The 57671-nt window shown below is 47.8% G+C and carries 54 protein-coding genes (1 of these 54 cut by a window edge); 32 read left to right on the top strand and 22 right to left on the bottom strand.

What is annotated here, in order from left to right; genetic code table 11:
* The 10 genes from XMM383_RS05045 to XMM383_RS05000 form a co-directional block, all read right to left on the bottom strand.
* Nucleotides 1-695 carry the 5' portion of an efflux RND transporter periplasmic adaptor subunit gene (locus XMM383_RS05045; RefSeq protein WP_173494628.1) on the bottom strand. The gene continues 304 nt to the left of window position 1, outside the view, so 695 of the gene's 999 nt are visible here — the first part of the coding sequence; it begins with the start codon at nt 693-695; the stop codon falls past the left edge of the window.
* 127 nt (nt 696-822) lie between these two features.
* Nucleotides 823-1407 (bottom strand): DUF3501 family protein, encoded by a 585-nt coding sequence (locus tag XMM383_RS05040; RefSeq protein WP_173494627.1) that lies wholly within the window; start codon nt 1405-1407, stop codon nt 823-825.
* A 10-nt stretch (nt 1408-1417) separates the two neighbouring features.
* Nucleotides 1418-2758, bottom strand: coding sequence for a heterodisulfide reductase-related iron-sulfur binding cluster (locus XMM383_RS05035; protein WP_173494626.1), 1341 nt, complete (start codon nt 2756-2758; stop codon nt 1418-1420).
* A 59-nt stretch (nt 2759-2817) separates the two neighbouring features.
* The gene (locus tag XMM383_RS05030; RefSeq protein WP_173481720.1) at nt 2818-3249 is read right to left on the bottom strand and encodes a rubrerythrin family protein; all 432 of its coding nucleotides are present in this window, start codon (nt 3247-3249) and stop codon (nt 2818-2820) included.
* 250 nt (nt 3250-3499) lie between these two features.
* Complete coding sequence (locus tag XMM383_RS05025) at nt 3500-5128, bottom strand: electron transfer flavoprotein-ubiquinone oxidoreductase (RefSeq protein ID WP_173494625.1); 1629 nt, start codon at nt 5126-5128, stop codon at nt 3500-3502.
* Between the two features lie 38 nt (nt 5129-5166).
* Complete coding sequence (locus XMM383_RS05020; protein ID WP_173482579.1) at nt 5167-6936, bottom strand: acyl-CoA dehydrogenase; 1770 nt, start codon at nt 6934-6936, stop codon at nt 5167-5169.
* A gap of 74 nt (nt 6937-7010) precedes the next feature.
* A complete protein-coding gene (locus XMM383_RS05015) occupies nt 7011-7937 on the bottom strand; it encodes an electron transfer flavoprotein subunit alpha/FixB family protein (RefSeq protein WP_173482580.1) in 927 nt (308 codons plus the stop codon).
* 13 nt (nt 7938-7950) lie between these two features.
* Complete coding sequence (locus XMM383_RS05010) at nt 7951-8700, bottom strand: electron transfer flavoprotein subunit beta/FixA family protein (RefSeq protein WP_173494624.1); 750 nt, start codon at nt 8698-8700, stop codon at nt 7951-7953.
* 48 nt (nt 8701-8748) lie between these two features.
* Entirely contained in the window at nt 8749-10377 is a 1629-nt protein-coding gene (locus XMM383_RS05005) for an acyl-CoA synthetase (RefSeq protein ID WP_217362097.1), read from the bottom strand.
* Between the two features lie 107 nt (nt 10378-10484).
* Complete coding sequence (locus XMM383_RS05000; protein WP_217362098.1) at nt 10485-11324, bottom strand: 3-hydroxyacyl-CoA dehydrogenase family protein; 840 nt, start codon at nt 11322-11324, stop codon at nt 10485-10487.
* Nucleotides 11325-11489: 165 nt separating this feature from the next.
* On the opposite strand from XMM383_RS05000, the gene XMM383_RS04995 reads away from it, so the two are divergent.
* Nucleotides 11490-12500, top strand: coding sequence for an AraC family transcriptional regulator (locus XMM383_RS04995; RefSeq protein ID WP_173482583.1), 1011 nt, complete (start codon nt 11490-11492; stop codon nt 12498-12500).
* Nucleotides 12501-12504: 4 nt separating this feature from the next.
* Here the strand turns inward: XMM383_RS04995 and XMM383_RS04990 are convergent, their stop codons facing one another.
* Genes XMM383_RS04990 through XMM383_RS04975 form a run of 4 tightly spaced genes read right to left on the bottom strand, consistent with a single transcriptional unit; the run spans nt 12505 to nt 16460 of the window.
* Complete coding sequence (locus XMM383_RS04990; protein ID WP_173482584.1) at nt 12505-12966, bottom strand: DMT family transporter; 462 nt, start codon at nt 12964-12966, stop codon at nt 12505-12507.
* A 38-nt stretch (nt 12967-13004) separates the two neighbouring features.
* Nucleotides 13005-13703 (bottom strand): response regulator transcription factor, encoded by a 699-nt coding sequence (locus XMM383_RS04985; RefSeq protein WP_173482585.1) that lies wholly within the window; start codon nt 13701-13703, stop codon nt 13005-13007.
* Nucleotides 13704-13709: 6 nt separating this feature from the next.
* Nucleotides 13710-14495, bottom strand: coding sequence for an ATP-binding protein (locus XMM383_RS04980; protein WP_173494623.1), 786 nt, complete (start codon nt 14493-14495; stop codon nt 13710-13712).
* Nucleotides 14496-14543: 48 nt separating this feature from the next.
* Nucleotides 14544-16460, bottom strand: coding sequence for a cache domain-containing protein (locus XMM383_RS04975; RefSeq protein ID WP_173494622.1), 1917 nt, complete (start codon nt 16458-16460; stop codon nt 14544-14546).
* 212 nt (nt 16461-16672) lie between these two features.
* Between XMM383_RS04975 and XMM383_RS04970 the strand changes: the two genes are divergently transcribed.
* Together XMM383_RS04970 and XMM383_RS04965 are read left to right on the top strand one after the other, a co-directional pair.
* A complete protein-coding gene (locus XMM383_RS04970) occupies nt 16673-18313 on the top strand; it encodes a fatty acid--CoA ligase (RefSeq protein ID WP_173494621.1) in 1641 nt (546 codons plus the stop codon).
* Nucleotides 18314-18333: 20 nt separating this feature from the next.
* Nucleotides 18334-19359: an MBL fold metallo-hydrolase gene (locus XMM383_RS04965; RefSeq protein ID WP_173482588.1), complete on the top strand. Its 1026-nt coding sequence runs from the start codon at nt 18334-18336 to the stop codon at nt 19357-19359.
* Here the strand turns inward: XMM383_RS04965 and XMM383_RS04960 are convergent.
* Entirely contained in the window at nt 19356-20360 is a 1005-nt protein-coding gene (locus XMM383_RS04960; RefSeq protein ID WP_173482589.1) for an AraC family transcriptional regulator, read from the bottom strand. The two genes, XMM383_RS04965 and XMM383_RS04960, sit on opposite strands and share 4 nt — an antisense overlap.
* A gap of 144 nt (nt 20361-20504) precedes the next feature.
* Here XMM383_RS04960 and bktB point away from each other — a divergent pair, with 144 nt between their 5' ends.
* From bktB to XMM383_RS04915, 9 genes are all read left to right on the top strand, one after another.
* The gene (gene bktB / locus XMM383_RS04955) at nt 20505-21683 is read left to right on the top strand and encodes a beta-ketothiolase BktB (protein ID WP_173494620.1); all 1179 of its coding nucleotides are present in this window, start codon (nt 20505-20507) and stop codon (nt 21681-21683) included.
* A gap of 84 nt (nt 21684-21767) precedes the next feature.
* Nucleotides 21768-23891, top strand: a complete 2124-nt coding sequence (gene fadB, locus XMM383_RS04950) for a fatty acid oxidation complex subunit alpha FadB (protein ID WP_173494619.1) — start codon at nt 21768-21770, stop codon at nt 23889-23891.
* A 14-nt stretch (nt 23892-23905) separates the two neighbouring features.
* Nucleotides 23906-25663 carry an acyl-CoA dehydrogenase gene (locus tag XMM383_RS04945; RefSeq protein ID WP_173482592.1) on the top strand — a complete coding sequence of 586 codons (1758 nt, stop codon included), beginning with the start codon at nt 23906-23908 and terminating at the stop codon, nt 25661-25663.
* A gap of 257 nt (nt 25664-25920) precedes the next feature.
* Nucleotides 25921-26700, top strand: a complete 780-nt coding sequence (locus XMM383_RS04940; RefSeq protein WP_173482593.1) for an ABC transporter ATP-binding protein — start codon at nt 25921-25923, stop codon at nt 26698-26700.
* Nucleotides 26700-27413, top strand: coding sequence for an ABC transporter ATP-binding protein (locus tag XMM383_RS04935; protein ID WP_173482594.1), 714 nt, complete (start codon nt 26700-26702; stop codon nt 27411-27413). Before XMM383_RS04940 ends, XMM383_RS04935 begins: the two co-directional genes overlap by 1 nt.
* A gap of 51 nt (nt 27414-27464) precedes the next feature.
* Nucleotides 27465-28670 carry an ABC transporter substrate-binding protein gene (locus XMM383_RS04930; protein ID WP_217362099.1) on the top strand — a complete coding sequence of 402 codons (1206 nt, stop codon included), beginning with the start codon at nt 27465-27467 and terminating at the stop codon, nt 28668-28670.
* 64 nt (nt 28671-28734) lie between these two features.
* A complete protein-coding gene (locus XMM383_RS04925; RefSeq protein ID WP_173482595.1) occupies nt 28735-29613 on the top strand; it encodes a branched-chain amino acid ABC transporter permease in 879 nt (292 codons plus the stop codon).
* 3 nt (nt 29614-29616) lie between these two features.
* Nucleotides 29617-30543, top strand: coding sequence for a branched-chain amino acid ABC transporter permease (locus XMM383_RS04920; protein ID WP_173482596.1), 927 nt, complete (start codon nt 29617-29619; stop codon nt 30541-30543).
* A 72-nt stretch (nt 30544-30615) separates the two neighbouring features.
* Nucleotides 30616-31083 carry a MaoC family dehydratase gene (locus tag XMM383_RS04915; RefSeq protein WP_173482597.1) on the top strand — a complete coding sequence of 156 codons (468 nt, stop codon included), beginning with the start codon at nt 30616-30618 and terminating at the stop codon, nt 31081-31083.
* A 4-nt stretch (nt 31084-31087) separates the two neighbouring features.
* Here XMM383_RS04915 and XMM383_RS04910 read toward each other — a convergent pair whose 3' ends face one another.
* Together XMM383_RS04910 and XMM383_RS04905 are read right to left on the bottom strand one after the other, a co-directional pair.
* A complete protein-coding gene (locus tag XMM383_RS04910) occupies nt 31088-31483 on the bottom strand; it encodes a DUF3429 domain-containing protein (RefSeq protein WP_173481664.1) in 396 nt (131 codons plus the stop codon).
* A gap of 54 nt (nt 31484-31537) precedes the next feature.
* A complete protein-coding gene (locus XMM383_RS04905; RefSeq protein ID WP_254443079.1) occupies nt 31538-32389 on the bottom strand; it encodes a YicC/YloC family endoribonuclease in 852 nt (283 codons plus the stop codon).
* Nucleotides 32390-32474: 85 nt separating this feature from the next.
* Here XMM383_RS04905 and rph point away from each other — a divergent pair, with 85 nt between their 5' ends.
* From rph to XMM383_RS04890, 3 genes are read left to right on the top strand one after another with little or no spacing between them, the layout of a single operon-like run.
* A complete protein-coding gene (gene rph / locus XMM383_RS04900) occupies nt 32475-33242 on the top strand; it encodes a ribonuclease PH (RefSeq protein ID WP_305792080.1) in 768 nt (255 codons plus the stop codon).
* Between the two features lie 31 nt (nt 33243-33273).
* The gene (locus tag XMM383_RS04895) at nt 33274-33858 is read left to right on the top strand and encodes a HupE/UreJ family protein (RefSeq protein WP_173481947.1); all 585 of its coding nucleotides are present in this window, start codon (nt 33274-33276) and stop codon (nt 33856-33858) included.
* Between the two features lie 3 nt (nt 33859-33861).
* Nucleotides 33862-34470, top strand: coding sequence for a hypothetical protein (locus tag XMM383_RS04890; RefSeq protein WP_173481946.1), 609 nt, complete (start codon nt 33862-33864; stop codon nt 34468-34470).
* Between the two features lie 46 nt (nt 34471-34516).
* Here the strand turns inward: XMM383_RS04890 and XMM383_RS04885 are convergent, their stop codons facing one another.
* Nucleotides 34517-35290, bottom strand: coding sequence for an exodeoxyribonuclease III (locus XMM383_RS04885; protein WP_173484124.1), 774 nt, complete (start codon nt 35288-35290; stop codon nt 34517-34519).
* A 167-nt stretch (nt 35291-35457) separates the two neighbouring features.
* Between XMM383_RS04885 and pyrE the strand changes: the two genes are divergently transcribed.
* From pyrE to XMM383_RS04835, 10 genes are all read left to right on the top strand, one after another.
* Nucleotides 35458-36105 carry an orotate phosphoribosyltransferase gene (pyrE, locus tag XMM383_RS04880; protein ID WP_173481944.1) on the top strand — a complete coding sequence of 216 codons (648 nt, stop codon included), beginning with the start codon at nt 35458-35460 and terminating at the stop codon, nt 36103-36105.
* Nucleotides 36106-36108: 3 nt separating this feature from the next.
* Nucleotides 36109-36888, top strand: coding sequence for a molybdate ABC transporter substrate-binding protein (modA, locus tag XMM383_RS04875; RefSeq protein ID WP_173481943.1), 780 nt, complete (start codon nt 36109-36111; stop codon nt 36886-36888).
* Nucleotides 36881-37573 carry a molybdate ABC transporter permease subunit gene (gene modB, locus XMM383_RS04870; protein WP_173481942.1) on the top strand — a complete coding sequence of 231 codons (693 nt, stop codon included), beginning with the start codon at nt 36881-36883 and terminating at the stop codon, nt 37571-37573. Before modA ends, modB begins: the two co-directional genes overlap by 8 nt.
* Nucleotides 37570-38652, top strand: a complete 1083-nt coding sequence (gene modC, locus XMM383_RS04865) for a molybdenum ABC transporter ATP-binding protein (RefSeq protein ID WP_173481941.1) — start codon at nt 37570-37572, stop codon at nt 38650-38652. Before modB ends, modC begins: the two co-directional genes overlap by 4 nt.
* Nucleotides 38653-38797: 145 nt before the next feature.
* Entirely contained in the window at nt 38798-40366 is a 1569-nt protein-coding gene (locus XMM383_RS04860) for a cytochrome ubiquinol oxidase subunit I (protein ID WP_173481940.1), read from the top strand.
* Nucleotides 40367-40368: 2 nt separating this feature from the next.
* Nucleotides 40369-41505, top strand: coding sequence for a cytochrome d ubiquinol oxidase subunit II (gene cydB, locus XMM383_RS04855; protein WP_173481939.1), 1137 nt, complete (start codon nt 40369-40371; stop codon nt 41503-41505).
* A gap of 12 nt (nt 41506-41517) precedes the next feature.
* The gene (gene cydX, locus XMM383_RS04850; protein WP_173481938.1) at nt 41518-41622 is read left to right on the top strand and encodes a cytochrome bd-I oxidase subunit CydX; all 105 of its coding nucleotides are present in this window, start codon (nt 41518-41520) and stop codon (nt 41620-41622) included.
* Between the two features lie 73 nt (nt 41623-41695).
* Nucleotides 41696-43381 (top strand): thiol reductant ABC exporter subunit CydD, encoded by a 1686-nt coding sequence (gene cydD / locus XMM383_RS04845; RefSeq protein WP_173495337.1) that lies wholly within the window; start codon nt 41696-41698, stop codon nt 43379-43381.
* A complete protein-coding gene (locus XMM383_RS04840) occupies nt 43378-44988 on the top strand; it encodes an amino acid ABC transporter ATP-binding/permease protein (protein WP_173494617.1) in 1611 nt (536 codons plus the stop codon). Before cydD ends, XMM383_RS04840 begins: the two co-directional genes overlap by 4 nt.
* 12 nt (nt 44989-45000) lie before the next feature.
* A complete protein-coding gene (locus tag XMM383_RS04835) occupies nt 45001-46053 on the top strand; it encodes a GTP-binding protein (RefSeq protein ID WP_173481935.1) in 1053 nt (350 codons plus the stop codon).
* Nucleotides 46054-46131: 78 nt separating this feature from the next.
* On the opposite strand, the gene XMM383_RS04830 is transcribed toward XMM383_RS04835, so the two are convergent.
* The gene (locus XMM383_RS04830; protein WP_173482606.1) at nt 46132-47343 is read right to left on the bottom strand and encodes a hypothetical protein; all 1212 of its coding nucleotides are present in this window, start codon (nt 47341-47343) and stop codon (nt 46132-46134) included.
* Nucleotides 47344-47601: 258 nt separating this feature from the next.
* Between XMM383_RS04830 and XMM383_RS04825 the strand changes: the two genes are divergently transcribed.
* From XMM383_RS04825 to XMM383_RS04795, 7 genes are read left to right on the top strand one after another with little or no spacing between them, the layout of a single operon-like run.
* On the top strand, nt 47602-48996 hold the full coding sequence (locus tag XMM383_RS04825; RefSeq protein ID WP_173481933.1) for a cytochrome ubiquinol oxidase subunit I: 1395 nt from the start codon (nt 47602-47604) through the stop codon (nt 48994-48996).
* A gap of 11 nt (nt 48997-49007) precedes the next feature.
* Complete coding sequence (locus XMM383_RS04820; protein WP_173481932.1) at nt 49008-50231, top strand: hypothetical protein; 1224 nt, start codon at nt 49008-49010, stop codon at nt 50229-50231.
* A gap of 10 nt (nt 50232-50241) precedes the next feature.
* Complete coding sequence (locus XMM383_RS04815; protein WP_173481931.1) at nt 50242-50544, top strand: cytochrome C; 303 nt, start codon at nt 50242-50244, stop codon at nt 50542-50544.
* A complete protein-coding gene (locus XMM383_RS04810) occupies nt 50541-51866 on the top strand; it encodes an FAD/NAD(P)-binding oxidoreductase (protein ID WP_217363590.1) in 1326 nt (441 codons plus the stop codon). Before XMM383_RS04815 ends, XMM383_RS04810 begins: the two co-directional genes overlap by 4 nt.
* The gene (locus tag XMM383_RS04805) at nt 51863-52528 is read left to right on the top strand and encodes a cytochrome c (RefSeq protein WP_173494616.1); all 666 of its coding nucleotides are present in this window, start codon (nt 51863-51865) and stop codon (nt 52526-52528) included. Before XMM383_RS04810 ends, XMM383_RS04805 begins: the two co-directional genes overlap by 4 nt.
* A 17-nt stretch (nt 52529-52545) precedes the next feature.
* A complete protein-coding gene (locus XMM383_RS04800; protein ID WP_173481929.1) occupies nt 52546-53238 on the top strand; it encodes a Crp/Fnr family transcriptional regulator in 693 nt (230 codons plus the stop codon).
* 10 nt (nt 53239-53248) lie between these two features.
* The gene (locus XMM383_RS04795) at nt 53249-53629 is read left to right on the top strand and encodes a rhodanese-like domain-containing protein (protein ID WP_173484132.1); all 381 of its coding nucleotides are present in this window, start codon (nt 53249-53251) and stop codon (nt 53627-53629) included.
* 81 nt (nt 53630-53710) lie between these two features.
* Here the strand turns inward: XMM383_RS04795 and XMM383_RS04790 are convergent, their stop codons facing one another.
* The 3 genes from XMM383_RS04790 to rimK form a co-directional block, all read right to left on the bottom strand.
* Nucleotides 53711-54136 (bottom strand): rhodanese-like domain-containing protein, encoded by a 426-nt coding sequence (locus tag XMM383_RS04790; protein WP_173484133.1) that lies wholly within the window; start codon nt 54134-54136, stop codon nt 53711-53713.
* A gap of 117 nt (nt 54137-54253) precedes the next feature.
* Entirely contained in the window at nt 54254-56713 is a 2460-nt protein-coding gene (locus XMM383_RS04785) for a glycoside hydrolase family 3 protein (RefSeq protein WP_173494615.1), read from the bottom strand.
* A gap of 25 nt (nt 56714-56738) precedes the next feature.
* On the bottom strand, nt 56739-57632 hold the full coding sequence (gene rimK / locus XMM383_RS11640; protein WP_217362114.1) for a 30S ribosomal protein S6--L-glutamate ligase: 894 nt from the start codon (nt 57630-57632) through the stop codon (nt 56739-56741).
* Nucleotides 57633-57671 lie beyond the last annotated feature (39 nt).

Raw genomic sequence — 57671 nt, 5'->3', positions numbered from 1 at the left:
CGATCAATAATGGGCAATTTAGCTCTTAACTCAACCGCGAAAGATTGGCCGTTGCTTTCAAACCACACCTTGCTCTCAGCAACCCCTTTTCCAGGGGCGACTTTGGCTTCTAGTTCTGCCCCATCCGTTTGAACCAACTGAAGCAGAGGCATACCGGGAGCGGCTAAGGCACCTAGCTGAGCCATTCGTGCTGCAATGACTCCATCGAATGGAGCAACCAGCGAACAATTTTCAGTCGCAATACCAGCCAGTTCAATCTGACGGTTTTGCACATCGATGCGGGCATCCAATGAGGTAAGCGCCGTTTCACGCTGTTGCAGAGCATCGTCACCTAGATTGCCTCGTTTGTTCAGAGTCTTGGCACGTTCGTATTGATCACTCAAAAGTGGGCGTTGTGAGCGCAACTCACTCAAAACCGCTTTTTGCGTCGCCAACTGACTCTCGTAGGTACGGCAATCTAAATTCACCAGTGAGTCGCCCTGCTTCACTCGATCACCCACCTCAACATTAATCTTCACAATACGTGCGGAGAGTTCAGCACTCAGCGCTGCATCATTGGCACTGATCACTTCAGCAGGTGCTGAGAATGTTGGGTAGTAGACCAAGTCCGCTAAAGACTGGGTCGACACCACAGGTGCTGCGTGAACACTGTTAGATAGGCCAAACACTAAAGCAAAAAGAAGGGAGCGCATCATTAACCTCGATTGTGACGGATGGTCTAAAGATCTAGACCGATATCTACGCAGTCTAGCGAGGAATGGTGCATTGCAAAATAAAAGAGTGAGAGGGTAGCCGACTGCACCCTCTCTTCAGGGATCAGAACTATTTAAGATCAGCGGTTAAAGTAACCTGAGTTTCAGGGTCTACTTCATCTATATGGTGCTGATAGTTGGGGTGATCCACACCAACGGCAAGGGCCGCGCCCGCTTTAAGTGTCGCAATCATCTCATCAGTTAATTCAAAACGCATGAAGTGGACGGCACTGGTCTTCTCTTCAGTACTGCGTTCTAAATCTTCATCGGCTATCGCAAACACCTTTTCATGGCCGAATACCTGAACATAGGTTTTGTGTTCAAGCCCGACCAACTTACCCAGTGCCACTTTGCGCTCGTCTGGATCGGCAAATTCAATGAGCTGTGTACACTTCAGGTTGGTCCCATCAGGAATCAGCGGGTTGTAGGCATCCAACTCATCTTGAATACCCTCTTCATCGAAGGTTTTCTCGATACGAAGCATCTCTTGGATCTGGTAGCGGATGGTCAACTCATCTTCAAACTGAAGCGTGACGTTGGGACCAATAAAGACCGTTCTTCGACGGCGGTGCTCCAGTGCCTTTTTACGAAATTCAGGACGTTCTTTGTGGTAGGTTTCCAGCGACATTAACGAGTCGCGTACTAATTGGGTCATACTCTACTCCTTAAATGCCATAAGCCTTGCGCAATAGTGATATTGGGTGTGACTTTTCTGGCTGCTTATCGTGATTTTTATCGATACCTTGTGCGATGTGAGCTCCTCCCAATGGGCAGTCACTCGAAATATAATCCGGATCAAAATCAGCCATCTGACGGAATACCGGCTTACCTATCTTCATCGCTTTTTCATGAAACTCTTTCTTAACACCGTAGGTGCCAGCGTGACCACTGCATCGCTCTACTGTTTTTAGTTCGGTATCAGGAATCTGCTTCAACATCTCTTCGGTTTTCTTACCGACGTTTTGCACGCGACCGTGACAGGGAACATGGTAAGAGACTTTACCTAGTCCTTGTTCAAACTCCGCTTTCAATAGACCATCTTTTTGACGTGCGATCAGGTATTCAAACGGATCCCAAAATGCTTCCTGGACCAACTTAACCTCTTCGTCATCCGGGTACATTAGTGGCAGCTCTTGTTTAAACATCAAGGTACAACTTGGCACAGCCGACGTCAGCGCATAACCCTCTTTGGCTAACTTAGCCAGTTGCGGGATATTGATACGTTTTAGCGAGTCCACCCCTTCAAGATCGCCCTGCTCTAGCTTCGGCATGCCACAGCAGACCTCTTTCTGAGCAAAGGTCCAGGGAATGTCGTTGTGCTCTAGTACGGCAATAAAATCTTCACCAATACCCGGCTCGTTGTAATTGATGTAGCAGGTCGCAAACAGTGCCACTTTTCCGGGTGTGCGTTCACCCGCTACAACGTCAAAAGTCTCATTCGGCTTGGCTTTGCTGCGTAACTTCTTGCTTGCAAATGGAGGTAACCATGCCTCTTCGTCAACGCCTAAGGTCGCAGAGAGTGCTTTGCGTGTCGGCTTCCAATGGTTAACCGTATTAATCGTCTCACTGACAATGGGGATACCGGCTAGCTTACCGGTGGTGTCAGTGCTGGATAAAATCTTGTCGCGCATGGGGAGACCCTTCTCTTTGGTCTCAACCGCTTTAGCGCGCAGCATAAGATGCGGAAAATCTAAATCAAACGGGTGTGGAGGTACGTAAGGGCACTTCGCCATGTAACACATGTCACAGAGGTAGCACTGATCAACAACCTTCTTGTAGTCCTCTTTAGCAACACCATCGACTTCCATAGTTTCGCTTTCATCAATCAGATCAAACAGCGTTGGGAAGGCGTCACATAAACTCAGGCAACGACGGCAACCGTGACAGATATCAAAGACGCGCTCCATCTCTTGGTGAAGGTCATCTTTGTCGTAAAAAGTTGGATTTTTCCAATCCAGAGGATGGCGTGTTGGGGCTTCTAGGTTGCCCTCTTTTTTTGTACTCATAACACTCTCCAGGCAAAGATCGATAGGTCGAACAGCTTGCCCGACCTATCGTAGGCTGATTACGCTTCCGCTTTGTAAGCTTCCAGAGTTTTCTGGAACTTATTAGCGTGACTGCGTTCTGCTTTTGCAAGCGTCTCGAACCAATCAGCAATCTCGTCAAAGCCCTCTTCACGAGCTGCTTTCGCCATGCCTGGGTACATGTCAGTGTACTCGTGAGTTTCACCTGCAATCGCAGATTCCAGTGCTTCCGCCACATTACCTGCAGCTAGACCAGTTTCAGGGTCACCTGAACCACCATCGATTAGGTATTCCATGTGGCCGTGCGCGTGACCAGTTTCACCTTCAGCCGTATTACGGAATACGTTGGCTACTTCTGGAGCACCCTCGATGTCTGCCATGTTGGCAAAATATAGGTAACGACGGTTTGCTTTTGATTCGCCAGCGAATGCTGCCTTTAGATTCTCTTCTGTTTTAGTACCTTTGAGATCCATGATGTTCTCTCCTATTTTTGTTAGCTAACTAAACAGAGCTTGGACAAGAAAATTTCTTGTCTCACTTAAAAATACGCCAGGATCTCAAAATTGGCTTAATTTTAATTTTCTATGGTGCTGATAGATCTTTCCTATTCACCTTTCAACCCTAAAGCTGGCAACATAAAGCGGTCTCTTTAAGAAACGAAAAAGAGAGCTAAAAAGCTCTCTTTAATTAGTAATTCACCAGGCCGCTAAACCAATGCCTGATTTACATGTTCGGGTAGTTAGGGCCACCGCCACCCTCTGGTGCCACCCAACGAATATTCTGCGTGGGGTCTTTGATGTCACAGGTCTTACAGTGCAGGCAGTTGGCTGCGTTAATCTGAAGGCGTGGTTCGGCTTCATCTTCAAGCACTTCATATACACCGGCTGGGCAGTAACGCTGTGCTGGCTCGGCATACAGAGCAAAGTTAACGGTGATAGGAACACTGCTATCCTTCAGCTGTAGGTGACAAGGCTGATCCTCCTCATGCACGGTGTTCGAAATAAACACTGACGAAAGCTTATCGAATGATAGCTTTCCGTCTGGTTTAGGGTAATCGATCTTCGTACACTCGCTTGCTGGACGCAGCATCTCATGGTCGACGTGAGTATCGTGCAGTGTCACTGGGATACGACCACCAAAGATGTTCTGATCCAGCGTATTGAAAGCGCCACCAAGAATTGGACCAAACTTATGTAGAGCTGGGCCAAAGTTACGTGAGCTGTACAACTCTTGGTACAACCAAGAGTTTTTGTAGAGATCATTAAATGTGGTTGCCGTGTTTGACTCTTCAGCAATAGCAGAGACTACCGCTTCGGCCGCCAACATGCCCGACTTCATTGCCGTGTGAACACCTTTGATGCGCGAGAAGTTCAAGGTACCGGCATCACAACCGATCAATAGACCACCAGGGAAGGTCATCTCTGGAAGACAGTTGTAACCACCCTTAGCAATGGCACGTGCACCGTAAGAGACACGAGTACCGCCCTCTAAGTACTGCGCGATTTTCGGGTGGTGCTTCATACGTTGGAATTCATCAAAAGGACTGACCCAAGGGTTTGAGTAGTTCAAATCGACGATTAGGCCCACAACGACCTGATTATTCTCAGCATGGTAAAGGAAGAAGCCACCACTTGTACCGTCACTCAATGGCCAACCAGAGCCATGAATCACCAAGCCCTCTTTATGTTGCGCAGGATCGATATCCCATAGCTCTTTAATACCAAGACCGTAGTGCTGAGGATCTTTGCCCTCATCCAAGTTGAACTGACTGATCAGCTCTTTACCTAAATGACCGCGACAGCCTTCGGCAAAGAGTGTGAACTTAGCCAGCAGCGCCATGCTCGGCACGTAGCTATCTTTCTCTTCACCGTTTTCGCCAATGCCCATCGCACCGGTGAGAACACCTTTGACACTGCCGTCTTCGTTATAAAGAACTTCAGCCGCAGGGAAGCCAGGAAACACCTCAACACCCAAGGCTTCAGCCTGTTCTGACAACCAACGTGACAGATTGCCAACAGAGGCGATGTAACAGCCGTGGTTGTGCATCGTTTTAGGTGCCACAAAGTTAGGCACTGTAATCGATTTTATCTCGTTTTTCAGAAGGACGATTTCGTCTGTTTTCGCTTCAGTGACCAGGGGTGCGCCCTGCTCTTTCCAATCTGGGAAGAGTTCAGTTAACGCTTTAGGATCGACCACCGCGCCTGACAGGATATGACCACCCACCTCAGCCGCTTTCTCAACAACACAGACCATCAGATCAGCATTGAGTTGTTTGATCTTACAAGCAGCTGCAAGTCCCGCAGGGCCTGCACCTACAATTAGGACATCAAAGTCCATTACTTCATAATCCATTGATCTCTCCTAAAACGACTCAATCACTGAAATGTAAATTAAAACTGTTCGTCACTCAGCACAAATGCGGCATCAAGGCCCGTCATAATCGTTTGTGCATGAGCTTCTGCTCGTGGCAAGTAGTGCTCTGCATAAAAGCGCACGGTGGCAACTTTAGCGGCCAAAAACTCATCCGAGTAAGCAGAACCTGCTCCGCTTAAGGCTTTAGCTCGAATGGCCTCTTTTGCCATTAGGTAGGCGCCGGTGAGGTAGCCCATCTGCATTAAGAAATCGAATGCGACCGCACCCATTAAGCTGCGATCGGCAGCAGCACGATCAAGAATAAACTCTCGAATCTCTCGTGCGCGGGCCACGGATGCCACAAAACGATTGGCCATCTTATCAAGTCCGCACGCTCGAAGATCGGCTTCAATAGCCGCCATTTCATCAAGCAGATCCGCTAACGCTGCACCGTTATCGCTCAAGGTTTTACGACCAATCAGATCCAGTGCCTGAATGCCGTTAGTACCTTCATAAATGGCTAAGATACGGGCGTCACGGTAGTGCTGAGCCGCGCCAGCCTCTTCGATAAAGCCCATGCCACCATGAACCTGAATATTCAGAGAGGTCAGTTCATTGGCCATCTCTGTCATCCAGCCCTTCACGATCGGCGTTAACAGTTCAACACGCGCTTTAGCCGCCGTTTGATCACCCTCGATGTGCGAACGATCAATCTCAGCAGCAGCAACTAGGGCCAATGCACGCATCGATTCACAGCCCGAGCGCATCGCCATCAACATGCGACGCACATCGGGATGCTCAATAATAGGGATTTTCGAACCATCTTTACGACTGCCCTGTGTGCGCTCTTTCGCGTAGGCAACCGCTTGCTGATAAGCACGTTCAGAGATCGACAAACCCTGCAGACCCACCGACTGACGTGCATGGTTCATCATGGTGAACATGTAAGCCAAGCCTTTGTTCTCTTCACCGACCAGGTAGCCTACTGCACCGCCATTATCGCCAAAACTCATCGTACAGGTTGGCGAACCATGAATGCCCAATTTGTGCTCTAGAGAGATGCATTTTGCATCGTTTAGCTCTGCAGGCTCTCCGTTCTCATCCAGCAAGAACTTAGGCACGATAAACAGCGAAATCCCTTTTACACCGGCCGGTGCATCTGGAAGTCGCGCCAAGACTAAATGCACAATGTTCGGGGTCATCTGATGATCGCCCCAAGTGATGTAGATCTTCTGGCCTGAGATCAGGTAGTGATCGCCATTCGGTACCGCTTTGGTTGAAACGGCTGCTAAATCTGAACCCGCGTTAGGTTCAGTCAGATTCATGGTGCCGGTCCACTCACCGCTGACTAAGCGCGATAGGTACTGATCTTTTAGCTCATCACTGCCGTGAGCGATCAGTGCTTCAATCGAACCCTGAGTCAACATCGGGCAGAGTGCAAACGCCATATTGGCCGAGTGCCACAACTCATTGACTGCCGTACCTACAACATTTGGCAAGCCCTGGCCGCCAAACGCTTCAGGAGCTGTCAGAGTTGCCCAACCGTTTTCCATATATTGTTGATAAGCATCAGAGAATCCCGGAGTCTCAATAACCTTGTCACCCTCAAGGCGTGCGCCATTTTGGTCACCCACTGCATTGAGCGGAGCCAGTACTTCAGATGCGAGCTTACCCGCCTCTTCAACGACGACATTGGCCAGTTCAAGATTAACTTCATCCAGGCCCATCGCCTGGCAAAGTTGATCGAATTCAACCAATTGATCCAATACAAAAGCGGTGTCCTGTGCAGGCGCGTTATAGATACTCATAGAATAGATTCCCGATTTGGAAAGCGTTGGAAAGCTCTTAAAAACAGAGGGCAGCTAGGCTGCCCTTGTTTGATTTAGATTTTCGATACTAGCTCTGGAAGGATCTCGTGTAGATCACCCACTAGACCGTAGTCTGCAATGCCGAAGATTGGCGCTTCTTCATCTTTGTTAATAGCAACGATAGTGCCTGACTCTTTCATACCTGCAAGGTGCTGGATAGCGCCTGAGATACCTACAGCAATGTATAGCTTAGGCGCTACCATCTTACCTGTCTGGCCAACCTGCATATCGTTTGGCACAAAGCCGCTGTCGACCGCAGCACGTGATGCGCCCACTGCAGCACCAAGCTTATCTGCAAGTTCGAATACCTTAGCGAAGTCCTCTTTAGAACCTACACCACGACCACCTGAAACAACGATATCTGCAGATTCAAGTTCTGGACGATCTGATTCGCTCACCTCTGCACCTACGAAACGTACTTTCGCAGCTGGGACAGTCACTGATGCCGCTTCAACAGCAGCTGAACCGCCATTACCAGCAGCAGCAAATGCAGTACCACGAACAGTCATCACTTTAAGCGCGTCGCTGCTCTTCACAGTCGCGATAGCGTTACCAGCGTAGATTGGACGCTTGAACGTATCTGCATCGATCACTTCAATCACTTCAGATAGCTGGTTAACACCGCAAAGCGCCGCAACGCGTGGTGCCAAATCTTTACCAAAAGTGCTCGCACCTAAAATGATGTGTGTGTAATCACCCGCTAGCTGTTTAGCGATAGGTGCTACGAATTCAGCAAGCGTGTGCTCAAGCGCTGCATCTTCAAAGGTAAGGACGCGATCCACACCCGCAACTGAAGCCGCCTGAGTAGCCGCTGCCGATACAGAAGAACCAACCACTAGCACATCAACAGGAGCGCCTAGTTTAGTTGCAGCTGTCACTGCAGAAAGAGTTGCACCTTTAAGTGACTGACCGTCGTGTTCAGCAATAATCAACGTTTTCATCATCAACTCTCCCTTAGATAACCTGTGCTTCGTTACGTAGTTTGTCGAGCAGCGCATCAACAGAATCCACTTTGATACCGCCACTACGCTCTGCTGGAGTCTCAACAGAGATCAACTGCACGCTGTTTGTTAGCTCAACGCCAAGATCTGCAAGCGTTTTAACATCTAGAGGCTTACGCTTTGCCTGCATGATTTTTGGCAGTGCCGCGAAGCGTGGCTCGTTTAGACGTAGGTCAGTCGTAATAACCGCTGGGAGATCCATCTCAACAGTGACAAGACCACCATCCACTTCACGTGTTACCTGTGCTTTACCGTCAGCGATTTTCACTTCAGATGCGAAGGTTGCCTGAGGCACATCTAGAAGTGCTGCAAGCATCTGACCAGTCTGGTTGTTGTCAGAGTCGATCGCCTGTTTACCTAGAAGAAGAATCTCAGCGTTCTCAGACTCGTTCACTTTTGCAAGGATACGCGCAACGTCTAGCGAGTTAAGCTTGCCTTCCGCTTCAACCTGGATACCACGGTCAGCACCTAGCGCCATTGCGTAACGCATCTGCTCTTGGCAAGACTTGTCGCCGATCGATACAACAACGATCTCAGAAACAACGCCCGCTTCTTTAAGACGCACAGCCTCTTCAACTGCAATCTCACAGAATGGGTTGATCGACATTTTAGTATTTGCCAAATCTACATCGCTGTTATCCGCTTTAACGCGAACCTTAACGTTGTAGTCAATAACGCGTTTTACTGCGACTAATGCTTTCATGTTAACTCCTCAAAACATGGCCACTAAGGCCACTCTACATAAACTCTATTACAGCGCGTTTGCTTGATCGCGCAGTACGAACTTCTGAATCTTACCGGTCGACGTTTTTGGTAGCGGACCGAAAACAACATTCTTAGGTACTTTGAAACGTGCTAGGTGCTCACGACAGAACTCGATCACATCCGCTTCACTTACCTCTGGCGCACCCTCTTTTAGAGTGACGAATGCACACGGTGTTTCGCCCCACTTCTCGTCATTCTTCGCTACAACTGCAGCCTCTTGAATGTGAGGGTGAGAATAAAGAACACCTTCAACTTCGATACTAGAGATGTTCTCACCACCCGAGATGATGACATCTTTCGAACGGTCTTTAATCTGCACGTAGCCATCTGCATGCCATACCGCCAAATCACCCGATGCGAACCAGCCGCCTTTGAATGACTTCTCAGTAGTTGATGGGTTCTTCAGATAGCCCTTCATGACAAGGTTACCTCGCATGAAGATCTCACCCATGGTCTCACCATCTTTAGGCACAAGTTCCATGGTCTCTGGATCCATAACCACCATGCCTTCCATCATTGGCGAACGCACACCTTGGCGAGCTTTAAGCACAGATTTTTCTGCAGGTGATTTTTCATTCCACTCATCTTTCCATGCACAAACAGCACATGGACCATAGGTCTCAGTTAGACCGTAGACATGAGTTACCTCAAAACCAATTGCTTCCATACCAGCGATAACTGGAGCTGGAGGAGCAGCACCCGCGGTCATTACTTTAACTTTGTGGTTGATGCCCGCTTTCATCTCAGCAGGAGATGAGTTCAGCATATTAAGAACGATTGGCGCACCACAGAAGTAGCCAACCTCTTCTTCTTTGATCAGTTCAAAAATCTTATCGGCACGGACATGACGCAAGCTCACACTGACGCCCGCTTGTGCGGCAATGGTCCAAGGGAAACACCAGCCGTTACAGTGGAACATTGGTAGAGTCCAAAGGTACGATGCGTGAATTTCCATACCCCAAGATAACGCATTGCTTGCAGCATTCAGGTAAGCACCACGGTGGTGGTAAACAACCCCTTTCGGATCACCTGTAGTACCTGAAGTGTAGTTTAATGAGATCGCATTCCACTCATCAGTAACGCGCGGGAAATCGTATTCCGGATCACCACCAGCGATAAACGCTTCGTAGTCCATCTCACCGATCATCACACCGCCATCATAGCTAGCATCATCAATACCAATCACAAGCGGTTTGTTGTCTAGCATGCCTAGTGCAGCCGTAGCCAATTCACCAAACTCTTTATCGACTAGGAATACTTTTGCTTCAGCGTGCTGAAGGATAAACGCAACAGCTGCCGCATCCAGACGCGTGTTAATCGAGTTAAGAACAGCTCCAGCCATCGGCACACCGAAGTGCGATTCAAAATGCTCTGGAAGGTTAGATGCAATGATTGATACGGCCTCACCCTTTTTAACACCCGCTTTATTGAGGGCGCTCGCTAACTGCTTACAACGTGTGAGAGTCTCTAACCAAGTACGACGAACAGCGCCATTCACTGTTGCAGTTCGATCAGGGTAGATGAACGCAGAACGCTCAAGGAAGCTGATAGGTGTTAATGCTGCATAGTTTGCAGAGCATTGATCAAGGTTGGTCTCAAAGGGTGAGTTGTGCATCTGATTATCCCTCATTTATTTTATGCGAGTTTTATCACTCGTTTATTCTGTTTATCGTCACAGCTTAAACCGCTTTGAGCAGCTTAAACAGCGTTAATTCCCTAAATTTAGTAGGTATAAAAACCTTTTCCGCTTTTCTTACCTAGCTCTCCCTCAACCACTTTTTCTCGCAAAAGAGGCGCAGGTAGATATCGAGCATCTTTAAGCTCAACAAACATCAAATCCAAAATACTTAGACAGGTGTCCAAACCAATCATATCAGCGAGAGCTAGCGGCCCAATTGGGAAGCCTGCCCCAAGTGTCATGATTTGATCGACCTGTTCTGGTGTTGCAGTACCCTCTTCGACAACACGAATCGCTTCATTAATGGTCGGAAGTAAAATTCGGTTGAGCACAAATGCAGGGCGGTCTTTAACAACAACCGCTGTTTTACCTAATTTCTCAGCGAGTTCGAGCACTGTCGATCGAGTATTTTCTGAGGTGTGCTTAGTCACTATCACTTCAATCAACGCCATCAAAGGCACCGGATTCATAAAGTGCACACCCAACATACGCTCTGGATTATCTACTAAAGCTGCCAATCGACCGATTGAAATTGAGGAGGTATTACTCGCCAGAATAGCTGAAGATTTACAAACTCCATTGAGCGCTTGGAAAATCTTACGCTTGGTCATCTCATCTTCAGTAGCAGCCTCAACCACCAGGTCGCAGTTAGCTAAAGCATCCATTGAAACAGATGTAGCAATGAAAGGTAGTGGATTACACTCTACTGGAAGCTTATTGCGCTCTTTAAGCTTAGCAACACTCATTTCGGTGCGACTGAGAGCTAACTCTAACTGATCCGCGGAGATATCAACCAATACAACCTGGATACCCGCACACGCCAAAACCTGAGCAATTCCTTGCCCCATCTGTCCTGCGCCGACAACACCAACCTGCTGAATCATCACTCTAACCTTTAACTTTTTGCATGGTTTAAATTATCGGGCATAAGTGGCAAGGACTAAATGATAAGGCGAGACTATTTATTGATATTTTCGGACGTGAAATTGCGCTATATTGTGACACTAATACCTAAGTAGAAGCCAATAGATAGATTTTCGGTCAGCGCTATGCAGCATTTTGATAACAATAGCATCTCCTCTCATTTTGCGCTGGGAACACTTAAATCCGCAGCACGGATGGGAGTCGATATTGGCTCACTACTTAAAGACTCAAATCTGGACGGACGACTCCTCGGCAACCAAAAGTTTCGCTTAACGCCCGCGCAGTTCGGTTCATTAGCTCGACTCTCATGGGAGCGAGGGGACGATGAGTTCATGGCCTGTGCCGAACGTCCTGCTCGGTATGGGACGTTTAGTCTCTTCGCGAGGGAGGCGGTGCGCGCAGAAAACCTGTTAGAGGTTTATAAGCACTTATGTCGCTTCTACCGTTTAGTGAATGAATCACTCTCACTTACACTTAGTGTCGACAACTCCAAAGCGACGCTCGAGATGTCACTTTCCAAACCTGAGTTGGATCCAGACTACCTTCTTAGAGACTTCCTACTTCTACTCTGGCACCGCTTTCCGAGCTGGCTGATTGGCCGCAGGATTCACCTATTTGAAGCGCAAATGACAGGCCCTAAACCGCCACATGCAGACGAGTATCGGCTTATCTTCCCCTGCCCAGTCTCATATGAATCATCCGCTAACCGACTCATCTTTGAGGTAGAGGCGTTAAAAGCACCGATCGTTCAAAATCTGGAGACCCTTCGTGATCATCTCCGCAGCGCACCGCTGCAATGGTTCACTCGACAAGAGTATCTGCCGGTATTCACCCGTCGCGTAAGAGATATCATGGGTCACATGGAGTTTGTCGAGATAGATATGGAAAGTGTCGCCCATCAACTCAATATGACTGTTAGAACGCTACGAAGAAAACTTGATGATGAGGGTACTGGATTTCAAGATATTAAAGACGAGCTCAGACGAGACAGTGCTCTGCATCTGCTAAACCAATCCTCTCTTTCAATTCAACGGATATCGCAACAGCTTGGTTTTTCTGAAACTGCCGCATTTACGCGCTCTTTTAAAAAGTGGACTGGTCAAACTCCTAGAGCGTTTCGAACAGGGCAGTTTTAAAAAACTATTTTTGGACCACTGTTTTATCAAGTACCAAATAGATACCTACAGCCATCACAAGTAAGCCAATTATTCGCTTCAGAGTTAAGGCATATTGCTGCGCACCGAAGAGACCAAAATGGTCGATAGTACTCATTGCAATTAACTGTCCCAAAAGAGCAAACGCTATCGCATTAGATACACCAAAGCGCGGCACGATCCAGGTCACACTAATAACGTAAAAAGCGACACAGAACCCCCCTAGATAAAAATAGATGGGGAGATCCTCAGCGACGAATTTTTTAGGAAAACCTTCGGTTGCAAGTAAGTAGACCGACACCGATGTAAAAGCTAACGCCAAAGCCATCGCAGTTGCCAAGGAGGAGCTCATCAAACGTCCGCCAAGACCACCATTTAGGGTAGCCATCGTCGGAATTCCAATACCGGCAAGTAGCATTACTAGCGCATACACAAGAGGATTGTTCATAGATATGTTTCCAACAACTCAGCTTGTTCAAATAGGGGTCAGGATTCCCAGTCGACATCAGCAGTCAACATGTATCCTGCACCGTATACCGTCTTAATGATTTTAGGATCTTTAACGTTCTCTTCGACTTTTTTGCGCAATCTGGACATACGCGAATCGATACTTCGATCATAAGGAATAATCTGATCACCTAGAAGCTGATCACGCGTTAAGATCTTTTTGGGCGCTTTCAAAAACGAAACGAGCATGTTGGCCTCGGCTGTGCTTAAAATCGTCTCCTCACCCGTTTGCGAGGTGAGGGTTAACGAATCTAAATCAAAACTCCAGCCTGAAAAGCGAGCTATACGCACTGCATTAACCACATCGTCACGATGGATTCGACGCAATAGACTCTTGACCCTTGCGACCAACTCACGCGGCTCAAATGGCTTAGTAAGATAATCATCTGCACCCAGCTCTAGCCCAAGTACACGATCGGGAAGACTGCCTCTGCCCGACAGAATTAGCACCCCAACATTGAACTGATTCACCATCTCTCCGACAAGAGTCAGACCGTCCATATCTGGCAGACCTAAATCGACAACACAGAGCTCTGGCCGCTGCTGCTTTAGCCCTTTAAGAATTGCAGCTCCAGTATTAAAGGTCGCTACCTGATAACCGAACCTCTCTAGTTCTGTTTGAATCAGATCACAAATATCTGACTCATCATCGACCACGTAGATCAGATTCTTTTCCATATCTCGTTATCCTCTTGCCACCGTCCGATTAAGGGCAGTCACAATCTGTTCTCGTGTAAATGGCTTAAGTAAAATTTCGTAGCAGGCAGCTGTTGAATGTTCGACTGCATACTCAGCATTACCCGTCATCAACAAAATACGTTCAACACCTCTATTACCACATAGATGATTAGCTAGCTCAATGCCATTGAAACGCCCGGGAAGGTCAATGTCACTGATTAGTGTGCGTATATCTGGAATAGCATCTATAAGTAACAGCGCTTCATCAGTGTCTGAAGCCTCCACCACGCTTAAGCCTATTGATGTCAATTGATCACGTACTACCTGGCGCACATCAAGATCATCCTCCACCAACAACAAAAGTCCATCCATCAGAGTTGGAGCTAATTTTTCGGCATCGGCAGAGAGTTGATGTACCGCCGAGTCCTTTTGCTTCGCTTTAGGCAAAAGAATAGAAATCGTGGAACCAATATCTGAATTATTCAGGATTCTAATGTAACCATTTGACTGCTTTGCAAAGCCATAGACCATACTTAGACCAAGTCCTGACCCACGCCCTTTTTTGGTAGTGAAAAATGGTTCAAATGCTCTCTGAATCGCGTCACGACTAAATCCAGTACCGGAATCTTTTACTTCAATTAGAACATATTCCCCTGGAACAACGGCCTCATCAAAACCTCTGGGGGAAGCGCTGGCACTATTAACCACGCAAATCTCAATTTGGCCACCGTCGGGCATACTATCGCGCGCATTTAGTGCTAGGTTAATCAGTGCGTTTTCAAACTGAGCCAAATCCACTTCAATTAAAGCGTCAGATTTGCCAGTAACATTGAAATTTATCTATGCTGGTAGAGAGCTTTTTATAAGCTCTGACACTCCATTAATTGCAGATGCGGCCCCCACAAGAACAAGTTCTTGAGACTGTGCGCGAGCAAAGGTCATCAAGCGACGAATAATGTCTGCGCCACGATAGGCCGCTCTCAGTGCAGGCGATAAATTACCCTCAATACTCTGCGACTCATTATGATCTTTAGCTGCTAAAAGGTTCCCGATAATGACTGTCAGCAAGTTATTGAAGTCATGGGTCAACCCCCCCGCCAACTGGCCAGCCGCTGTCATACGCGAGGCTTCAAGCATTCGTCGCTCTGAGTTTTTCTCGTCTGTAATATCCAGAGAAAGATTGAAAATACCAACGACGTTTCCAGCAGTATCGAACTCAGGAATGAATCGACGACGTGTTATCAACTGACCTTTTGGCCCCTCTGATACATACTCAAAAACAACATCCTCACCAGAGAGGCATCGATTAATGTGAGAGGCAATTTCGACCTGCATGGAACCAGGGATAACATCGCTTAATTTGCGCCCAATGATGCCCTCTTTGTTCAAACCATAAAACGCTGCATATTCTCGGTTAACAAAAAGGAAACGTAGATCGCTAGTTAAGTAAGCAACCTGAGCAGGGAGCGCGTCCAGAATAAGTGTTTGCCGCTCCTCTAATTGTTCGACCATGTTGGATTTGCGCACAACCTCTTGGCCAAGAGCATCCACACTATGCCCGATACGTGCGACCATACTGTCAAAAGTAGAGGCAAGAATACCGAGTTCATCATCACTCTGAATACCTGATCGAACTCTAAAATCACCATCTTTGACACGCTGGGCAGCGGATGCGAGGCGACGAAGGGGCGAAAGAATTCGGTCAATAGCAAAAGAGCCAACAATGACGGCTATAAGAATACTGATAAGCGCGATCATGAGTATTCGCTGACTTAGAGTGAAAGCGCTACTTTGCAATTCATCCACATAAACAGAAGAACAGATATACCAGTCGAGGCCTTCTAATTTGCGAACAAGCGAGATCTTTTCATGCACATAATTACCCGGGTCAGCCGGCGAGTCCCAGGCATATAAAAGCTCTTCTCCAGTGTCCGCAACTGACTTCAGGTCGAATATAATCGACCGCCCCGTGGTGGGGTTTTTTAGGTTAGTGGCATTCGTCTTATCGATATTTGAGTTAGGGTGCGCAACCAAATAACCCGACGAATCAAAAATAAACATGTAGCCGGTTCTGGCAATTTTGATCTCCATGAGAGCCGCACGTAGCTCATTGACCAGCTGCTCACGTCGCTCAACGACTTGCCGCTCAATATCAACCATAAAAACACCGGTACCAATGCTGACACCAAGATCTGGAAAAAAACGGATGAAGGATAGTTTTTCGGATGAGGTATCACTTCCTACTGACTGCCAGGGATAGCTAATAAATGCTTCCCCTTTCTCGGTTACTTCACGGTGTATTTTCGCGAGTATAGCGAGCTGCCCATCAGAACTATCGGAAATTGGCTTACCAATTAACTCTGGGTTTGGGTGTGATAGGAGCACACCATTGCGATCGGCTATCCAGATATAACCCTCTTCGTCATATCGAAGCTGTTCGAACAGTTTAATAATCGCTCTTGGATCGCCTCCTGCTACAACAGAGCGACTTAACTGGGCACCCACCAGATCAACGATGGTACGCAAAGAGGCCTTACGTGATTCAAGTGCCTGTAGCCTATAAGTATCGACACTCGAGAACATCTTGTCCGCCAGCTGATAGACATTATCCAGCGCCAAACGAGCAGAGTTACGCTCAATCTTGTACACCTCCGCACGAATAAGAGGCACAGAGTAGCTGTAGATACCAATAAAGGTCATTCCAAGCATCGCTAAGATGAGCAGTATGGAGCGATTTCGAATCTTATTCTTTTTCATGAAATCAAATATTCATCACCAAAAAAGCTAGGGAACCTGCGAACAATTCCATGGTTCCCTAGTCTATTCGTTATGGGAGCTAATTTCTGCATCAGTCACATTTCGGTGGAATTTAGTCAGAACTGCGCAAACCTTAAGATATTTAATAGAGACTCACTAAATCCCATTAAACCTTGTCCCAGCAACAAATTTTAAAGATGGAGCAAACACCGATGAAAACAACAAAAATACTGGCGCCAACGGAAAGTGCTTACCAATACCCCCTTCTAATCAAGAGTCTACTTCTTTCAGGCGTCAGATATGAGCCTAACCAGGAGATCGTTTACGGCGATAAGGTTAGATACAACTACGTTGAACTTAATAAACGTATTGCTCGCCTCGCGAACCTGCTTACGAAAGCTGGCATAGGTGCGGGCGATACTGTTGCTGTAATGGACTGGGATAGCCACCGCTACTTAGAAGCGTACTTTGCTGTACCAATGATTGGTGCAATCTTGCACCATGTAAATATTCGTTTAAGCCCGGATCAAATTGCTTACACGATGAACCATGCAGAAGATGACATGGTCTTAGTACATGATGATTTTGTAGAACTCTTTGAAGATATTGCCTCCCAGGTACCCTCTGTGAAAACGGTGGTTCAATTGACAGATAAAGAGAGTGCAAAATCTACAAAGCTTGCGACACTTGGTGAATATGAAGCGTTACTTGCAGAATCCTCTGAACAGTATGATTTCCCTGATTTCGATGAAAATTCTGTAGCGACAACCTTCTACACAACCGGCACAACTGGAAACCCTAAAGGGGTCTTTTTCTCACACCGACAACTGGTACTTCACACACTTAATGCTGCTGTCACTATGGGGGCATACGACGCACTTCCACTGCTTCGCTCTGATGACGTCTACATGCCAATGACGCCTATGTTCCACGTTCACGCATGGGGCATCCCATATGTAGCAACCATGAAAGGTATTAAGCAGGTATATCCGGGTCGTTATGAGCCAAACAAACTGGTCCGCCTATATCGCGAAGAGGGTGTAACTTTCTCGCACGGTGTTCCGGCTGTGCTCCAGATGATCCTTGAGTCTGAAGAGGCCAAAACAACCGATCTATCGCGTTGGAAATTAATGACCGGAGGAAGTGCACCGACACTCGGCCTTGCAAATGCTATGGCTGCTAAAGGAATTAAATTCCATACCGGATACGGCATGTCCGAAACCTGTCCTCTACTGACCATAACCTACCTGCACACCGATACACGTGAGTTGTCTATCGAAAACCAGATGAGCACACGAATCAAAACAGGCGTTCCAATGGGTCTCGTTGACCTACGAATCGTAGACCCTAATGGCCACGATGTTCCGCACGATGGAGAAGCGATGGGCGAAGTGGTGGTGCGTGCACCATGGTTAACACAGGGGTATGTAAAAGAGCCTGAACGAAGCGAAGAGCTGTGGAGCAACGGCTGGCTTCATACGGGAGATGTTGGCTCAATTGATGGCCGCGGCTTCTTACAGATCAAAGACCGTATCAAGGATGTCATCAAAACTGGTGGTGAATGGATCTCGTCACTCGAGCTAGAAAATCTCATTAGCCAACACCCAGCTGTCAACGAAGTTGCAGTAGTAGGTATTCCAGACGAAAAGTGGGATGAACGCCCGCTAGCGCTTATAGTTACTGCTTCTGATGCAACCCTTGAACCAACGGAGATCCAACAACATCTAATGCAATTTGTTGAAAGCGGCAGAATCAATAAATGGGCTATTCCTCAACAGGTTAAGATTGTTGAGTCGATTCCAAAAACCAGTGTCGGTAAAATCGATAAAAAAGTCATTCGTGCAAGCGTCTAACTACGGAAAACTAGATCGATATGAATTCAGTGCAACCAATACCTGAAGACAACTTACTGGGTATACCCACAGAGGTCGCAGAAGGCATCTACCAAATTCGGTTGCCGCTACCCTTTGCACTGGATCATATCAACGTTTACCTAGTCGAAGATTCCGATGGGTGGATCCTTGTTGATACAGGTATTAAAAGCGAAAAGTCACAAAAAATTCTAGAAAACATCCTAGAAAAACTGCCTGAATCGAGACCTTTAAAGGCTGTACTAGCCACTCATGCTCATGTAGATCATATCGGCGTTGCTGGATGGATCTGTGATAAATGGAATGTACCCCTTTGGGTAAGCAAACCCGAATACGATGGAATAAAGCAATTTTTAGCGATGAATCCCGCTGAAGATGCCGCACTCTCAAGCAATCTGAATGAGTTTTACCATCAAGGGGGTATTCCAGAGTCTGAATACGAGCTCATCATTAGAGGATTATTGGGCTTTCAAAGAGCCTTCTATCCACTACCAAGCACATACGTCGCACTTGAACCAGGCACACTCACTATTAAAAACGAGACCTGGGACATTTTTGTAAATGATGGCCACACTGTAGCCCACGTATCACTGTTCAATCGAGATAGAAATATTCTGATCGCAGGCGACCAAGTACTGGCAAGAATAAGCTCTAATGTAAGCGTTCGATTTGGTGATGCTGACGCCAATCCGTTAAAAACTTGGATCGATGGGTTACTTCAGCTTAAATCACTGCCATCTGAGACACTGGTGTTACCTTCACATGAAAAATCGATGACTAATCTTTCAGCTCGAATCGATGAGTTAGTTGAGGGTTATCTTGAAAACGCACACAAAATCACTCGTTTTTGCAAAACACCTAGTACAGCTGAAGAGCTATTAAGAGCACTGTTTCCTCGCGATCTTTCACCGTTCGAACACCACCTTGCATTCGGGGAAACGAGGTCCTATATCAACTATCAAATTGCACAACAGAAAATTGAAGTAGTTGGTGATGAGAGTGACATTCCTCTCTACATTGCTGTTTAACTTTTCGCTCTAAACGTATGCGGCGAAACTCCAGTCCAGTTCTTGAATGCACGAGAGAAAGAGGGAGCATCAGAAAAACCTAACTCAATAGAGATGTTATGGATTGAGAGCTTTTTCTGACCAAGTAATGTAATTGCCTGATCCAATCTGACACGATCTTTAATGGATTGAAAACTGCCCTTTTCATCCGCAAGTTTGCGTCTTAATGTGCGGGAAGTTATGTAGAGCTCATTCGCTAGATGCTCTATCGAGGCATTAGCAAAACCCACCCTAACCAAATAGTCATAGGTTTTCTTAGTGAAGGTCTGCTGATACGCCTGTTTTGTGAACCAGGCGTAAGGTAAGCGCCTTATATATTGATCCAAACTGCCTTCATCTTGAACGATAGGAAGTGACATTTGACTGCGTTTAAAGACCAAAGCATTTGCGGATTTATTAAAGATGACAGGGGATGGGTACATGAGTTGATATTCTGAAAAATGCATAGGTTCCGAAAATGCAAATTCAACAGAATTAAGGTTTATTGTTTTCCCGACTAACCAACTACCAAATCGATGCCAAACCATCAGATAAAATTCATCCAGCGTATAGCCTGAGTAATGTGTATTCGCATCAGTTTTAAGTGTTAAACGTACCCACTCCTCATCCTCCTCTAGCCCCAATTTCATAGCACTACCCGTAAGCGCATAAAAATCACTTAAATAACGGAAGAAAGAGCCAAGATCAGGCAAGCAGACAGCATGCTTTGCCATCAACATAAACATGCCAAACCTGGCGTTTTTATTAGCCATCCCCATGAATTCATCATCCATAGAACGCCAAATCGACAAAATGAAACGCGAAAATTGCGTTGGCGTAACACGTGATAAACGACTGGTTAGAAGACGGGGATTTATACCCGCTTTACTAAGCATCAATTGAACATCAACACTCTGATCATCTATAGCACTTATCAATTCATGAACGAAGTGAATGGAGATAGTTTGCTGGACAGATTTCATGTTCTTTCTATTAAGTTGTAAGCGAGGAGTGATTCTATCTAAGCATGTCCGTTTTTGCTAATTATCGATCTGTTTTTGCAATTCTAACCCCTAATTTCATCCGTAAAATATTGCCCCTATAACAATTTAAAACCGGAGTTTTTCATGCAAGAAGTAGTTTTTTTAAGCGCCGCTCGCACAGCCATCGGAACCTTTGGCGGCTCTTTTAAGGATCAAGCACCAACACAACTTGGGGCACTTGTGATTAACGAAGCTATCAGACGCGCGGGGATAGAAAACTCTGATATCGAACAGGCCGTTATCGGTAATGTGACGCATAGCGAAGCTGCAGATATGTATATTTCACGTGTGGCAGCCCTGGGGGCAGGCATCCCAGAAAGGACGCCTGCCCTAACAGTAAACCGCCTCTGCGGAAGTGGTTTACAAGCAATTCTTACTGCTGCCCAGCAAATTCAATTGGGTATTTGTAAAACAGTGGTTGCGGGCGGCGCAGAATCGATGAGCCGTGTTCCTTACCACATTCCATCAGCTCGGTTTGGTCAGCGCATGGGCGATGGAAAAATGGTTGATGCGATGGTCGGAGCGCTAACCTGCCCAATCAACCAAGTTCACATGGGTGTAACAGCAGAGAATCTTGCAGAAAAATACAACATTTCACGTGAAGAGCAGGATCAACTGGCAGTCACCAGCCATAATCGAGCTCAGGTGGCGATAGAAAATGGCTTCTTCAAAGAGCAGATCGTACCGGTAACATTGAAAACCCGTAAAGGTGAACAACTTGTCGATACCGATGAGCATGTTCGTCACAACTGCGCATTAACTGACATGAGCAATCTAAAACCTGTATTTAAACGTGAGGGTACGGTAACTGCAGGTAATGCATCGGGGCTGAATGATGCGGCAGCTGCTGTAGTCATGATGTCTGCTGAAGAGGCTCAACGTCGCAACCTAAAGCCCATGGCCAGGTTGGTCGATTACAGCGTCGCAGGTGTAGACCCAGCCTACATGGGAATTGGTCCAGTGCCTGCGATTCAACAGATCCTTGCGCGTCAAAACCTTTCTGTAGATGACATCGATCTATATGAAGTCAATGAAGCCTTTGCAGCACAGGCTCTGGCTGTTGCTAAAGAGCTAAAACTACCTATGGATCGTCTAAATCCAAACGGAAGCGGGATATCTCTAGGACACCCAATTGGTGCGACGGGCGCCATCATCACGACAAAAGCACTTTACGAACTTGAGCGCACCCAAGGCCGCTTTGCAATCATTAGCCTATGTATCGGCGGCGGCCAAGGAATAGCTGCACTAATAGAACGAACTTAATCAATTTTCGCTCGACACTATCACCCTTGAAGTGTCTTTAGGTGGGTGAATTTCACCCGCCATTTTTTATAAGGTAAAAGAACGATGTATACAGGCGAACATATCCAAGTTATTCAACGCAAAGACTCTATTATTGAGCTTGTCATCAACTCGAATAATGCAAGTGTAAACACATTAAGCGCCGCTGTTTTATCTGAACTGAAAACTGCGGTTCAAACGATCAAATCTGAAAGCAGTGCACTAGGCTTAATTATTCGCAGCAGCAAATCTTCGTTTGTTGTAGGTGCAAATATACTTGAGCTAATCGAGCTACAGAAACAGCATAAGGCTGCAATACTCGAGATGCTTGACGAAACCCATGCCCTTTTTAATTCAATTGAAAACCTGCCATTCCCAACAGTCAGTATCATTAACGGCATGGCGCTGGGCGGTGGTTTAGAGATCGCTTTAACTACAGATTTTCGTGTAGCTACTCAGGACGCACTTATTGGCCTACCCGAAATTACTCTAGGTCTCTGCCCAGGCTGGGGTGGAAATATTCGAGTTGCTCGATTAGCTGGAGCAGACAAGGCTTTTGAGATGATCCTATCAGGCAGACCATTAAAGGCAGATAAAGCCCGTGAGATAGGATTAGTAGATGCGATTGCTGATGACACAGGCGTTGAAAGTGCTGTTTCCCTTCTCTTAAACAGTCAGAAACAGGCAACTGAGAGCCAACGCTTACGTAAACAGCTTGCATCAAAGCAGAGTAGCGAAGCAATTAAAGCTGCAGCTCTAAATAAATTTGGATCGCAGTTGAATGCAAATACACCCGCTGCAACTGAGATCATCGAACTAATCAGTAACACAGCTCAATTAGACTTCACTTCAGCACTCGATGCTGAGGCTCAATGCTTTGCAACTTTGATGCAATCCGATGCCGGCAAGGCATTAAGCGGCCTCTTTGCGAGTGATCAATTCATTAAAACTCAAGCTAAACGTTTTGCAAAAGCAGGTGGATCTGTAAGCAAGGGTGCAGTTATTGGCGCCGGAGTCATGGGCGGTGGTATTGCTTACCAGTCAGCAATCAGCGGCATTCCTGTTGAGATGAAAGATATCAACGAACCAGCGTTAGACCTTGGGGTTTCAACTGCATCCGTACTACTCGATCGCCAAATTAAGAAGGGTAAGTTATCCGAAGAGCAGAAGATTGAAACACTCACTAAAATCAATCCAACCCTTAATTACGAAGGCTTTGGTGATGTCGATATGGTTGTTGAAGCTGTGGTCGAAAATCCAAAAGTTAAAGCGATGGTATTGAGTGATGTAGAGAGTGTGTTAAGGGATGACGCTGTACTCTCTTCGAACACATCAACCATCTCAATTACTAGCTTGGCAGAATCGCTGCAGCGTCCAGAGCAATTCTGCGGCATGCACTTTTTCAATCCTGTCCATGCTATGCCGTTAGTTGAAGTTATCCGCGGAGAAAAAACCAGCGATGAAACAGTCGCTCGTGCTGTAAATTACGCACTTGCCATGGGTAAAAAACCGATTGTTGTGAATGATTGCCCAGGCTTTTTAGTTAACAGAATTCTCTTCCCTTACTTCAATGCGTTTAACCGTTTGCTACTCGATGGCGCAGATTTCGAGCAGATCGACCGCGTCATGGAATCGTTCGGCTGGCCAATGGGCCCGGCCTATCTTGCCGATGTAGTGGGGATTGATGTCCTTGTCCACGCTGATCAGGTTTTACAACAAGGATTCCCTGAACGCATGGGCCATGACGGCACTGTAATTGCTGAGTCATTGCTTGCAAAAGGTGAGCTGGGCCAGAAGAGCGGTTCGGGCTTCTATGCCTACGGCAAAGACGAAAACGGCAACCGTTTTAAACGCCCAGCAGAAAGCACGCTTGCGCTCATTTCAGAGCATGCAGCGGATCAGCGCAGTTTCAGTGATCAGGAGATCATTGATCGTCTAATGATTCCACTATGCATGGAGACTGTGCGCTGTTTAGAGGATGGCATCGTCTCCTCGGCAGCCGAAGCGGATATGGGCTTAATACTCGGACTTGGCTTTCCGAAATTCCGAGGCGGAGCACTACGCTATATTGACCTGATAGGTCTTAAAGAGTTCCAAGCCAAGGTTGAACAATATGCTTCTCTTGGTGCGCTATACCAAACCACCGAAAACTTCATCGCTCGCGCGAATGAAAACAGAACATTTTACTAATCGGAGTTTTATCTATGAGTGACTACCAACACCCTCAAGATGATGCACTTTTCGTACTTAACGAAGTGATTGGACTTGATCAACTTTGCAATACGATTGGCGCAGATGAATGCAACTCCGAATTAGCGGAGATAGTTTTAAACGAAGCCGGGAAACTTGGCAGCCAACTATTAGCACCCCTCAACTCTATTGGAGATAAAAATCCACCAAAACTGGATTCTAATGGAGTTCAAGAGACTGCGGGTTATAAAGAGGCGTATGCACAATTTGTAGAGGGTGGCTGGAACGGCCTCACCTCTCAAGAGGAGTACATGGGTCAAAACCTACCTAATGTATTAGGTACGGCAGTGAATGAAATTTGGCAGAGCGCCAACCTCGCGTTTGCCCTTTGCCCCCTTCTAAACCAGGGTGCAGTTGCAGCGGTAACAGAACACGCTTCTAATGAACTGAAAGCAGAGTTTCTAGAAAAAATGGTATCAGGTGAGTGGACAGGCACCATGAACCTTACAGAACCTGATGCAGGCTCAGATCTAGCCGCAATTCGATCAACTGCAACTCCAATGGGCGATCATTACCTAGTCAAAGGTCAAAAAATCTTCATCACCTGGGGCGATCACCAGATGACCGATAACATCGTCCACCTGGTACTAGCTCGCCTACCTGATGCACCAGCGGGCGTTAAAGGAATTTCACTATTCTTAGTACCTAAATTCCTAAAAGACGAAGCGGGTAATTACACTCAACGAAATGATGCACATGCTATCGCACTTGAGCACAAACTGGGCATCCACTCTAGCCCAACCTGTGTCATGAGTTTTGGAGATCAGGGCGGTGCGGTTGGCTACCTTATTGGCGAAGCAAACAAAGGCTTGGCGTACATGTTCACAATGATGAACCACGCTCGCCAGTCTGTGGGATTACAAGGCCTTTCAATCGCTGAGCGCGCCCGCCAACAATCAGTTAGCTATGCGCGTGATCGCATCCAAGGTCGCTCTAAAAGCGGCGAAAAACTTGCCATCATCGAATTCCCAGATGTACGCCGCATGCTTCTCACACAGCGAGCAGCTACCGAGGCGATGAGAGCATTTGTCCTTGAAGCTGCTGCAGAGATAGACCGCGCACATCACTCCGAACCAAACAGTGACGCGCAAAAGCGTGTTGAACTATACACTCCCATTGTTAAAGGCTGGATGACAGAGCTTGCCCAAGAGGTCTGTTCTTTAAATGTGCAAATTCATGGCGGCATGGGCTTCATTGAAGAGACAGGTGCCGCGCAACACTTTAGAGATGCTCGAATTCTTCCGATATACGAAGGCACAACTGGAATCCAGGCACTTGATTTAGTGGGACGCAAAACACTTCTAGATCAGGGCGCTGCGGTAAACAATTTCCTAGCAGAAGTGTTAAATACTGCGAAAGAAACTGCTCAAGTTGAGGGTTTATCTGTAATCGGGGAAGCGCTTGCCAACTCAGTGAAAGAGGCCCAAGCAGCAGTACACGCAATCACCTCGTCAGATCTAAATCAGGGTGCGGCTGTTAGCTTCGATTACCTCATGGGCATGGGTTACCTGTGTGGAGGCTGGATGCTAGCGCGTTCAGCTATAGCAGCAAAAACTAGCTCAGACGGAAACTTCTCTGACGACTTTATTGCAGCTAAGTTAGCAACCACTCAATTCTACACAGAATATCTACTGCCTCGTGCCCAAACTCACCTAGGTCTTGCACAAAAAGGTCTTAGTTCCCTATTTAAGTTTGAAATCAGTCAATTTTAATTTTCAGACTTAGATCTTTTGCCCTGCCACAGCAGGGCATTTTTTTGTCTAAAAAGCCCTCTAATACCAATGGATAATAAACAATAAGCAATTGAAAAATAACGATTAATTGCAATTGTGTCACAAATATTACAAAGACGACCCCACAAAACACAATTCGTCGTATTCTCTTAATAGTTACGACAAGCTTACTACTTAACCTTGGATGAAAAGCTAGAACCACTGAATGATGTGGTAACCAAGGGATAATAAAAGTAATGGCTTCAAATCAGTCAGAATTCATTCTCCAGACCAAAAATTTGACGAAAGAGTTTAAAGGTTTTTCGGCCGTCTCTGATGTTAACTTGAATGTTAAGCGCGGCAATATCCACGCGCTTATTGGTCCAAACGGAGCAGGTAAAACCACAGTATTTAACCTGCTGACTAAGTTTCTTCAGCCGACTTCGGGCGTCATTACCTTTAATGGGCATGACATTACTCGAAAAGAGCCTGCTGAAATTGCCCGTATGGGTATCATCCGCTCATTCCAGATTTCTGCAGTCTTCCCACACCTAACGGTTCTTGAGAATGTCCGTGTTGCGTTACAGCGCAAAGAGGGGCACAGCATGCACTTCTGGCGCTCAGAAAAAATTCTTAACGGCCTTAATGATCGCTGCATGGAACTACTCGAATCGGTAGGTCTAAAAGAGTTTGCAAATACAGTCACCACTGACCTGGCGTACGGTCGTAAACGCGCACTAGAAATTGCCACTACACTCGCACTGGAACCTGAGCTGATGCTTCTTGATGAGCCAACTCAGGGCATGGGACATGAGGATGTAGGCCGTACAACAGACCTTATCAAACAAGTCAGCAAGAATCGCACAATCCTTATGGTTGAACATAACCTAAAGGTAGTTTCGACCCTCGCTGATCAAATTACCGTTCTGCAACGCGGTCAAATCCTTACAGAGGGTAATTACGAAACTGTATCTGCAGACCCACAAGTTCGTGAAGCCTACATGGGCCGCGAAGCGGATGCAGCGGGAGCACACTAATGAGCCAAAGTCATCGCGAAAAGATTCGTATTAGCAACCTCCACGCCTACTACGGTGAAAGCCACATCCTTCATGGCATCGATCTTCACGTCATGGAAGGAGAGCTTGTCACTCTGTTAGGACGAAATGGTTCAGGCCGCTCTACAACCTTAAAAGCGATCATGAACCTCGTAGGCAAACGTAGCGGTCAGATCGTCATTAATGGCAATGAAACCATCAACATGGCTTCACACCGTGTTGCCCATTTGGGACTTGGCTACTGCCCAGAAGAGCGTGGCATCTTCGCAAGCTTGAACGTAGAGGAAAACTTGATGCTTCCTCCAAATGTTCGCTCTGGCGGGATGAGCGTCGATGAAATTTTTGAGATGTTCCCTAACCTATATGAGCGCCGCATGAGTCAGGGCACGCGCTTATCAGGTGGTGAGCAGCAGATGCTTGCGCTTGCTCGCATTCTAAGAACAGGTGCCAACATCCTGCTGTTGGATGAGATCACAGAAGGGCTTGCACCGGTTATTAACGACAAACTTGCTGATGTTCTTGTACAGCTCAAAGAGCGCGGCTTAACAATTTTGCTTGTTGAACAAAACTTCCGCTTTGCAGCTCCGATAGCTGACCGTCACTACGTGATGGAGCACGGACACATTGTTGAAGAGATTCAAGCAGATGAATTGGAAGCAAAAACTGAGCTTCTAAACAGCTACCTAGGCGTCTAATTAAACAGCCAAAGATAGTCAGATAACAAAAAAATCCAATATGGAGAAAAGATGATGCGTAAAACACTACTCGCTTCAATGATCGCAGCTAGTATGGCAGCAACAGCGACTGCAGCAACTGTAGACGGCAAAGTTAAAATCGGTGTAATAGGCGACATGGGCGGCGTATACGCTGACGTTGGCGGCAAAGGCATGACCGAAGCTACTCAGATGGCTATCGATGATTTCGGCGGCAAAGTACTTGGTCAGCCTATCGAACTTGTTTCAGCTGATTCACAGCTTAAACCAGACGTTGCCTCTTCTATCGTTCGCAAATGGGTAGAAAATGAAGGCGTAGACACCATCGGTGGTCTTGTTTCTTCTGCAGTAACAGGTGCTGTAACTCAGGTTACTTCAGCGAACAAAAACATCGCACTTATCACTGGTTCAGCTTCACACTCTTTCACAGCTAAGCCAGGCGTTTGTTCTCCATACATCGCGCACTGGACATACAACGTAGCAGCTCTTGCAAACGGTACCGTCAAGAACATGGTTGCTTCAGGCAAGAAGAAGTGGTTCTTCATCACTGCTGACTACTCTTTCGGCCACGCGCTAGAAGGCGTTTCAAGCGGCGTAATCAAAGCTAACGGCGGTGAAGTAGTAGGTGCAGTTCGTGCTCCACTAGGTACAACTGACTTCTCTTCTTACGTTCTTCAGGCTCAGGCTTCAGGTGCTGATGTTGTGGCACTTGCTAACGCAGGTAACGACACAACTAACGCTCTAAAAGCGGCTATCGAGTTCGGTCTAACTGAACAGTCTGATATCGCAGGTCTTCTTGTATTCGCAACAGATACCCAAGCGATGGACGGTGATGTTGCTAAAGGCATGCGTCTTACAACTGGTTTTTACTGGGACATGGACGAGCAGACTCGTGAATGGAGCAACCGCTTCAAAGCGATCCACGGCTCAATCCCAACAATGGTCCACGCAGGTGCTTATTCAGCAACTATGAACTACCTGAAAGCTGTTGAAGCAGCAGGTACTGATGATGCAGATGCTGTAATGGCTCAGATGAAGTCTGCTAACCCAAATGACTTCTTCGCTCGTAACGCGTCGCTACGTGGAGACGGTCGTATGGTTCACGACATGCTACTTGTAGAGATCAAAGATCCTGCAAATCGTAAATCTGAAGATGACATCTACGACATCGTAAAAGTTATCCCAGGTAACGAAGCTTACAACCCAATGAACCCAGAGTGTGATTTCTCTGCTAAGTAAATGCGGTTAAATAAAGGGGGAGTGCTTAGCACTCCCCATCTTTCAGTTTGAGATCGGTAATAGCATGTTCGATATCAATATTATGGCGTTAAGCGGGCAACTGCTGGTAGGACTGATAAACGGTTCTTTTTACGCCCTTCTTAGTTTAGGTCTTGCCATCATTTTTGGTCTGTTGCGAATCATCAACTTCGCCCAGGGCGCAATGTATATGCTTGGTGCTTTTGCGGCGCTATTAGCATACAAATGGACCGGTTTGAATTACTGGGCAGCACTTGTTGTCGTGCCAGTAACTGTCGGTGTATTGGGCATCCTAATCGAACGTTTCTTAATCCGTCCGATTGCTAATTTAGACCATCTATACAGTCTACTTTTAACCTTCGGTATCGCTCTTATGCTGCAGGGTACGTTTACCCACATATTCGGTTCATCTGGCCAGGGCTACCCTGTGCCTGCTGAACTTAAAGGCGGTATTAAATTACCGTTCATGTACCTACCTACTTACCGCGCTTGGATCATTGTTGCATCAGTTGTGGTCTGCCTAGGTACCTGGTTCATGATTGAAAAGACCAAACTTGGTGCTTACCTTCGCGCAGGTACTGAGAACCCAAAACTTCTTCAGGCCTTTGGCATAAACGTACCGTTGATGGTCACACTAACCTTTGGTTTTGGAGTGGCTCTAGCTGGTTTAGCCGGTGTTCTTGCAGCACCTGTCTACTCTGTATCACCAGACATGGGCTCTAGCATTTTGATTGTTGTCTTTGCCATCGTAGTTATTGGCGGCATGGGCTCTATTGGCGGCGCCATAGCTACCGGTTTAGGTATGGGCGTTGTTGAAGGTCTAACTAAATACTTCTACCCAGAAGCATCCACAACAGTCATTTTCGTGGTGATGATGCTAGTACTGATGTTTAAACCTGCTGGCTTATTTGGAAAAGAGGCATAACAGATGAATACGAATATTCGAAATCTTATTATTGCCGTAGTTGTTCTTGCTGTTGCACCTTACTTACTCTACCCAGTTTTTTTGGCTAAGCTACTCTGCTTTGCGCTATTCGCAGCCGCATTCAACCTACTACTTGGTTACGCTGGCATCCTCTCCTTTGGACATGCAGCCTTCCTAAGTACCGGCGGCTACATTACTGGTTGGGCGATGATGAATCTTGGAGTATCAACTGAGATTGGTATTCTAATGGGCACTGTAGCTGGCGCTCTACTTGGAGCAATTTATGGCAAATTGGCGATCAAACGCGAAGGGATCTACTTTGCAATGGTTACCCTTGCACTCGCTCAGCTAACTTTCTTCGTATACCTGCAATCAGATTTCACAGGTGGTGAGAATGGCATGCAGGGTATTCCTCGCGGGAACCTGTTTGGCCTGATCGACCTTACGGATAATGTCGCGATGTACTACACGGTCGCGGTCATCTTCCTAATTGGGTTTGCGATCATTCAACGCACTGTCCACTCGCCATTTGGCCAGGTTCTAAAAGCGATCCGTGAGAACGAGCCTCGTGCAATCTCTCTGGGATATAACGTTAACAACTACAAGTGGCTGGCATTTATCATCTCATCTGCACTCGCTGCATTAGCTGGTTCAACCAAGACAATCGTCTTCAATCTTGCGTCACTAACGGATGCTCATTGGCACATGTCAGGTGAAGTAATCCTGATGACTCTAGTAGGCGGTGTAGGTACCCTAATGGGACCAGTGGTTGGTGCTGGTGTAATCGTGACCATGCAGAACTACCTCTCTACAGGCGACCTAGGTAACTACATTCATATCATCATGGGTGCAGTGTTTGTAATCTGTGTACTGGCATTCCGCGCAGGTATTGTTGGGCAGTTTAAAAAATTCAAAGAGCGTAACTTCTAATAATTTAAGTTACTCTCACAAGGGCTGACTGTTGTGTCGGCCTTTTTTATCTAGTAGGACTAGGATGTACCGATGCTTTACTTGGAAGACCTGAAGGCTGGAGATCGATTTGAGAGTGAAAGCTATGAGATAACCAATGAGAATATCGTAGCCTTTGCAGAACACTACGACCCTCAACCTTTCCATTTATCTAATGAATCAGCCCAGGACTCCTTCTTTGAAAGCCTTGCAGCGAGTGGTTGGCAGGTAGGCTCAATTACAATGCGCCTGATCGCAAAATCACTTCCGATTGCCTCTGGCGTTATTGGCGGCGGCGTTAGCCTACGCTGGTTAACACCCACTCGTCCTGGCGATGTGCTTCACGTAGAGACCGAGATATTAGAGGTGATACCGTCTAAGTCGAAACCCGACCGTGGTGTGGTGAAGATTCATGCTAAAACCATCAATCAGCATGGGGAAACACGCCAAACATTTGATAGCTCGCTATTGGTATTTCGCACCAGCGCGGGAGTGAAAGGCGGAATTTTCGCTCCAAAATAGTCAACTAATTTAAATGAGCAATCAACCAGATGTGGCATAGCGAAACGACCACCGTTAGATGAGTTCTCAATCTCCGATAATCGCCATCTTCAATCTGAGTATGATCCCAGGCCCACCAAACCAAAAAGGCAATTAACCCAACCCACAAACCTAAATAGAGGGGGAGTAAAAGTGCCAACCAGGCTAAAAGTGAAGGGAGCATGCAAATGGCCAAACGAGCATCAGAAGCAAAGTTGCTATCCCGCATAGCAACTCCCCAGTGAATCCCTCCTAAAAACGAGAGGATCACAGCGGAATAACTCATAAAAGCCGAGACAGACGCTGCATCTTCAAACTGAAAAGCCAATCCGACGAAAGGGATCAACCCGGCATAACCCAGACGGTGTGCTAACTTAATCACGCGAAATACTCTTAACTGTTTCTATGAGTTACGCAGCTGTCGGTATTCAGGATCTTATTCGATATTCTGTATCTGCTCGCGCATCTGTTCAATCAAAACCTTAAGCTCTACCGCGCTTTGAGTCGTTGCGACGACAACGGATTTGGAGCCCAGTGTGTTAGCTTCACGGTTCAACTCTTGCATTAGAAAATCCAGCTTACGACCAATTGGCCCCTTCTCTATTAAGATGCGTCTTACTTCAGTCACATGGGTATCTAGACGGTCCAGCTCTTCTGCAACGTCGGCACGTTGTGCCAACAGCACTACCTCTTGCTCAAGACGTTCGGCATCAAGGTCGACTCCTAATTGCGACACTCTTTCGACTAGATTCGCTTTTTGATTTTCGATAATTTGCGGCATTTTTGATCTTATTTTGCCGACGATCGCCGCAATTGACTGCAACCTATCCTCTATCAAACCCGCCAACTCAATCCCTTCGCGATGACGGCCCTCAATAAGTTGAGCCAATGCGTCATCAAATAGCGCTAGCGCGGCCTGACCTACCTCACCAGGATCAGCTGAAGTGCTGTTCATCACGCCCGGGAATTGAAGCAGAGCCAAAGGATCAACCCTTCCCTCTGAAGCACCACTGAGTTTAATCTGCTGTAGCGCTTCATTAATCTGCTGCAACCGCACTTGATCCACTTGAACACTCTGCTGACCCACCGATTCATGGAACCGAAGCGAACATTCAACTTTGCCGCGGGCCAGGCGTTTGCGCAGCTTGTCGCGAATGGCTATCTCGTGCTGACGCATAAAGTCTGGAAGTTTGAAATGAGGCTCTAAGAAACGCTGATTAACCGAACGAATTTCCCAAACCAAGGTACCCCATGAAAATTCAGCTTCTGAACGGGCAAAAGCGGTCATACTCTGTGTCATATACTGTCAAACTCGATTACCATAGATTGATTGTCACTATAACAGCCGATGCCGGCACTTTTAAGGTACCTACATGAGCTCTCCACTCTCTGATCAATTGAAAAACCTAGGTTTAGATGCAATGCGCCCAAGTGGGCGTCAACCAGACCAAATGCGCGACGTTAAAGTCACTCGTAATTTTACAATGCATGCAGAAGGTTCGGTTTTGATCGAGTTTGGCAATACAAAAGTCCTTTGTAATGCGTCAGTTACTCGAGGTGTACCTCGCTGGTTGCGCGGATCAGGCTCAGGTTGGGTAACCGCTGAGTATGGCATGCTGCCTCGTGCAACCAATAGCCGCACCGATCGTGAGGCATCGCGCGGTAAGCAGTCAGGACGCACGCTTGAGATTCAGCGCCTGATCGGCCGTTCACTGCGTGCTGCGATTGATCTAGATAAGCTAGGCGAGAACACCATCACCATCGACTGTGATGTTCTGCAAGCAGATGGTGGTACTCGTACCGCCTCAATTACCGGTTCGTACATTGCGCTGATTGATGCGATCAACGAACTGAAAAAAGACAAAAACGGCGCACTAAAAGGCAACCCGATTAAAAACCAAGTCGCAGCTATTTCGGTGGGCATCTATAAAGGCCAAGCGGTATTGGATTTGGATTATGCAGAAGATTCAACAGCCGAAACTGATATGAACGTCGTCATGACTGAAACCGGCGGTTTTGTTGAAGTCCAAGGCACAGCAGAAGGTGCTCCTTACACTCAAGATGAACTGAATCAGATGCTAACCTTAGCTAAGAAAGGCATTGAAGAGCTCACAGCAATCCAAAAAGCCTCACTGGCGTAAGCAACTAAAATTTAATTTCCTGGAACTAAGAATGACTATCAAACAACTCGCTACAGCTCTATCTTTGATGATTTTCAGCAGCATGGCGTTTGCCCATACTGGTGAAGGTATCAACACAGGTTTTGCATCTGGCTTCTGGCACCCCATCATGGGTTGGGATCATGTCGTTGCAATGGTTGCAGTCGGCCTTTGGGGTGCTTTTTTAGGCGCACCCGCCATCTGGATACTTCCGGTCGTTTTCCCACTGGTCATGGCAATTGGCGGTGCTTTAGGCATTGCCGGTATGCCGCTTCCTGCAGTGGAGACGGGTATTGCGCTTTCGGGTGTGGTTCTTGGTCTGCTGATTGTCTTTGCTGTTAAGGCACCGCTATGGATAGCCGCTGTGATCGTGGGCATCTTTGCGATCTTCCATGGTCACGCTCACGGCACAGAGTTCCCAACAGAGTTTAACGCTTACGGTTATGCCGTTGGATTTGTAATTGCGACTGGTCTACTGCACCTTATCGGTATCGCGTTCGGCTTCCTAACCAAACTCGATTTTGGTGCGAGTTTGGTTCGTCTAGGTGGGGCGATCATTGCATTAGTCGGTGCTGGCTACCTATTTGGTGTGCTTTAACCTATGGTCTATCCATCACGCTCAATACTGCTTCTTTTGACCTCAGTGTTACTGCCTAACCTGGCAGTAGCGCATAGTTTTGGGGCTGGCACCGATCAATTTGCTAGTTTTGTTGAAGGGGCCAGCGTGGTGATCTTTGATCAAGTCACTCTATTTGCCACCCTCTCTTTAGGCCTAATGATTGCACTGTGGAAGAATCGCGGTGTGGTTCAAGCCCTTCCCCTCTTTGTTGTGGGGTTAGTCTTGGGCTTTTTACTGGCGCCTTCAGTAACCACCTGGGTGATGATGGGGGCTACGGTTGTCGGCGCTATCACTGCAACCCTGGGTGCTAGCTTGAACCAGCAGTTCAAACCGCTAACACTGATCCTTGCACTGTTTACTGGCCTGCTTGTCCAGATGGTCTCTTTGGAGGGGCATGTCTGGATGGAGTTAAGCGTCTCCATCTATGTCGGTGTGACACTTGGGGCGATATTGCCAGTGATGCTTGGCGCCGCAACCGGTGAGTTACTACTGGAAAAGCTGCCCGCAACCTTTTCACGAATTGCCGTCAGGGTAGCCTGCTCTTGGCTCGCAGCGATTCAGATCATGATGTTAGCTTTCTTCTCGCACTAACAATAAAATACCCTCGTAAAGAGGGTTTCTAAAATCCAATTCTCAATTAAAAATCGAGATCGTAATCCACGATGTAGGGTGCATGCTCAGAGAACTGCTGACCTTTGTAGATACTGCAGTGCTGAATGGTTTTACGCAGACCTTGAGTCGTAATCTGGTAATCCAAGCGCGCACCTTCATTTAGCTCACGGGCACGGTTGTAGTCTGGCCACCAAGTGTATTCGCGATCCGCTTTTGTACACTCACGCATTGTGTCGACGTAGCCCATTTCACCGAATAGCTCCTCCATGAACTCACGCTCTTCTGGAAGGAATCCAGATACGGTCTGATTGGCATACCAGTTACTCAAGTCGACCGGTTTGTGCGCAATTTTCATGCTACCGGCGAAGATGAATTGACGACGCTTGCGAAGAGTCTTCTCAAAGTGACTTTCAAATTGCTCAATGAACTTCTCTTTCTCTGCTTGAGCGTCTGGTCCTTTGAGACCCGATGGCACATTAAAAGAACCGACGCTGAATCGTTCGAAGTCAGCCTGAATATAACGGCCTTGGAAATCGCACTGTTCAAAACCTAAGCCGGTCATAATCGCTTTAGGTAGATGGCGGGTGTAGATCGCTACACCGCTGTAGTCATCATCAAAGGCTTCAAAGAAGTAGGCTTCGTAACCCTCAGGGTGGTAGCGAGAATCATCTAATTGATACTCACGTGCACGAATGTTTTGCAAGCAGACAACATCCGCATCCTGCTTAACCATCCAATCGAAAAAGCCCCGATCAGCGGCTTGAACAATGCCTTGAGTATTAAAAGTAATTACGCGCATGAGTTCGAAGCGCTCCGTATAACTATTGTTGTTAGACTAAAGATTGCAATTGTAGCGATAGATTCATAAAAACGGAATTTTTTAAAGCTGAAAGAAGTTGGTTTGGGAGTTGAACTCTGTTCAGGTATCCTACGCGGATTAAACCCAGTTCTAAGGATTTCACTATTATGCAAAGCTACCAGCGTGAGTTCATCGAATTCGCAATCGAAAAAGGCGTTCTTAAATTTGGTGAGTTCACCCTAAAATCGGGTAGAACTAGCCCTTACTTTTTTAACGCAGGCCTTTTCAATACCGGTGATGCCATAGCAAAACTGGGTCGTTTCTATGCAGCGGCAATTGAAGACGCGAAGATCGATTACGACGTCATGCTTGGGCCTGCTTACAAAGGCATTCCCCTTGCAACAACGACCGTCGTTGCACTGGCAAATGATTTCGGTAAAGACGTTCCTTATGTTTTTAACCGCAAAGAGGTTAAGGATCACGGTGAAGGTGGCAACCTAGTGGGCGCACCACTCGCTGGCCGTGTTCTGATCATCGACGATGTCATTACCGCGGGTACCGCTATCCGTGAGGTGATGACGCTGATCGACGAAAATGGTGCAACACCAGCCGCCACGGTGATCGCACTGAACCGTATGGAACGCGGTACAGGTGAGCTTTCCGCCATTCAGGAAGTTGAGCGTGACTACAACATGCAAGTTGCTAGCATCATTTCCTTAGATGATCTCGTTGAGTACCTTGAAGAGCAAGGTGGTCGTGATGCTGAGTTAACGGCCATTCGAGCCTACCGTGACGAATACGGAATCAGCGCATAACTTATGCAGTTTAAAGCAGTCCTACTTAGATCAATACTCACGCTGAGTCTGGCTGCTTTTGCATCCTCACAAGCCGTTGCAAACACACTTACTGTGTTTGCAGCAGCGAGCTTAAAAAATGCGATCGATGAGATCACAGAACATTACGAGGCAGACCATTCAGACTCGATTGTTGTCTCTTATGCGGGGTCTGCCACCTTAGCACGTCAAATAGAGATGGGCGCACCAGCCGATATTTTCATCTCTGCCAACACTGCCTGGATGGATTACCTATCTGATAGGGCGCTAATTAATGAACCGACTCGCTTCAACCTTGCCAGTAATCAGTTGGTACTGATAAGTCATACTCCAGACGCAAAACTCACCCTCACCAGGTCGCAAGAACTGCTCGATTGGCTGGACAATGAATACCTGGCCATGGGTCTTGTGGAATCTGTACCTGCTGGCATTTACGGTAAGCAAGCACTTACTTATTTTGATCTTTGGGACCCCCTTAAGCAGCAAGTCGCTCAATCAGACAATGTGCGGTCTGCACTTGCATTAGTTGCTTCAGGTGAAGCACCTTTAGGGATCGTCTATCACTCGGATGCGGTGGCTGAACCCAAGGTCTCAATAGCTGCCACCTTCCCTACAGAGTCCCATGACAGAATTCTATATCCGGTTGCGGCTGTTACAGAGAGTGATAAATCAACCGCGGCATTTTTAGAGTTTTTGCGCTCAGAGCAGTCTAGGGCGATACTAGAGCGCAACGGCTTTTTAATGGATTCGCAACAACGTGACTGATTGGCTAGGCCCCAACGAGTGGGCGGCAGTTCTCCTATCAATTAAGGTAGCTTTTTGGGCAACACTGCTTAGCCTGCCTGTGGCCATTGGCGTTGCCTATCTTCTGGCGAAAAAGGAGTTTGCAGGGAAACAGCTTCTCAACGGAATTGTCCATCTACCCTTGATCTTACCGCCCGTTGTAACGGGTTATCTGCTGTTAATGACCTTCGGAAAACGCACGCCTGTCGGATCATTCCTTGCTGAGTGGGGAATTGAGTTTGCTTTCCGCTGGAGCGGTGCCGCATTAGCAGCAGCCATCATGGCTTTTCCATTACTGGTTCGCGCTATTCGTCTCTCCATTGAAGCCATTGATCCTAAATTAGAGGAAGCGGCCGCAACCCTGGGTGCCTCAAGGCGCTGGGTGTTTATCACCATCACCCTACCTTTAATGCTTCCTGGTGTGATCGCCGGCTCCGTTCTGGGCTTTGCCAAAGCGATGGGTGAGTTTGGAGCCACCATCACCTTTGTATCGAATATTCCAGGTCAGACTCAGACACTCCCTTCGGCTATCTATGCGTTTCTTCAGGTACCCGGTGGTGAAAGCTCTGCGACCAAACTGGTGATCATCTCTATTATCATTGCGATGAGTGCACTTCTTGCCTCTGAATGGCTGTCACGTCGTATGAGCCGGAGGTTGCAGTCATGACACTGTCAGTCACTTTGCAGCAGTCGATGCCAAACTTCTCGCTTGATATAGCCTTTGAAGCCCCCAGTGGCATCACGGTTCTATTTGGCGAGTCAGGTTCAGGGAAAACCACCACAATCAATGCGATAGCCGGCTTGCAAAGCAACAGCCAAGGCCGCGTCACTCTGTCCGATCGGGTGTTATTTGATAGCGCTTCAAACACGAGCTTAAAGCCCTATCAACGCAACATTGGCTACATTTTTCAAGAGAGCCGACTCTTTCCACATCTGACAGTAGAGCAGAATCTAAATTACGCGAAACGCTTCAATAAGGTCGACAAAAGCGTCGATTTTTACCAGATCGTCGAACTTTTAGGTATAAAACCCCTACTTAGGCGAACGCCAAATTCACTCTCTGGTGGTGAAAAACAGCGTGTTGCGATTGGTCGTGCGTTATTAAGCGCACCAGATCTTATTCTGGCCGATGAACCCCTTGCAGCACTCGATGGCGCCCGAAAAGCGGAGCTACTCCCCTACTTCAAAAAATTAAACCGGGAATTGGGTATTCCTATGCTCTACGTAACCCACTCACCCGAAGAGGTATTAGAGCTGGCTGACCATGTCATCGCACTGGAGCAGGGCCGCATTGTGACTCAAGGGCCTGCGCGAGAGGTGATGGCCAACAGCAAGGTCGCGCGAACCGCCAATCGTGCGATCAAGTCGACACTGACAACCCAGTTAGTGGCACAACACCCCGATGGACTGTCCGAGCTTCAAGTGGCCAGCGAAACACTCTATGTGCCGACCCTTGATGCACCCATAGGTTCAGCGGTCTGCCTTGAACTGGTCGCGAACGATCTAATCCTATCGACCGCAAAAGTGGCAGGCATCTCTGCCTTGAATCAGGTTTCCGGAAGGGTTGAATCCATTGAAACGACTTCATCGAGTGATGTACTTATTAACGTGTGCATTGCAACAGATATCGTCTCAACACACATCACCAAACGCTCCCTTAACAATCTAAACCTCAAGATCGGCGATCCCTGCGTTCTGATCATAAAATCGGTCAACATCTGCCCCTCTAACCGCTGCCAAGGTTGAGATTTTCTCAACTAGTCGTGAGCATTTATCGTTAAGACTTTAGATATATATCAATTACTTTTGACTATATAACCGATTACAATTCTGAAACTTTGTGCAGTGCACATAATTTTTGTGCTTAATTTGTCTACTGGAGGCATCCCCGATGATTTCAGAATCGGTTGTGGAACTATCGCGTTGGCAGTTTGCTATTACCGCGATGTATCACTTTCTATTTGTACCACTGACCCTCGGTCTATCCTTCCTGCTGGCCATCATGGAATCTGTCTATGTCATGACCGGCAAGCAGATCTACCGCGATATGACCAAATTCTGGGGTAAGTTGTTCGGTATTAACTTCGCGCTAGGTGTGACCACCGGTTTGACCATGGAGTTCCAATTTGGAACCAACTGGGCCTACTACTCGCACTACGTGGGCGACGTCTTTGGTGCACCGCTGGCGATTGAAGGTCTGGTAGCCTTCTTCCTTGAATCCACTATGATCGGCCTGTTCTTCTTCGGTTGGGATCGCCTGAGCAAGGTACAGCACCTTGCTGTGACCTGGTTGGTCGCACTGGGCTCTAACTTCTCTGCGTTGTGGATTTTGATCGCCAACGGTTGGATGCAGAACCCTGTTGGGGCCTACTTCAACTTTGAAACCATGCGCATGGAGATGGACAGCTTCGCGGAAGTCCTGCTAAACCCAGTGGCGCAGGTTAAGTTTGTTCACACTGTCTCTGCAGGTTATGTAACGGGCGCTATCTTCGTTCTAGCCGTCAGCAGCTACTTCATGCTGCGTAACCGTGACATTCCATTTGCACGTCGTTCATTCGCGATCGCTTCAGCCTTCGGTTTAGCCTCTGCGATCTCTGTCATCGTGTTAGGTGACGAATCTGGCTACGAAGTGGGCGAAGTGCAGAAGGTTAAATTGGCAGCGATCGAGGCGGAGTGGGATACACACCCAGCACCTGCAGCCTTTACCGTTGTCGGCCTTCCCAATGAAGAGACCATGACAACTGACTACGCTCTGAAAATTCCGGGCGCCTTGGGTCTAATTGCAACCCGCTCCTTGGATGAGGAGGTTACCGGTATTAAAGATCTAGTGGCTCATGCTGAAGATCGCATTCGCAACGGCATTGTCGCTTATGGCCTTCTAGAGAAACTGCGTAACGGTGAAGACACTCCTGAAAATCGTGCTGCGTTCTCTAAAGTCAGCGTTGATCTGGGCTACGGTCTGCTGTTGAAGCGTTACACGCAGGCGGTTGTTGACGCGACCGAAGAGCAGATCAAACTGGCGGCTCGGGACACCATTCCACAGGTGGCTCCGATGTTCTGGACCTTCCGTGTCATGGTCGGTGCAGGCTTTACGATGCTGCTTCTATTTGTCCTAGCCTTCTACTACACCGCTAAGCGTAAGGCTTACCAGACACGTTGGTTGCAGTGGTTCGCACTGCTCTCTCTACCGCTTCCTTGGATTGCCAGTGAGATGGGTTGGTTCGTTGCTGAATTTGGCCGTCAACCTTGGGCGATCGGTGAAATTCTTCCGACCTATGTCGCAACCTCTCACCTAACTGAGACGGATCTGTGGATGAGCTTGGCGGGCTTTATTGGACTCTACACTCTGTTCTTGGTCATCGAGATCTACCTGATGGTGAAATACATCCGCAAAGGCCCAAGCGCCTTGCAGACTGGCCGTTACCACTTTGAACAGAACACAGCGACTCAAGGAGCTTAATGATGTTTGATTACGAAACGCTTCGACTTGTTTGGTGGCTGCTGGTTGGTGTACTGCTGATTGGTTTTGCCATTGCAGACGGCATGGATTTGGGTACTGCTATGATGATCCCTGTATTGGGTAAAACGGACACTGAGCGCCGCGTCATCATCAATACCATCGGGCCTCACTGGGACGGTAACCAGGTGTGGTTAATCACTGCCGGTGGTGCCATCTTTGCCGCTTGGCCACTGGTTTACGCAACAGCATTCTCTGGCTTCTACTGGGCCATGCTACTGGTACTGTTCGCACTATTCTTCCGTCCTGTCGGATTTGAGTACCGCTCTAAGAAGGACTCTGTCGCTTGGCGTCGCAACTGGGACTATGCACTGGCAGTGGGCTCGTTTGTTCCATCACTGGTCTTTGGTGTGGCATTCGGCAACCTATTCTTAGGCGTGCCCTTCTACTTTGACGAGTTTACCCGCCCAATCTACACCGGTTCTTTCTGGGCTCTGTTGAACCCATTCGCCATTGTCTGTGGCCTAGCCAGCGTGGTAATGCTTGCTCTGCAGGGTGCAACTTGGTTGCAGATGCGTGCCGGCGGTGAGGTTCAAGGCCGCGCTCAAACTATGGCAACTCTGCTAGGTCCGGTTCTAACGGTACTCTTAGCGGTTGCGGGTGCATGGTTGTACTACGGTATTCCTGGTTACGAAATCAGCTCTACTGTCGTGGGTGATGCTCCTTCTAACCCGTTGAGCAAAACCGTAACGACCACTGACAACTGGTTCGGTAACTACACCGATTACCCAATCCTTTGGACATTGGTAGCGGCATCTGTGGCACTCCCTCTGCTAACAAGCTTAATGGCTAAAGCGGGTAAAAGTGGTTTTGCCTTTACGTTGAGCTCACTGGCGATCGCAGCGATCATTCTTATGACCGGTTTCACCCTATTCCCATTCGTGATGCCTTCATCGACTGATCTAGCCAGCGCTCTAACGCTGTGGGATGCGACGTCGAGTGAACTGACACTTGAGATCATGTTCTGGGTGGCTCTGTTCTTTGTACCGATCATTTTGGGTTACACCTTCTGGGGCTACTACAAAATGTGGCGTCGAATTGAACCTGAGTTCATCGAACAAAACAGCGTTTCAAACTACTAGGAGATTAAGAAGATGTGGTATTTTGCTTGGATCCTTGGCGTACTCCTAGCCTGCAGCTTCGGCATCATCAACGCGATGTGGTTGGATGCTGAAGAGGAGCAGCGCGCAGACGATTAATCTGTACGCTCTAGCTGTACGTAATCAAGGGGCTTTCGAGCCCCTTTTTTTGTAAACCTTAGTGAGTGTTAAGTTGGCCAGACAACGAAAATCCAACCCGACCGCAATCCTCGATCAGCACCAGTTTGATCTGAAGGGTTCCATGCGCCTGTCGCTGCTATTGGGCGTGATTCAAACGCTTTGTACTATTGGATTCGCCTACTGGGTCGCTCTGTTGATCGATCAGGTATTAACTCAGGGCAGCTTAGATCACAGCCCGCTTCTTTTGGTCGCTGCGGCCTTCCTCATTCTTGCCGTTAAAGCGGCTGCATCACTCTGGCAATCGACTATCAATCTGCGCAACTCAGTCACCATCCGCGATCGCTTGCGAGAGCAGATTCTTAGCCTCAGTTTTAAAACTGGGATTTCGCTCTTCCCTGCTTTCAAGCCGGCACAACTGGCCAACCTGCTGACCAGTGAAGTCGACAAGCTCAAAGAGTATTACGCAGAGTTTAAGATTCAAAAGCAGATGGCTGTATGGACTCCCGTTTTGATTCTAATTGCCGCTAGCTTTGTGAACTGGTTAGTGCCGCTGATTTTGTTGCTGACCACGCCTTTGATTCCGATCTTTATGATCATTGTCGGTAATAAAGCGGGGGAAGCGTCACGCAACAACTTAGAGCAGCTCAATCGGTTGGGCCATCTACTTGAAGATCGCCTTCGCAACGTTGATCTGCTTCAGCAAGAGAGAGCCGTCGGTAAAGAGACCGAGGCGTTGCACCATCAGTCGGATCAGTTCCGTATTAGCACGATGAAAGTTCTGCGTTTGGCGTTTCTGTCCGGTACGCTGTTGGAGTTTTTTGCTGCAATCAGCGTGGCACTGGTCGCAGTCTATTTAGGACTCTTCTTTTTAGATAAATACTCTCTCGGTGCTTGGGGAACCGACATCAGTTTTGCTGAGGGTGCCTTTCTATTGATGCTAGCGCCCGAATACTACTTACCTCTGCGTAAGATGGGCGCGCTATACCACGCAAAATCGAACGCACGGGCTGTCGCCGAGCAAATTGAGCAACTCAAACAGGCCGCTGAACCGTCAAGTGTAGGTAGTGAAGCTTCACAAGCAGGCTCTTTTAAAGCATCGATAAAAATCGAAGGCTTAGTATCAGGTAGTGATCAAGCCATTCATAAACCAGTCTCTGTGGAGCTTAAAGCCGGTGAATCACTTCTGATTGAAGCACCTTCAGGCACAGGAAAAACGAGCTTACTCGATACCCTAGCAGGGCTTCGTCCCCCACTATCTGGGGCCGTATCTGCTGACGAAATAACAATCGAACCCTACAACAACCCTCACTGGCAGCAGACCATTGGATACATAACCCAGCACCCAGAACTGATCTATGGTTCGTTAAGGGAGAACCTCTGCTTAGGTAAGAGTTACTCTGATGATGACATTTGGGCTGCCCTACGATCGGCTCAATTAGAAACCGTCGTTAAGCAACTTCCACAGGGTTTGGACTACTTCATAACCGACTCTGGACACTTTCTATCGGGAGGTCAGACACAACGTCTTTCGATTGCGCGAGCGCTTCTGCATCGACCTAAACTACTGCTTCTTGATGAACCTATAGCGAACTTAGATGTCGATACAGCCGAGTTGTTTATGAGTGCGTTACAACAGTATGTTGAACAGGGTGGCATGATCATCATGGCCAGCCATCGTACCAATCAGTTTACCTTCACCCAACAGCTTACTTTAACTAAGGCGGAGGTAGAGGCATGAAACGACACTACTGGTCTCTACTGCTAGCAGAGCGAGGCGTCTTTCTACTCGGCTTAACCCTTTCCATTGTGACAGCCTTTGCCGGTATTGCTCTATTGGCAGTCTCTGGTTGGTTTATCAGTGCTGCAGCCATAGCGGGCGTTACGGCAGCCGCCGCTCATGCATTTAACTTTTTTACTCCCGGTGCCATTGTTCGTGGCCTCTCCATTGCGCGTACGGCTGGTCGCTACGGAGAGCGATTGGCCAACCACGAAGCAACCTTTAGGCTCATATCGACACTAAGACGAGATATTTTCTCTCGACTGGCCAACAGCCAAAACATCAGTGCACGGATGAATCGACACGACAGTGCGAGTCAGATGCTGCAGGATATTCAAAACATTGAGGGGATCCATCTGCATTCGCTCGTGCCTGCCATTACCGCTCTCTTTTCAGCGCTTGGGTTTATTCTGGTTACGGCTCTGTTTCTACCCGATCTTGCGATAGCAAGCCTGCCATTAATCCTATTAGCTTTGATCGGAATTCCTTGGCTCTATGCTAAAGCGGTTCTGGAGCCCGAGTCTGAGCTGCATCTGAGTCGAAATGCACTCTGGTCACGCGCCAGCGGTATCTTCTCAAGCTTGCGCCTGCTCACCCTGTCGCAGCAGCTTGAACATGAGGGCAATAGGTTGCGCCAGCAGAGCCGACAGTCGGATCTATTCGAACTCCAAGCCCTAAAGCGCCAGCAACTCATCAACCTTCTATCGCAATTGATTAATTTATCTTTGGTCGGCTTAACACTGCTCATGGCTCTGCAGGCCTATCTCACGGGTGAACTGGCCGGCGCATTAATCTTTATGTTGCTGCTGTTATCTCTCGGAACCATTGAGGTCTTTGCCGCTGCAAATGGAGCCATCTCGCACCTTCTGTTAGGCCAACGCGCTTTAAGTCGCTTAGGCAAAAGTAGTAAAAATCAGCAAAACTTCGAAGAAAAACGCACTATATGCATAGAAAAGCCCTATTTTGGTATCTCAATCAAAGAGCTCTCATACGCTTATGAGGGGAGTGCACAGAGCGTCTTCGAAGCGCGATCTGTTGAGTTTAATCAGCTAGGTTTAAACTGGATTGCCGGACAGAGTGGCCGCGGTAAAACCACACTACTTCGATTAATTGCTGGCGAACTTGAGCTACAGCAGGGCAGCCTGATCGTTGAAGGTACCGCCTTATCTCAAATCGCTTATCTACCTCAACGAGTACAGATTGTTCGCTCTACACTGCGTCACAACCTAGACTTCACTGGCCAACGAAGCGACGAAGAGATTATCAGTGCACTGCAAACAGTAGAGCTAGGCGAATGGGTCGAATCACTACCCAAGCAACTCGACACTTGGATTGGTCCTGGTGAATGGGAGCCATCTGGCGGTGAGTTAAAACGCATTGGTTTGGCGCGTCTGCTTCTGAAACAGGCTGACATCCTGCTGTTAGATGAGCCCTTCGCTGGAATGGATGCTGAGCTTCAATCCACCATCGTCAATTCGCTACGAGATCTTTGGCAACATAAGCTGGTTATTCTGGTGTCACATGATCTTGAGCAACGAGCTTCGCAGGACGCCTTACACCAGCTGTAGAGAGACATTGTTATGAAAACCCCTATTACACTCCTCACAGGCTTTTTAGGCAGTGGAAAAACCACACTACTGAATTACTTAATTAATCAGCCTGAACTATCAGATACTCTGGTTATCATTAATGAGTTTGGTGAAATCGCCTTGGATCATCTGTTGGTGGCTGAGAGCAACGAGAATGTCTTGATGGAGATGGACAGCGGGTGCATGTGTTGCACCGTGCGGGGTGATCTGGTCAACACGCTTCACGAAGTAACCGCACAAATTTCAGAGCCTGAGGGTCGACAATTCAAGCGCATCATCATTGAGACAACTGGGTTGGCAGACCCTGCTCCCATCATTCACACTCTGATGACCGATCGCTGGATTGCTGAAGCCTATCAATTAGATGGTGTTGTCACGACGGTCGATCTGGCTACGGGGTCACACACCTTAGATCAGCATAAAGAGTCCGTAAAACAGGCTGCTTTGGCAGACCTGCTGCTACTCACCAAAGGGGATATGACCGATAAAGTGGCAAAAGAGGCGTTAATCAGCCGACTTACCCAAATCAATCCCAGTGCGCGTAAGCTTGAGGTGGCCAGCGGTAAAGCAGACCCTAATCAGCTGCTCAACCTAGGATTGTTCACTACTGAGGGCAAACTAACCGATGTAGAGGCCTGGTTAAAAGAGGAGGCTTATTCTGAACAACATGATCACCACCATGACCATGATTGCCATCAGCATGGCTGCGATCATGATCATGCCAAACGTCATGGTGACAACATCGAATCCTTCTGCCTGACCGTTGAAAAGCCGATTAGCAAAGAAGCGCTTCAAGATTGGATGCAGTTATTAATGAGTCTAGTCGGCAGCAACATCCTACGTATCAAAGGCCTACTAAATATTGAAGGCGTTGCAGAACCCCTAGTCATTCATGGGGTACAGCAACTGTTTCACCCACCCGTTCCTCTACCAGCCTGGCCAAACGATGATCAGCGAACACGATTAGTGTTTATCACGCAAAACGTCAGCAAAGAGTTTATCGAGAACACGTTTAAGGAGCTGATTGATATTGCGGAGCCGTAAAGTAAAAACCCCATGAAATAACGACATTTCATGGGGTTTTTCAGTTAATCGCGACCTCTTCGAGATCGCTCCTACTGTTTATACTGCAGGTTCTACCACTAACTCTGGGTGGCGAAGCATGTTGTTTGTAAGGCGGACAATCGCATAAATCGTCGCGGCCTGAATCAAGAACATAACCCCGATACCCAACCAGTAGACTAAGCCAAACTTAGCGACAATGCCGTTGCCGACAATCGCAACGTGCCACCAGAAAAGGTTCAGCACAAAGAAGGCAACACCTGGGCAGACCAGACCAAAGGCAACTGGGCTGTGCTCACCTCCGTGCAGATACTTGTCTAGGTAACCATTCAACTTCATGACACGGTACCCAACCATCAAGATCACGGCTTGCAGGGCAACCATCAACGTCATCATTTGGAAGTTATCGCCAGCATCCAATGCACCACCGGTTAGGTGAGCAATGCCATGTTCCATACGTAACCACTCAATACCGAGCAGTGTCACAATCGGTACCAACATCCAAAGACTTGGCGTCGCTTGCTCTTGTAGACCATGCTGCATCATCGCATTGACGCCCGACACCAAAACGACCAGAACAACCAACACTGCGGCGATTAAGAACAGGTAAGAGAACACCGCGGCAATTGTAATAACAGCGGGAATGTGTGACATCGCTGCAGGCGCCGCAAAGCCGACCGATAGCATCGAAAAGGTAAAGGCCGCCATCAAAGGTGAAAGGTGGTTGTGCTCTTCACTGCGGTAACCCCCCTGCGTCAACATGCGACCCAAGTAACGTCCGTACATTTTTAGCGCGTAGTAACCGATGATCAAAAAGGCGATCAGCGCGCCGGGGAACATCCACTCAATAATCGTCCATAGACCCGGAACAAATAGCGCACCCGATACAAACATCACGTTCACTGTCATGGAGAAGGTCAGAGGCAAGGCCATCATTTGAACTTCAGCTGGTGAGTTCAAAATCCTCTCGTGGGCGTCAGTGCCTTTAACTGCGTTGTATTCGCGAATATTCCAAACCAACAGCGCAATGTGCAACAAGCCAAAAATAACGACACCGGCAATAGCAAAACCGATAATCAATGGCATTGGAATACCACTGGCAATGTCAGCACTCCAGGCACTCGTCCAGTGGTCCCAAGTTGGCATAGGGTAACCCTTATGCGGAACCATCCACATTAGGTACATAAAAAATGCCACTGACATACCGCCAGCGCCAAGTGCAGCTAAGAAAAAGCTAGGATGCCAAGGCTGAGTTGAGTCTCTTCTAAACATGGGAGATCTCCTAATTAGTTAAACCATAATGTATTAGATTTTTCTAATATAATAGAATTCAAATATATTAGAAACGTCTAATATGAATATTAATTATCCCCTTTTGATTTATCGCAAAAGCCTATAAATCCGGTTGCGGATTCTCAATGCGACGATCACTGCATGAATAGATACTGCTCGCCAAGCTGGTCGAGATGACTCGACCATTGAGCGGGGAGGTACTCCCCAAAACGTATCGTCTTCAAGGGGAATTATTCAATGGAGATGCTAGGACTCTATCCAGTCTGGTTTGAGCCGACACTCGGTTCAGGTTGGATCATCGGTATCATTGCGACCATACACGTTCTGTTTTCACACACATCTGTGGGTGCAGCACTGGTCTTCTCTTACCTTGCGGTGGTCGCTTACCGTAAGAACCGCCCAGAGCTTCTCGACTACATTCGTCGTTACGGCCTGTTTCTTTTGGTCTTCTCTTATGTCTTAGGTTCGATTACCGGACCAGGCATCTGGTTCTCAACTACGGTCGGCAGTCCGCGTGGTATCTCTGCACTGATTCATAGCTTTGTCTGGAAGTGGGCAACCGAGTGGGTCTTCTTTGTCATCGAGGTCATCGGTGTCTACATGATCGTCTACTTGGTGAATAAGGTGGATCAGAAAACACACCTGCGCATCAGTATCATCTTTGGCCTAGCCTCTTACACCACCATGCTAATCATTATCGGTATTCTGTCGTTCATGCTGATGCCTGGTAATGAAAACTGGTACACCGAAGGCGGTTACTTGAACGGTTTCTATGGCGCCAACACCTTTGCGCAATTGGCTATGCGAACGGCGTTTATGTTCACCATGACAGCGGTAGTCGGAGGCATTGTTGCCTCTTCAATTAAAGATATCGATTTCCGCAAAGAGATGGTTCGTCGTCTGGCGATTCTAGGTTTGGTTGCGACTGCAGCCGGTCTTGGTCTATTCAAATGGTACCTATCAACGATTCCAGCGACCGCTGAATTGGTGATGGAGAATCGTCTACCGGAGTACTTCACACCCGCTCTAATCTCTGTAATGGGCGGCATCATGGCCTACTTCGCAGCCACTCTGGCCGCACCAAAGCTGCTAAAACCAGCCATTGCGGGCGTCATGACGGTCGTCATTTTGGTGTTCGGACTTTGGCCAGAAGAGGTTGCGCGTGAGTCGATTCGTAAGCCTTATGTTGCAGGTGGATACGTCTACTCTAACCAGGTTATTGGTCGTGATGTTCCGGGGCTTGGTATTCACAGTGAGATCCCGACCATTGAAGAGCATGGCTTCACTAACGCTCTAATCTTCCTTCCCGAAGAGCTTCGCACGGTGACTGATTCTAATAAAGAGGCGGTTGGTCAAGCTCTGGCGTTGAACACCTGTTCAAACTGTCACTCACTGACCGATACAGGGATTCGCCCACTGGCAAATTACTTTGGTGACGACTCAAGCGAGTCGGATATTGCGGCCTACCTAAGAGCTGCACTGTCGAGTGGTACAACGCTCTACATGCCACAAATTCCACTTCAACAAGATGAAGCAGTGGCCTTGGCTAGCTTTATTCGTCAGTTGAAAGATCAATCTATTGCTGTCGCGGCTGATCAGGGTAATCCGATCACTGTGTCTCAGTCTCACTAAGGAGTATCACGATGAATGTAGACTCTTTATACGCACTTCGTGATGTGGCCGGGGTTCCCTCACATCCGATTCTATTTTTAGTGTTAGGTGTCGTCACCTTTGCACTTCATATGTTTGCGGTTCACGTTATGTTGGGCGGTGCAGCGCTGACTATTCGTGGTGCATTAAGCCAAGACAGTTACTGGCGTCAGCTTGCTAATGCCATGCTATCGACCGCAAAAATTGCGGTGTCGGTTGCTGTGGTTATCGGCGTTGCGCCACTACTGTTTGTGCAGGTGATCTATGATCCTTTCTGGTACACCTCTAATGTGCTGTCCGCTTGGTGGGTTATTGGATTCATTATCATACTGTCAGTCGCTTATCTGTTGATCTACCTCTTCTACTTTAAAAATGAAGATCTGACGCAGAATAAGACGAAATGTCCTGGCAGCATGATTCTATCGCTCGCACTGTTCATTGTTGTGGGTCTGATTATGCACACCCTAACCAACCAGATGCTCTCCCCTGATCAGTGGATGGAGTGGTATGCACCGCAGGGGCAGATCGATGCCAGCGGTACTCAGCTTCACTCAATCAACTGGGCGCGTTTCATCTTTATGATTGCTCTAGCAGCACCGGTAACCGGCGCATGGCTTTACGGCTACCGCCACTACATCAGCGTTCGTCCTGGTAGCGACTCGGGTTACCTTGAGTTTGTTCATAATCTGGCGCGTAAACTGCTTGCTCAAGGCTCTGTGGTATCGATTCTTATTGGTGCAATCTGGATGGTTAGCCTGCCAGAGAACCAAATTGAGTTTTTAACCAACCCGATGCTCTACATCACAGCCCTAGCATTGATCGCTTTAGCGATGGTGCCGACTCTGTTTGGCAGCAAAATTAACAACGGCTACACCGCCTACTGGTTAGTAGCGGTCGCCTTTGTAGTGATCGCACTGGTCGCGGTTGATCGTGAAATCATTCGCTGGGTTGCCCTAGTCGTTGAGTCTGGCTACAACCCAATGGACTACCCAATTAACATGGATTGGTACAGCACCATTCTGTTCTTCGCGACTTTCGCAGTTGTCGGTGGCATGGCCTGCACCTACCTAATCACGGTTGCATGGCAGGCGGGACAAACAGAAGGCACCTACACACCATCTGTGGCTATCTCTCGCCTGGGTAACTGGACCATTTACATCATCTTAATCTGGATCGTGCACTACTTTGCCGTCGGATTCTGGGTATGGGCACAGTAAGGAGATGACGATGAAAAAAGTAATGATTTTAAGCGCCCTACTCCTATCCACTTCAGCTTTTGCCGATGAGCGAGCGGAAATTATGGCGAACCCCTGCGCTGTGTGCCACGGCACCAATGGACAGGTTGAAAATTCAGCGTTCATGCCGTTAGCAGGAATGAGTGCCGAGACCTTTGTTAAAACCATGTTGGATTTCCGGACAGGTGAACGCGACTCTACTCTGATGAGAGGTCTTGCTCTTGCATACAGTGACGATGAGATCGCAGCAATGGGTAAATACTTTGAATCACTTGAAGTTGGAGGTGAACAATGATTTCACGTAGAGACTTCCTTGGCATGGCTTTGACTGCTGGTGCAGCAGGTCTGCTGCCACTAAATGCGCACGCTGCAACCGGTAAAGTTGTCGTTATTGGTGGCGGTGTCGGCGGTGCAACCTTCGCTAAATATATGAAGATGAAGGCACCTCAAATTGAGGTCACCATAATTGAGCAAAATCCAATTTACATTCGCCCGTACGGATCCTCTGAAGTGCTCAATGGACACATTGATATGTCTGATCTCGAGGTCAGCTATGATGCTTTAAGAATCAAATACGGCGTCAACGTTGTGATCGATAAAGCAGTTGGACTGGATGCCGATAAACGCATTGTCACAACCACTTCGGGAGCAAACTTCCCATATGATCGTTTAGTTGTCTCACCTGGTATAGAGCTGCTGTACGAGCGCCTAGACGGCTATTCTCGGGAGATAGCAGAGACTAAAGCACCTTCTGGCTGGATTCCGGGATCACAGACTGCTCTGTTACGTGACCAGATCAAAAACATGCGTCAGGGTGGCACCTTTCTGATCGTAGCTCCGCCTAACCCTTATCGTTGTCCACCTGGGCCATATGAGCGAGGCGCGCTGGTTGCAGAGTGGATGCAGAAATACAATCCAACCGGAAAAGTAATCATTACCGATCCAAAAAATGATTTCGTAACGGGCCCTGACATGCGTCTGGGCTGGAACCGAATGTATGGTTACAACGTCCCTGAAGATCTTCAAGCGGGTATGCCAACACTCAAACAGCACAGTGAAGCTGGCATGATCGATTGGATTCGTGAAGTTGACGGTGGTCGACCACTGTCGATTGACGCAGCAAAGATGCAAGTTGAAACAGAGCAAGGCTTCATTAAAGCTGATGTCATCAATGTTGTGCCGCCGATGAAAGCGGGCAAGATTGCCACAACTTTCGGACTAACCGATCAATCAGGATGGTGCCCCGTAGACCCTTATACTTTTGAATCTAAGCTAGTGGCCAATATCCACGTGCTAGGGGATTCAGCATCCGCTAGCCCTCTCCCTAAATCTGGCTTTGCAGCCAACAATGAGGCCAAAGTCGCAGCGTATGCCATCATCAATCTATTTGCAGGGCGTCCAGTTGAGGAGCCCTCTTGGGAAAACACCTGTTACGCACTAGCCGGTAAAGATTATGGATTCATGGTAATCGGCGTCTACGGAATGCGTGATGGAAAGATAGCTAACCTGCCGAGACCTGGTTTCCAAACACTGGATGTCAGTGAGACAAAACATCGTCTTGCTGCTGTTTACCAGCAAGCATGGATGAAATCCTTCACGGAGGACTCTTTCGCATGAAAAAGTTAATACTTTCAGGCCTTCTTTTAGCAGCCACAACAAGTTATGCATCAGATCAGGTCACACAAGCAACTGAGTGGACTTCTCATTCGCTTCGCTTGGCAACAAGCTCAAGACCTACTGGTGATATATCTCGTGGTAAGGCGCTGAATGACTCTTTGATGTGCAGCTCCTGTCACGGTAAAGAGGGACTGCCACCGACTAACCGTTGGCCAGCCGTTGCAGGACAGTTGGAGAGCTACACCTACAAGATGCTTTTGGACTATCAGTCCGGCGCGCGAAGCGAGGATAACCGAGCTAACATCATGACGGCCGTCGCTGACCTAATGTCAGAACAGGATATGTCAGATGTTGCAGCCTACTACGCATCGCTACCAGCACCGACCCTAGCGCAACAGTCAGCACCGGCACTGGTAACCGAGGGTGATAAAGATCGACTGATTACTGCCTGTGCCTCTTGTCATGGTCTAAGTGGCCAAGGTGGTATTAAGGGAACCCCTGCTATTGCGGGCCAAACTGCCGAGACTTTGAAGCGTGCGTTAGAGATGTATCGCAGTGGTGATCGTGACTCTGATCTCTATTCTGTCATGCGACAAGCAAGTCAAAGACTCACAAGTAGTGAAATTGACTCATTAGCCAACTATTATAGTGGAACTAATTAACTATAAGAGCGTTGAGTATGGGAACACTGGTTGGTCAAGGGCACTGTTTAACCTGCCCGATTAGGCCGTCGAGTCTGTTTGGATGTCTAAAAGAGTCCGAGCTTTCGCTGATTGAAGATTTTCAGACGCGTGTCATTAAATTTGAGACGGGCGACATTATCTACAACGAGGGCGAGAGTCTCGGACTGATCTACACTCTTCGAGCCGGCCATATCAAACTGACTAAATTCAACAATGAGGGCAATGCTCAGATTGTTCGCTTAGTTCGTCCTGGCGATCTCTTTGGCTATGAAAAGCTGATCAGCAGTGGCACCTATATGCACACAGCCGAGGCGCTGGAACCGATCGAGCTCTGCCAGCTTTCGGTTGAGAAGTTGAACCACCTGCGTGATCAGAGTGGCGCCATCAACCAAGCCATTATTGAACGTGCACTGCAGCAGGTGATGAAAACAGAAGATCACCTAACCCAGGTAGGTCTACTCAAATCCAAACCTCGTTTGGCTTGGTTCCTGCTTCAATGGGTGGGTGAGACTGCAGAAGCGGTCAGCTTCCCGATCAGTCGAAGAGATCTCGCTCAGTATCTCGGCTTAACCATCGAGACCATTTCACGCCATACCGCGGAGTGGAAACGCCAAGGCATTATTAGCGAATCAAAGAACTTGTTAACGATATCTGACAGAGATGCTCTGCAGGAAATAGCGAACAGCTAAAGGAGTTCCAATGAAGACAGCACAAGATCTAGTCATGGCCGCAAAGGCGACCATTAAAGAGGTCAGCGTTTCGGATGCCGATGGTGCCATTCACGACGCTGAGATCGTTATTGATGTGCGTGAACCGGCCGAATATGAACAGGGCCACCTAAGTGGCGCTATCAATATTCCGCGTGGTCTTCTCGAGTTTAAAATTGGCGGTATGCCTGCTCTGGAGTCGCGTGACACCAACATCGTAATCTACTGTAAGACCAGTGGTCGTGCTGCTCTTGCCGCTGCATCTCTTGCCGAGATGGGCTACCTGAATGTCACATCCATTGCCGGCGGTTACGACGGCTGGGTAGAGGCAGGCAAACCGGTTGTGACTCAGAATCTTCCTGAATTCGGTTAATCCTAAGATACACAGTCTAAAGAATATCCAAGAAACAAAAACGGCGCTCCTTGAGCGCCGTTTTTGTTAGTCAGTGACTGACTAAGGTTTGTAAGCGGCGTTTTGTTGCCAGCCGATGAAGCCTGACTGCAGAACGACAACATTTTCGCGACCAGCGACACGCAGAGCAAACGTAGCCTGTGCTGATAATGAACCAGTATTACAGAACAGAATCACCTTGCCAGACTCTGGAATTTCGTCGATGCGATCCAACACCTGACGCCACTCAATGTTGATAGCACCCGGAATAGTGGCTTCTGCGAACTGCTCTGCATCACGCGTATCGATGAAGGTTGATGCTTCAAATACGACTTGATCAATCTGCTGAGGGACCATAATACCCGACTCATACTCTTGGAAAGCCATGTAGTCGTTCATCGCTTCAATCGCCTCTTCGTTGGCAACCGCAGCCGATATATTAAATGTGAATAAAACCGTAACCAACGAGGTCATTAAGGCACGCATCATTAAACCCTACTCTTAAAATTATCAATTGGCTGCATTGTAACGACACAACCTGTAAAACTCAGTGATTCATTTAGACTCTTTTGCCACAAATAAAAGTCTCTCTATAACGTTAGTGCATCAGGCTGATGGACAGAGCGTCTTGGCTGACAAATTAATCACCGCTTCACAACCTGGGTCCTTGGCATGGAAACTAGCCCGCACTCGATAGTCACCTTCCGCAACCGTCCACATACCTGTTTTGATATCAAAGTATGCAAAACGACGAAGAGGTAGATGAAATGTTAGATCAGCACTCTCTCCAGCTTTCAGTTCCAGCTTCTCAAAGTCGGCCAACTCGAGTTCTGGACGTTCAATGTCAGAGTTAACTTCACCACAGTAAATCTGAACAACGGTCTGACCCTGTCGCTGACCAATATTGTTAACACTCACCTTCAGTTCGACATAATCATTAGCCACCTTTCGACAACTTAGATTTTCGAGTTGGTAATCACTGTAACTGAGGCCAAATCCGAAGGGGAATAGCGGCTCAATCTTGTTGGCCTGATAGTGACGATAGCCGATAAACACGCCTTCACGATAAAGCACATGGCCGTCTCGTCCAGGGTAGACCAGTGGGTCATCGGTGTAGGTAGGATTATCTTCCAACTTGACTGGGAAGGTCTGAGGCAAACGGCCGGAGGGATCTTGTTTGCCGAACAAAACATCGGCAATCGCATTGCCACACTCCTGTCCTGGGTACCAAGCCTGCAATATGCCAGATACTTGATCTACCCAAGGCATTTCAACCGGTCCACCCGTTTGCAATACCACTAGGGTGTTAGGGTTAGCACTGGCCACGGCTGCGACCAACTCATCCTGACGTCCAGGGAGTTTAATGCCTTCAAGGTCACTTCCTTCCGTATCCCATTGACCGGATCGACCAACAAACAGGATGGCTACTTCGGCACTTTTTGCTAGTTCTACCGCAGCTTGTATTGCCTCATCCCCTAAGGGTTTTGATAGACCAAAGCGCCAAGCGGCAAGGTCGAGATTGTCCGTATCCTTGGTAGCAAACTCCATCTCAAGGGTATAGGTTTTACCTTCCTCGAATCGATAACTGGCAACGACCTCATCACATCCCTCCTCGAAGAAGGTTCGACCTTTCTGCCAGTGATCCCACACATTGATCACCAACTCGCCATTCACATAGAACTTGGCAAGGCCTGCACTGTGAAGGCCAATATTAAAATCGCCCGTCACCGTTGCTATATAATCAACACTCGCTCGCAGAGAAAATGCGTGTTGATCGACCAGTCCATTCGCAACAGGGGGCAGAATGAAACTCTGGCTCTCATCAACCTCTTCAGTGAAAACCACCTCACCCGAAATATCTCGATTAGCGAAGTAATCGACTCGTATCTTTTGGTTGACCAGGGGCTCCCAGCGATGATTAGTACACCCCTGTGCATAATGAATAGCATCGCCACCCAGAAGGTTGGTTAATCCCTGCATAGGTGAAACTGAATAGTGGGGATTAAGCATCGAGGAGCCACCGCCCATGATCTGAGCCTCGATGGCATTAGGCCCAATTACCGCAACGCTCTTTAGGTCAGTAGACAGGGGTAGCAAGCCAGTGTTCTTAAGCAGCACACTAGCCTCAACACCGGCACGTCTGATCAGCTGCTGGTGTTCAGAGCGATTATCGGCAATCTCTTTGAACGGCGAAGCATCATTAATAGCACCGCAACGCTCCATCAACTGAACCATGTTAACGGCCAGCTGACGAACCTGTTCAACAGGCACTTCACCGCGATCCACGGCGTTGAGCAATGTGTCACCGCGGTCTCGGGTTGGCCCTGGCATCTCTAAATCTAAACCCGCATTAATGGTTGGTGCCGTTGTTCTAGAACCAAACCAATCGGACATCACAATGCCGTCATAGCCCCACTCGTTGCGAAGAATTTCTGTCAATAACCAGTGATTTTCGGCGGCATAGGTACCATTAATCTTGTTGTATGAGCCCATAATAGCCCAAGTACCCGCCTCTTTAATGGCAGCTTCAAAGGGGCGAAGGTAGATCTCGCGCAGTGTGCGCTCATCAATATCGGAACTGACCGTTGTGCGCTCAATTTCAGATTCATTTCCGATGAAATGCTTGGGTGTGGCAGCAACCCCTGCGCTTTGAAGCCCTCGGATGTATGAGACCGCCAGTGCAGCGGTTAGCTCAGGATCTTCTGAATAGCACTCAAAGTTACGGCCATTAGTCACAGATCGTTGAATATTGATGGTCGGACCAAGCAGCACGTGTGCCGATTTAGATTTAACTTCATCAGCAATAGCGCCACCCACCTTCGCAAGCAGGGCTCGGTTCCAGGTTGCGCCTAAGGCAATACCAACGGGGAAGCAGGCTGCCGTCACACCGCCAAATAGAGAACCACCACCACGTGCACCATTAGGTCCATCAGTGACACGCAGCTTATGGATTCCTAGTCTAGGGATAGCATTAACTGACCAAACATCTTCACCGGACAGTAGAGAGATTTGCTCTCTCAAACTCATCGAATCAACCAGTACCTCAGCCGTCTGTCGGTCAGCCATCACCTCTCCCTTTTATTTATTGGTTTTACCCTTTTAAACGTCGTGCAAAACGTTTCTCAATAGCGGTGATCATAGCGCCCGCAACATCCTTACCGGAAGCCCCCTCAATACCCTCTAAACCTGGGGATGAGTTAACCTCCAATAGAAGAGGGCCTTTGCGAGAACGGATGATATCAACACCCGCCACCTTCAGACCTAGGGTTTTAGCCGCTTTAATCGCTAGCTTGCGCTCTTCTGCTGAAATGCGAACCGAAGAGGCCGAACCGCCTTGGTGTATGTTTGCACGGAACTCGCCTGGTGCCGCAGTACGCATAATCGAAGCGACTACTTTGCCGTCAATGACAAAACAGCGTAGATCTTTGCCATCCGCCTCTTTGACAAACTCTTGTACCAACAAGTTAGCTCGAAGCGCTTTAAACGCGTTGATTACCGACTCAGCTGCTTTACCCGTTTCGGCCAACACAACTCCACGACCTTGCGAGCCTTCGAGTAGCTTTACGATCAAAGGTGCACCGCCGACCATCTCAATCAGGTCATTGGTATCCATCGGTGAATTGGCAAAGCCTGTTGTAGGAATATCCAAACCCGACTTCTGCAGCAGTTGCAGCGAGAAGAGTTTGTCACGCGAACTTGTGATCGCCTCTGCCGTATTCTGAACATAGACGCCAAGACTCTCAAAGTGACGAGCCAGTGCACAGCCATAAAACGTCATTGAAGGTCTAATTCTAGGAATGATGGCATCAAAATCGTTCAGGATAGCGCCACCACGGTAGTGAACCTCTGGATTATCAGCATCCATCTTCATGTAACACTGTTTGATGTTCAAGAAGACCATCTCATGTCCGCGCGCCTCACCCGCCTCAATCAAACGACGGTTTGAGTAGAGATCCGGATTGCTAGCCAACACACCAATTTTCAGAGCAGTGCGTGCCGTTGGGTTCACACCGTACATCTGATT

Source organism: Marinobacterium sp. xm-m-383 (genome assembly GCF_013283255.1).
Taxonomy (GTDB): domain Bacteria; phylum Pseudomonadota; class Gammaproteobacteria; order Pseudomonadales; family Balneatricaceae; genus Marinobacterium_E.
Note: the sequence above shows the minus strand (reverse complement) of the source record. Positions and strands in the feature narration are given on the sequence as shown.

Bases quoted from the DNA above. Each gene is read 5' to 3' on its own strand.
- bktB (WP_173494620.1), top strand. From the start codon at position 20,505: ATGCAAGAAGTAGTTTTTTTAAGCGCCGCTCGCACAGCCATCGGAACC.
- XMM383_RS04895 (WP_173481947.1), top strand. From the start codon at position 33,274: ATGACTATCAAACAACTCGCTACAGCTCTATCTTTGATGATTTTCAGC.
- XMM383_RS05025 (WP_173494625.1), bottom strand. From the start codon at position 5,128: ATGGATTATGAAGTAATGGACTTTGATGTCCTAATTGTAGGTGCAGGC.
- XMM383_RS04810 (WP_217363590.1), top strand. From the start codon at position 50,541: ATGATTTCACGTAGAGACTTCCTTGGCATGGCTTTGACTGCTGGTGCA.
- XMM383_RS04805 (WP_173494616.1), top strand. From the start codon at position 51,863: ATGAAAAAGTTAATACTTTCAGGCCTTCTTTTAGCAGCCACAACAAGT.
- XMM383_RS04965 (WP_173482588.1), top strand. From the start codon at position 18,334: ATGAATTCAGTGCAACCAATACCTGAAGACAACTTACTGGGTATACCC.
- XMM383_RS04820 (WP_173481932.1), top strand. From the start codon at position 49,008: ATGAATGTAGACTCTTTATACGCACTTCGTGATGTGGCCGGGGTTCCC.
- XMM383_RS04905 (WP_254443079.1), bottom strand. From the start codon at position 32,389: ATGACCGCTTTTGCCCGTTCAGAAGCTGAATTTTCATGGGGTACCTTG.
- XMM383_RS04990 (WP_173482584.1), bottom strand. From the start codon at position 12,966: ATGAACAATCCTCTTGTGTATGCGCTAGTAATGCTACTTGCCGGTATT.
- XMM383_RS04915 (WP_173482597.1), top strand. From the start codon at position 30,616: ATGCTTTACTTGGAAGACCTGAAGGCTGGAGATCGATTTGAGAGTGAA.
- fadB (WP_173494619.1), top strand. From the start codon at position 21,768: ATGTATACAGGCGAACATATCCAAGTTATTCAACGCAAAGACTCTATT.
- XMM383_RS04960 (WP_173482589.1), bottom strand. From the start codon at position 20,360: ATGAAATCTGTCCAGCAAACTATCTCCATTCACTTCGTTCATGAATTG.
- XMM383_RS04885 (WP_173484124.1), bottom strand. From the start codon at position 35,290: ATGCGCGTAATTACTTTTAATACTCAAGGCATTGTTCAAGCCGCTGAT.
- XMM383_RS04785 (WP_173494615.1), bottom strand. From the start codon at position 56,713: ATGGCTGACCGACAGACGGCTGAGGTACTGGTTGATTCGATGAGTTTG.
- XMM383_RS04920 (WP_173482596.1), top strand. From the start codon at position 29,617: ATGAATACGAATATTCGAAATCTTATTATTGCCGTAGTTGTTCTTGCT.
- XMM383_RS05030 (WP_173481720.1), bottom strand. From the start codon at position 3,249: ATGGATCTCAAAGGTACTAAAACAGAAGAGAATCTAAAGGCAGCATTC.
- XMM383_RS04840 (WP_173494617.1), top strand. From the start codon at position 43,378: ATGAAACGACACTACTGGTCTCTACTGCTAGCAGAGCGAGGCGTCTTT.
- XMM383_RS05015 (WP_173482580.1), bottom strand. From the start codon at position 7,937: ATGAAAACGTTGATTATTGCTGAACACGACGGTCAGTCACTTAAAGGT.
- XMM383_RS04815 (WP_173481931.1), top strand. From the start codon at position 50,242: ATGAAAAAAGTAATGATTTTAAGCGCCCTACTCCTATCCACTTCAGCT.
- XMM383_RS05040 (WP_173494627.1), bottom strand. From the start codon at position 1,407: ATGACCCAATTAGTACGCGACTCGTTAATGTCGCTGGAAACCTACCAC.
- modC (WP_173481941.1), top strand. From the start codon at position 37,570: ATGACACTGTCAGTCACTTTGCAGCAGTCGATGCCAAACTTCTCGCTT.
- XMM383_RS04800 (WP_173481929.1), top strand. From the start codon at position 52,546: ATGGGAACACTGGTTGGTCAAGGGCACTGTTTAACCTGCCCGATTAGG.
- XMM383_RS04995 (WP_173482583.1), top strand. From the start codon at position 11,490: ATGCAGCATTTTGATAACAATAGCATCTCCTCTCATTTTGCGCTGGGA.
- XMM383_RS04945 (WP_173482592.1), top strand. From the start codon at position 23,906: ATGAGTGACTACCAACACCCTCAAGATGATGCACTTTTCGTACTTAAC.
- XMM383_RS04860 (WP_173481940.1), top strand. From the start codon at position 38,798: ATGATTTCAGAATCGGTTGTGGAACTATCGCGTTGGCAGTTTGCTATT.
- XMM383_RS04835 (WP_173481935.1), top strand. From the start codon at position 45,001: ATGAAAACCCCTATTACACTCCTCACAGGCTTTTTAGGCAGTGGAAAA.
- XMM383_RS04985 (WP_173482585.1), bottom strand. From the start codon at position 13,703: ATGGAAAAGAATCTGATCTACGTGGTCGATGATGAGTCAGATATTTGT.
- XMM383_RS04825 (WP_173481933.1), top strand. From the start codon at position 47,602: ATGGAGATGCTAGGACTCTATCCAGTCTGGTTTGAGCCGACACTCGGT.
- XMM383_RS04975 (WP_173494622.1), bottom strand. From the start codon at position 16,460: ATGAAAAAGAATAAGATTCGAAATCGCTCCATACTGCTCATCTTAGCG.
- modA (WP_173481943.1), top strand. From the start codon at position 36,109: ATGCAGTTTAAAGCAGTCCTACTTAGATCAATACTCACGCTGAGTCTG.
- XMM383_RS04970 (WP_173494621.1), top strand. From the start codon at position 16,673: ATGAAAACAACAAAAATACTGGCGCCAACGGAAAGTGCTTACCAATAC.
- XMM383_RS04925 (WP_173482595.1), top strand. From the start codon at position 28,735: ATGTTCGATATCAATATTATGGCGTTAAGCGGGCAACTGCTGGTAGGA.
- cydX (WP_173481938.1), top strand. From the start codon at position 41,518: ATGTGGTATTTTGCTTGGATCCTTGGCGTACTCCTAGCCTGCAGCTTC.
- XMM383_RS05010 (WP_173494624.1), bottom strand. From the start codon at position 8,700: ATGAAAGCATTAGTCGCAGTAAAACGCGTTATTGACTACAACGTTAAG.
- XMM383_RS04935 (WP_173482594.1), top strand. From the start codon at position 26,700: ATGAGCCAAAGTCATCGCGAAAAGATTCGTATTAGCAACCTCCACGCC.
- XMM383_RS05005 (WP_217362097.1), bottom strand. From the start codon at position 10,377: ATGCACAACTCACCCTTTGAGACCAACCTTGATCAATGCTCTGCAAAC.
- XMM383_RS04930 (WP_217362099.1), top strand. From the start codon at position 27,465: ATGATGCGTAAAACACTACTCGCTTCAATGATCGCAGCTAGTATGGCA.
- cydB (WP_173481939.1), top strand. From the start codon at position 40,369: ATGTTTGATTACGAAACGCTTCGACTTGTTTGGTGGCTGCTGGTTGGT.
- XMM383_RS04890 (WP_173481946.1), top strand. From the start codon at position 33,862: ATGGTCTATCCATCACGCTCAATACTGCTTCTTTTGACCTCAGTGTTA.
- rph (WP_305792080.1), top strand. From the start codon at position 32,475: ATGAGCTCTCCACTCTCTGATCAATTGAAAAACCTAGGTTTAGATGCA.
- pyrE (WP_173481944.1), top strand. From the start codon at position 35,458: ATGCAAAGCTACCAGCGTGAGTTCATCGAATTCGCAATCGAAAAAGGC.
- XMM383_RS04795 (WP_173484132.1), top strand. From the start codon at position 53,249: ATGAAGACAGCACAAGATCTAGTCATGGCCGCAAAGGCGACCATTAAA.
- XMM383_RS04830 (WP_173482606.1), bottom strand. From the start codon at position 47,343: ATGTTTAGAAGAGACTCAACTCAGCCTTGGCATCCTAGCTTTTTCTTA.
- XMM383_RS05020 (WP_173482579.1), bottom strand. From the start codon at position 6,936: ATGAGTATCTATAACGCGCCTGCACAGGACACCGCTTTTGTATTGGAT.
- XMM383_RS04940 (WP_173482593.1), top strand. From the start codon at position 25,921: ATGGCTTCAAATCAGTCAGAATTCATTCTCCAGACCAAAAATTTGACG.
- XMM383_RS05035 (WP_173494626.1), bottom strand. From the start codon at position 2,758: ATGAGTACAAAAAAAGAGGGCAACCTAGAAGCCCCAACACGCCATCCT.
- XMM383_RS05000 (WP_217362098.1), bottom strand. From the start codon at position 11,324: ATGATTCAGCAGGTTGGTGTTGTCGGCGCAGGACAGATGGGGCAAGGA.
- XMM383_RS04790 (WP_173484133.1), bottom strand. From the start codon at position 54,136: ATGATGCGTGCCTTAATGACCTCGTTGGTTACGGTTTTATTCACATTT.